The organism is Bradyrhizobium uaiense (assembly GCF_010811875.1).
Classification (GTDB): domain Bacteria; phylum Pseudomonadota; class Alphaproteobacteria; order Rhizobiales; family Xanthobacteraceae; genus Bradyrhizobium; species Bradyrhizobium uaiense.
Map to the genome: position 1 here is coordinate 52,206 of NZ_VKHP01000006.1, position 45,807 is coordinate 98,012.

The following is a 45,807-nucleotide window of genomic DNA, read 5'->3' on the forward strand; positions in this document are numbered from 1 at the left end:
TTGATCGTCCGTTTTATGATGTTCCAGCCTACGCGGCCTCGGCATCGATCGGCGCTTCGCCGGTCGCTGCCGTCGCGGTCGCGCCGGTGGCTGGATACATTCAGCGCGTCGTCGCGGCGCCCGGTGGCACCACCACGGGCACCATTACCGTGGCTGTCGGCGTGAACGGTGGCGCGGATATCGCCGCCGGCGCGTTGCAGCTTGCCCCCGGTGCTGGCTCTCGAAATGGTGCCGTCACCGAGATCCCGCTTGTCGGCAACTCTTCCGTCTACGTGAGTGAGGGTGATCTTATCACCTTCACGCCGTCTGGCGGCGGTGGCGCCAACATTCCGGGTGCGTTCTTGGCCGTGATCCGGGCGATTTGACGCATGTCGTTTTTCCCGAAACAGCCCGCATCCCGCCAAGGCGTCGTTCAAAACGTCGCCTTCGGCGCGGCTTCAGCCCAGCTGCCGAACAAGTTCGGCAGCGAGACCTATCAGGTGCGCTTGGCCGCCACCGGCGCCTGCTACTACGTCATCACCGAGTCGGCGTCGCCGACGGCGGCCACCGCGGCCAATGGCGCCTATCTTCCGGGCGGCGTCATTGAATATGTGATCGTTAGCCCTGGCGAAACGCTGACCGTGATCCAGGCTTCTGCCGGGGGCACCCTCTCAGTGTGTGAGGTGTCCTGACGCATGAGCGAGCTCCGCACCCGCTTTCATCTGGATAGCAACGGCCAGGATCTGGCCATCGAGAGCATCCAGGACGTCGAGCCCATCTTGCAGTGGAACCAGGAAGCGCGCCGCGATGAGCAGCGCAGCGATTGGGGCCGTCACGTCGCGCGCATCCCGAATGTGATCTACGTGAAGTGGCTCAACGAAGAGCATGCTCGGGGAAACATCAACCTTCGGCTCTTTACCGAAGAATTTGACCAGATCGTGCAGAAGAAGCTCCAGGATCCGGAGTGGATCTACCTACGCACCGATCGGCCAGCTTTGCAGGTTGGTTGGTAGTGGCCCTGATCGTCGACAATCCATCACTACAATCGGCCGTCACCGAGTATCTTGCGCGCGATCAGGACGCCATCCTGATTGCGCGCATACCCACGTTCATCCAGCTCTTCGAAGCGAAGATGAACCGCAGCTTGTTTGTGCGGCAAATGGAGTCGCGCGTCACGGCGGTCACCAACCCGACACAGACCGAGCCTGAATTTATCGCTCTGCCCGCCGATTTTCAGTCAATGCGACGCATGCGCCTGACTGTAGGCGCGGCCGTTGGTAAGCCGTTCCTCGAGTACAAATCCAACCAGCAAATGGATGAGTACAAATTGAGTATCGCTGGAACGCCAGCACAGCCGCAATTCTTCACGATCTTCGGTAACGAAATCGAGCTCGGGCCGGGGCCGGACGCCGTTTACACCGTCGAGATGGTTTACCGGCAGAACATTCCAGCCTTGGCGACAAACAATACGAATTGGCTGCTGACGCTCGCGCCGGACATCTACCTCTATGGCGCCCTCATGGAAGCCGCGCCGTACATCAAGGAAGACGCGCGCATTCAAACGTGGGGCGCAGGCCTGGCGTCGGCGCTCGGTGACCTTAACCAGCTCGGCCTAACCTCGGCGTTCAACGCCGGGCCACTCACTGTGCGGCCCGCTGGTCTCAAGATTTGGTGAAGCATGGCGGCATTTAACAAATTCAACCAGTTTGTGGCTGACGTCGCGACCGGCGTCCACAACCTCAATTCGAACGCCCTCAAGATCTTGCTGAGCAACACGTTGCCGGTCGCAACCAACACGGTGAAGGCGAACATCACCGAGATTGCGGCCGGCAACGGCTATGTTGCAGGCGGCGGGGCGGCGGCCTTCGTGTCCGGCGCCCAGACGAGCGGTCTCTACAAGCTTGTTCTTTCGCCGGTAGCGTGGACGGCGGCGGGCGGTTCGATCGGCCCGTTTGAGTACGCCGTTCTCTACAACTCGACGCCCGCGAACGGCAACCTCATCGGTTGGTGGGACTATGGGACCGCCATCACGCTCACCAATGGCAACACCTTCACGGTGGCGCTCGATCAGACCAACGGCGTTCTGACGCTGCAATAGGTGTAAGATGGCTGCTTGGCTCGATGCTTGCCGTTTCGTTCCGGCCGCTGGCGGAACGACGGATTGGACCTATTCAACGACTGTGCAGGGCTATCAGAGCCCTGCGGCGGCCGGCGTCGTCAATGGACGCGCGTACAAATATCGCGCGGAAAGCTCAGATCTGACGCAGTGGGAGATGGGTGAGGGGACGTATAACACGTCCACCGGGGTTCTCTCGCGAACGACGGTGCTGTTTAACTCGCTTGGGACTACAGCAAAGGTGAACTTCACGGCGGCGCCGCAGGTGGCGGTGATCGCGCTCAAGGAAGATTTGATCTCGATCGAAGAGGCGAATTCCTTCACCACAGCGCAGCAGAAGCAGGCAAGGCAGAACATCGGCGCCGACAGTGGCGTTTTTGTAGCTGATCGGAACGGCACCAATCAGACCGGTTTGACCGCAGGCGCGAACAACAAGGTCGCGTTCAACAACAAGGTAAAGGACGCAAACGGCTGGTTCGATGCCGTCACCAACTACCGCTATACGCCGCTGATCGCGGGAACGTACCTGGTGGCGCTCAACGTGGCTACGACGAATGGCACCAGCGGAGAAACGTGCCAAGCCGTGATCTACAAGAACGGCGCATCCGTGAAGGTTGGCCCGTATATGAGCGCGACGAGCGCGGCTGGCTATCAGTCGCAGATTGTCGCGGCTGTCGCGATGAACGGTTCAACCGACTACCTTGAATTCTATGTGTACGCGCCAGCGGCCATCACGACGTTGACCGGTGCCACGACGGTCACCAACGTTCAAGCTTACCGCATCGGGGATTGATATGGCCTTCCAGCCAGAGCAGTTCGTTGCGGCGGTTCAAAGCCTCCGCCCTGGCCTCATGCCGCGCGTTGATTTCGACGTCTCCAATGACGGTTCTGGCCCGGTAATTTCCGGGTGGTATCGCGCCGACGTGGCGCAGCCGACGCAAGCTCAGATCGAGGCTGTAGACACCGATGCGCTGAAGGCGCCGGAGAGCGTGCTGCCGCAAGACCTGATGGCGCAGTTTACCGCGGATGACATGGGAAAAATTCAGACGGCGATCGCGTCGAGCCCGGCAAACTCACTGTTGTGGTATGCGATGGTGGCCCAACGTGACCCGATGTGGGTGACGAACGCGCGCTTTCTGGCTGGCTGGACTGCTCTGGTCAACATCCTCGGATCCCCCCGCATGTCGCAGATTGCATCGGCGTTGAACGTGACGGTGTAGAATGTCGCTGCTCGGCTTTGACGCGGTCGGAAGGCGGGCTCTCGGACAGCTGCCGGCCTCGTCCTATGTCTACCTTCCTGCGATCTCAGGGGCGTTTACCGAGGGCGGCGTAGCCGCGCTATTCAGCACGAGCGTTCCAGCGATCGGACAGGCATTCACTTTTAATGGCATCGCGGCACCATTTCAGATCGGTGAGGCCGCGAACGTTGGCGCGTTCGCTTTTACTGGCATCGTTGCGGCCTTCACGGTTTCCGAGGCCGCAATCACGGGTGGTTTTGTCCTTACCGGCGTTCCGGCAAATGACATCACGATGGAGCCGACGCTCCCCGCCGTTTTTTCTTTCGGGTCTCCTGCGGCGCCACTCGTAGTCGCGGTCACGCCAGCGGCCGGCGCATACGCGCTTTCTGGCATCTCGGCGGGCTATACGAGAGATTTCATCAACTGGCTTCCGTCCGGAAAGCCGAGTGGGCCATGGGCGACACAAGCGCAACCAGCAGGGTCTAAACTAGCCCCGGACACCCGACAATTCTTCACCACGGATGTGGGGATGCTCGGCGTCGGCGCGCGACGGGGGCCGCAAACCGTGAGCATGTGGACTGCATCCGCTCAGCCCTCTAACCGTTGGACGGTTGATCCCGCTCAACAGATCTTGCCGCCGGTGACTGGATAATGTCCATCGTTCGCGCTGCCGAGTATCGCCCTGACGTCAGCGACTTCGGCGGCATGTCAACGAAGAACATCCGCAACGTGACGCCGCAGGGCGACGGCTACGGGCCGTTCCCGGCCTTTGTGCCGTATGCGAGCAAGCTCCCGGGGCCATGTCGGGGTGCCTTCTATGCGCTGAAATTCGACGGGAGCGTGGTGACGTTCGCCGCGACCGCGACGAAGCTCTACCAGCTCAACAACACGAATTTCACCTGGACGGACGTGTCCGCAGGCGGCTCGAGCTATGCCTCGGTCGGGACCACGGCGCAGTGGCAGTTTGCACAGACCGGGAGCCTGGTTTTCGCGACGCAGGCCAATGTGGTGTTGCAGGTATTCGACCTTTCGTCCGCGACGCAGTTTAGCGCGGCGCTCGGCTCGCCGCCGCAGGCCGCCTATGTGACGGTCATCGGCGGCTTCCTCGTGCTGTCAGGGCTACTCTCGACCCCCTACCGCATCATGTGGTCCGGGCTCTACAGCTTCAATGCGGCGCAGAGCTGGACCGCCGGCGTCAATTCATCCGACTTCCAGGACTTCACGGACGGCGGCATTGTGCGCGGCGTCGCCGGCGGCGATCAGTCCGGTGTCATCTTCCAGGATCAGATCATCCGCTCGATGGCCTACGTGGCGGGGTCTCCGCTCATCTTTCAAATCGAGAAGATCGCGGAGGGGCTCGGCCTGTTCGCGCCGTATTCGATCATCAAGCACAGCGGCAGCATTTATTTTTACGCGACGCAGGGCTTCTACAAGATTTCGCCTGGCGGCCCGCCGCTGCCGATCGGCCGCGAGCGCGTCAACCGGACCTTTCTCGCCAATCTCGACGCGAGCAACTTGCAATTGTTCATGGGAACGGCTGACCCGCGCAGCTCGCGCATCTATTGGGCCTATCGGTCCACGTCCGGATCCGCTGGCCTATACGACATGCTTCTGGGCTATGATGAGGTGCTTGACCGATTTTTCCCGGTCGCATCGTCTGGCGAATTCCTGCTCGGGATCTCGCAATCGGGTGTCACGCTCGAGCAGCTCGACGCGCTCGCGCCGACGCCGCTGACCATCACGGGCGCGGCGAACAACGGCTCTGGCGCGATCCGGCTGACGCTGAGCGCCGAGAGCAACGCGAGCTTCTCAATTCTCGGTCAGCCGTTTATCCGAGTTTACAACGTGGTGGGAACCACGGAAGCCAACAATACGACCGCAAATCCGAATTGGGCATTCACCGTCATCGATTCGACCCATATCGACCTCGTCGGGTCGACCTTCACTAACGCTTATGTCAGCGGGGGCCAGATCGGCGGTTCGGTGGACGCCATGACGCTCTCGCTTGACGATTATCCGTCGTCACTTGAGCCGCAGCTCGGGCAATTCGACGCGACCAACGCGCTCGGGTTCTTCTCAGGCGTGCCGCTGGAGGCAACGATTGACAGCGCCGAGGAGAGCGGAGACGGCACGCGGCTCACGGCGTGCGGCTTTGTGCCGGTCACCGATGCGGCCAACGTGTTCTGCCGCTATGTGTACCGGGACACGCTGCAGGCTACGCCGATCGTCGGGACAGAGCAGGCCCTCAGCACGCGAACTGGCCGATTCGACCAAATGCGAGACGCGCGGTTTATCCGCTTCCGCGGGCGCATCCCTGCGGGCGCGAACTGGACCTATTACGCCGGCGTCACCCCTGACGTGATTGCGGGGGGCGCCATTTGACCGTCTATCTGCCAGGTCTCAACGAGACGGACCTGAAGAAAATCATTCGCGCGGTGCACGAGCTCGGCTCGGGGCGCTCCAACGCGATCGGGACTGTTACGCTCGCGGTCAGTGCGACTTCCACAACCGTTCTGGATCAGAATTGCGCCGCCGGATCGGCCATCATCTTGATGCCGCAGACCAGCGACGCCGCAGCGGCTATCTCCACCACCTATATTCCAGCTGCCACGGTGCAGAATGGAAGCTTTGTGGTGCAACACGCTAGCAACACGCTAGCGGATCGGACGTTCACCTATGCCATCCAGGGCTAGGCTGGCCTGCGTCGCGCCGTCGATGGTCTCCGACGTGTGGCCCCTCGCGCGGGCCCTCATCAAGAGCGCGTCCGAAAAAACCGGTCTAGGCGATTTCGAGCGCACCGAGCGTGAGGTGCTGGCTGGGCTGCAATTGCTCTGGCTCGCCCATGACGGCAGCAAGATCGAGGCCGCTGCCGTGACGCAGCTCGTTGTTGAGGCCGGCCGCAAGCTATGCGTTTTGGTTGCCTGCGGTGGTGACGGGCGAGATCGCTGGTTGCCGCTCATCGAAGGGATCGAGAGTTACGCCCGCGATGAGGGTTGTGCAGCGATGCTGATCGGAGGGCGCCCGGGCTGGCAACGTGTCCTCAGTGGCTATGCCGTAAAGTCTGTCGTGCTGGAAAAGGGGCTTTAATGACGCAATCTTCGCAAAAGACCACAACGCAGAGCCAGACGAGCCCATGGGCCGCGGCGATGCCGACGGTCAATGGGCTGTTGAGCGGCGTCAACAATCTTCTTCCGAATACCGGCGTTACCTCAAATGAGCGGGGCGCTATTGACCAACTGACGAGCATGGGGAATGCGGGCAATCCCTACGCAAGCGGCACCTCCGGAGCTGTGAACAACCTGCTATCGGGCGGCAACGCGACAGCCCAGAACGGCGCGTTGACCGACAATCTGGCCAGCTACCGAGCCGGCATGACGCCGTACACCGACCCGAACTATTCGACGATCAACACGCCTGCAGTGCAGGCCGCTCTCCATCAGGTGCAGGATGACGTCACCAACCAGGTGAACGGCCAGTTCGCCGCGGCCGGCCGATTTGGCTCGGGCATGAACACGCAAACGCTGGGGCGCGGCATCGCCCAGGGAGAGGCGCCGATCATCCTGAACCAGGCCAATCTCGACACCGCGACGCGGACAGGAGCGCTCAACTCGCTCTATGGCGCGGGCAACACCACATCCAACGCGATCTCTGGCAACAACCAGACCGCCAACGCCAACACCCAGGCCGGCGTCAATTCGGTCGGGACGGCGCTCACTAACAGCACGTGGGGGCCTCAAACGGCGCTGTCCGCGTCCGAACTCGAGCAGAGCTTGCCGGCCTCCAATCTCGGGCTGCTCGCGCAGATGGGCATTCCACTGGCGGGCCTTGGCACGACCTCTAACGGAACGTCAAACACCACGGCCAATATGAGCCCCATGCAGGCAACAATCGGGCTACTTGGTGGTCTCGGCAAACTGTTCGGTGGCGGTGCTTAAATGGGACTTCTTGACGCGATCTTTCCGGCTTCCGACGGCGGCGGTCTCCTCGATTTCTTGAAGCGCAGCGCCGACATGCAACCGATGAATTCGGGCCTCGCCTCCGATCAGGCGCAGTATGGCGCGCCGCAGATACCTGCCGCGGCGGCAATGCCCCCGTCTTTTACGCAGCCGCAAGCACCAATCTCTGCGACATCTCAGCCTCCGATTGTTGGGCCGAGCCCTGTTATCCCAGCCGCAGCGCCTGCGGCTTCCTCAGCGATGCCGTCCCCGCCTACTATAGCGCCGATGCAGTCGCAGACTTCGTCGCCCCTCTCAGGGTTCGGCGGGAACCTTGTCGCAGGGTTGCAGAACTTTGCGCACGCAAAGGGCTTGTTGCCGGCGCTGGCCGACGGCGCGACGGGTCTTATCACCGGGCAGCGCACGGACCCGGTTGGCATTTTGGCGCAGTCGTCAAATCTAACGGCGCGCGCGCTGATCGCGAAGAACGTTGACCCGCAAGTGGCATATGCAGCCGTGCAGCCGGGTAACACCGAGCTGCTGAAGCAGCTTGTCGATTCGAACTTCGGGCCGGGCCAGTTTTCATCCGCCGGCGAAGGGCACGTTCTTAACAACAAGACGGGCGCGATCACGAAGGGCTATGAACCCGACGATAAGACGCCTCAGAGCGTGCTGGAGTATCAGTATTACCTCAAGAGCCTCCCGCAAGGGCAGGCGCCGATGGACTATGCGACGTTCTCGACGCAGAAGGCGCGCGCCGGCGCGACCAACATCAATAACAGCGTCGATATGAACAGCGGTCAGACCTATGACCATCAGCTCGTCGAGGGGCTCGGCAAGGCGCATGCCGGCCTGGCGAACGGCGTTGAAGAGGCGCAGGCCCGCGCGCGCGACGTCGCCGCGATGCAGGGTGCGCTTGACGCGATCCAGCGCAACGGTGGCTCCACGGGCGGCCTCGGGCAACAGCAGGTGCTCGACCTCAAGAAGACCATCAATGCGGGCGCCAGCGCGCTCGGGCTCCAGCCGTTCAGCGAAGGCGATATTTCCGACAAGGAATTTCTCACCAAGTTCAACCGGCAGATGGCCGGCAACATGGCGAAGAGCTCGGTTGGCGGCCGCGTCACGAATTTCGAGATGGGCAACTATCTCAAGGCAAACCCCGGTCTTGATATGAGCACGACCGGCAACCAGCGCTTGCTAGGCATCCAGGCTCAGATTGAGCAGCGGAACATTGCGGTCGGCAACGCCATCCGCGATGCGACGGCGCAGGCCATTTCGGGGGGCAAGAAAATTAACCCGGTTGAGGTGCAGAAGATCATCACCGATTACGATGAGGCGCACCACATCAAGGACCCGGTCACGGGGCAGGATCTGACGCAAAGCTACGCGCTGCCGGAATTCCAGGGCTCGCCGACCAACAAGAGCATGGCCGACGATCACGCGAAAAACCTCTCCAAGATGCATAAATCCGTCGGCGGCAAGACCTACTACACCGATGACGGCGGCAAGAGCTGGTATGTCGGGGACAAGTGATGGCTGAGAGAGTTACCGATCCCGCCATCCTCGCGCAGCTCAACGGCGACACGGCGCAGCCGCAGAAGGTCACCGACCCGGAGACGCTCGCCGCGCTCAACTCCGACATGCATCCGGATGACGTCGGGCTGCTGCACTCGATTCGCTCGGCGCTCCAGACGGCGGACCCGTATGTGCGAGCAATCGCCAATGGCGCGACGCTTGGTCTCGCCGATCGCTTCGCCGCCAAGATGGATGACCTCACCGGCCGCAAGTCGGGTGGCTACGGCGCCAACCTCGCGGGTGAGCAGGCGCAGACCGAACATTTCGCCGAAGAGCATCCGATCGGCAACGCCGTCGCGAACGCCGGCGGCGCGATTGCTACGCTGCCGCTGATGCCGGTCGCGCGTGGCCTCCAAGGTGCAACGCTGGGTGCAAAGTCGCTTGTCGGCATGGCCGCTGGCGCGGGTATAGGGGGCCTTCAGGGCGCCTTCAGTTCAAAGGATCTGACTGACATCCCCCAAACCGTCGAAGGTGCTGGCTTTGGCGCGGTCGCGGGTGGCCTACTCGGCGGAGCAGTTCCTTCCGTTGGTCGCGGTGTTGGCGCCGGACTGAATTGGTTAGCGGATACGGCGCGCTCGGTGCCGGGTATCTCGCGCAGCGCTGCGTCACATTTGCTTGAGGCAGTAGAGGCAGATGGCTTGCCGGCGCTCCACGCGCGGTTGGATAGGCTTGGGCCCGATGCCACCTTGGCGGATGCCGGGCCGGCACTGCTCGGCAAAGCGCAGGGTGCATCCCTCAACAGCGACGAAGGGCGCTCGATCCTGCAAACCGCTCTCACGCGCCGCAATGAGGGCACCAACGCGCGCGTCATGTCCGACGTCAACCGGACGCTCGGGCCTGCGGAGGACCCTCAGACGGTCACCAACGCCATCCGTGCGCACCGAACGCAGGTTGACAACGCGGCCTATCCCGCGGCGCTCGGAAACGCGCCGGATGTGCAGACGGCGCCGATCCTGACGCAGCTTGATCATGCCATTCCCCGGGCGGTCGGCATGGAGCGCCGCGCGCTGGAGAACCTGCGCGAAATGATGATGACGACCGAGCAGCGCCCGCGGCTCGACCCGTTTGGCCACCAGGAAGTCAACCCGCGCACCGGGCAACCGGTCTTTGACGAGGTGCCGGTTTCGCAGAATGACGCCGAGGTGCTGCACAAGGTCAAGCAGGAGCTGGATAACGTCATCCAATATGACGCCCCTGGCCTCGGCGTTCCGGCCGGCGCGCTCTCGCGCCAACAGGGTGTCTTGAGGTGGATGCGCGGCCAGCTCAACCAGACGCTTGAAAACCAAGTGCCGGGCTATGCTGCAGCGAATCGAGCCTCTGCCGCACTCGCGAACCGCGCCGACGCGGTCGAGGCCGGAACGCAGTATCTTGGCTCGGGGAAAACTACGCCTTCACCGGAGCGCTTCGCGGCCGAGTTTGACCCGCTATCTCCGGGCGAAAAGATCGCCTTTGCGAAGGGCAGCCGTGGCAACATCGAGCGCGTTCTCGGTACCAAGGCGAACGATCTCGAGGCGCTCCGTGGTGAGCTCCAGGGCGAGGGCGGCTGGAATACGGCGAAAATCGCGACCGTTCACGGGCAAGATGCTGCGGACGAACTCATGCAGTCCGTCGAGCGCAACCGCAAATTCCGGGACACCTATAACAAGGTGGTCGAAAACTCGCAGACCGCACAGCGCACCGCGGCGGCGCGCGCCATGAAGCCAGACCCGTCGAGCGAAACGCCCATTGTCAATCCGAACATGACAGTAGTGGGAGCTTTAGGTGCGGCTGGCAAGAAGTACGTGGCAGTCCCGCTCTGGAACGCGCTTACGCATACCGATCCGACGAAAAGCTACGGTGAGGTCGCGCGCATCCTCTCGGCGCAAGGTCCTGAGGCGCGTGCTTATCTCAACGCGCTTGCGAACTACATCAACCGGCGTGCCGCCCTCTCTCCGAGCCTAAATCGGCTTGGAGATCAGGCGTCGTTGGCGTCGATGATTGCGGCCGGGCGCGGACTTCGTCAGCTCGGTCAATCGCCCGGGCAACAAGATAGATGATTGTGCATCCCATTGCGCCGATCAGGCCGAATACGGCGAGGCCGGACCATCCTAATGGTCGGAGCACGTCCTCAATCGAATGCAGGGCAGTCTTTAGCCCGAACATGATGGCGCCGAATATGACTATAGCTGCAACTTGAAGTAGGCGGACCATGGCAGCTACTTACCAGACCGATGATACCGCTGGCAATGTCCCGGCCGCCCCGCAGGACAACGGGCGCGCGGCATACACCTATTTCGTCAATCAGGGCCTGACGCCGGCCCAGGCCGCCGGCATCGTCGGCAATCTGCAGGGCGAATCGGGCCAGGGCTTGGACCCGAATGCGATCAGCCGGGGTGACGGCCGCGACGGTAGCGATTCGATTGGTATAGGGCAGTGGAATAGCGGCCGGGCCGATGCGCTGCGGGCTTACGCGGCCTCGAAAGGCACGCCCTGGAACGATCTCAACACGCAATTGGAATTCCTGCACTCCGAGCTGAAGGGCCCCGAGAGCGCGGCCTATGCCGGGCTGACGGCCGCGCAGACGCCGGAACAGGCCGGCCAGGCCATGCTGGCCTTTGAGCGCCCGAAGGACTGGAACGTCCCCGGCGCCCATCCCGAGCGCGCCAGATATGCCGCGCGCGCCTTCGCCGCCTACGGGCCATCTGCTAGCACGACGCTAGCGCCACCATCCGCAACCCAACCGTCGCCGCAGCAGGCTCCCGTTCCTCCCGCGCCAGCGGCGCCGATTTTTGCTGGCGGCTCACCCGGCGCGAGCGTGCCGCAGCCTGCGCCGTTCGTCGACCCGCAGGTACAGGCGCCTCCGATCTTCTTCGCGCAGCGAAAACCAATCGATCTATCCGGCCTTCGCGCGGCTCTCGCGCGGGCTCCGATTTTCGCTAGCTCTCAGTGAGGGTGCCGGCACGAAGGCCGCGCGCCGCGCAAGGTAAGATTTTCGCAAGCTCACAGATTTCTACTTTTCAGTGAATGGGCCGCATCGAACTTTACCCGCGTGATAGCGCGGGTGGTAGCTGGCCCATCACCTGAGCAATTCCCTTGGCCAGAGGGATCAAGACGCGAAGATCGGACCTTCATTGGGCTCCGGTTTCGCGAGAGCGAACCACTGCGTCTGTGGCCTGGCCGGCCGGGCGCCCAATGGAGATGAAGATGGTCAAGAAAGCAGAGACGACAGAGGTAACAGTCCAGCCGCTCAAACGCGGCAGCGTGCACTTACGCATAATCGGCCTGACGCCGCTGTTCCAAAACCGGATGGCGAGCAAGGCCAAGCAGCAATTGCTGACCGGCGGCCGGAAAAAATCAAAAGCTGATCGCGCGGCGATCAAGCACGACCCGATCACGGAATTCAGGGACAGCGCCGAAATCCTCCCGGATGGTCCAACCGCCCTCGGGCTTCGCGTCGTCGCGGTCAAGGCCGCGATGTGCACTGCGGCGCTCGAAACTCCCGGCCTCACAAAGACGTCTGCGCAGCGGCTGCTCTTCATGCCCGGCGATTTTGTCCCGCTTTACGGTATCCCGCAGCTCCGCATGGACGTCACCAGAAGCGCGGACATCAACCGCACCCCGGACATCCGCACGCGCTGCTACCTTCCGAAGTGGGGCGCCGAGATCGAAACCCACTTCATCACGCCTCAACTCAGCGTGCAGGGCGTCGTGTCGCTGCTCTGCAACGCCGGCATCCTGATCGGCGTCGGTGACTATCGCCAAGAGAAAGGGAAAGGCTCTTTCGGCAGCTTCCGCGTACTCGGCGAGGGCGAGGAAGATGCTGAGTGGGACGATCTCGTGAAGAACCACGGGCGCGCCGCGCAGCAGGCGGCGTTGACTGATCCGGAATTCGCGGATCGCGATACCGAGGATCTGATGGAGCACTTCTTTGCAGAGGTGCAACGCAGAGCCGCTTGAGCGGCGTTAGGCACGGCAGGCTTGGCAAGGCGGGGGGTCCCGGTGAGGGAGCGTAAGCAGCCGCTAGGCAACGCAGGCGCACTGACATCGTCCGGCATCAAAATGAGAGGGTGAAATGGCGAAAGAGAGTGTTGTGAAGAAGACGTTCACCAAGGAAGAGCGGCAGCAGATCGTTGAAGCGTTCGCGCGCAAGCACAACGGCCTGTACAATCCAACCCTCTTCGTCCGCGAGGTGAAGGAGACCGGCAAGAGCCACCCGGCGTGGGATTGGTTCGAATGGGACACGAAGAAGGCGGCCGCGGAATACAATCTCTGGCAGGCGCGCGCCTTCGCGAAGGATCTTCGGATCCGCTTCGAGATCGAAGAAGTCGGGCGCAAGGGGGAGGTCGCCGTGCGGACAATCGAAATGCCGTTGGTTCAATCCCCTGTCGACGGCCGTCGCGATGGCGGCGGCTATCGCTTAGTCGACCCGAACGATCCAGCGCACATGGCTGAACACTGCCACCAAGCGGCGGCAGCGCTTCGCTCATGGCTCAACCGCTATCATGGCGCCGTGGTTCATGCCAGCTGCGGCGTAAAGGCGGTGGAGCAGATAGCTGAGAGGCTGGAAGCGGTGAAGACACCTACGGCAGAACAAACCGCAGCGTAAAGAGTAGGCACGGTAAGGCAGGCTAGGCAAGGCTGGGCTCGTCCGGGCACGGCGCGGCAAGGCAAGGTGCGGCAACGCAGGCTAGGTAAGGCACGGCGCGGCAGGCATGGCAGTGCGGGGCCAGATATGGCATGGCGCGGCTTGGCACGGCCCAGCAGCGCAAGGCGAAGGGCGCGGCGGTTCTTCGGAGCCGCCGCAGTCTTTTCACAACCAACCATCCCGATACTTGGCGCATCAACCTTTGCCAATCTCGGGATGACTGGATGCCTCTTTACCGCTGGAGTCAAACGGCTAATTCGAACGCAAGCGCCGATCCTTCGATTAATTGGTCTGAAGGACAAGCGCCATCGAGCATCAACGATTCGGCACGCGCTACGATGGCTGCTGTTGCCCAATATCGCGACGATATTAGCGGCGCGATCGTCACCACCGGGACCAGCACTGCCTATGTCGTTTCGACATTCAGTCAGTTCGATTCGCTCGCCGATATGAACAAGCAGATGGTCGCGTTCACGCCGCACGTGACCAACGGCGCCGGCCCTGTTCTGCTCAATGTCGATAGCTTGGGCCAAAAGGCGCTCCGGACGGCGCCGGGGGTCGAGTTGTCATCTGGCACCATCGTGCAGGGAACGCCGTATTGCGCAACCTATTCAAATTCCGATGGCGCTTGGTACCTGCATGGCTTCTTCGGAAATCCCTACAACGTGCCGCTTGCGGCTGGGATGGACTATTGGGGATCGGCCACGCCCAACAGCTCATTTGCGTTTCCGGCTGGGCAGGCGATCTCGCGCACGACATATGCCACTCTCTTCTCTCTGATCGGGACGGGATATGGGGGGGGCGACGGTTCAACCACGTTCAATCTTCCCGACAAGCGCGGGCGCGTTTCGGCCGGCGTGGATAACATGGGTGGCACCTATGCGTATCGGTTCACGCCAAGCTACTTTGGTTCCTATGGAACGCTAGGGGTCGTTGGCGGCGGAGAAAGCCACACGCTCTCACTCAACGAAATCCCGTCGCATGCGCACGCGAACACGCTGTCTGATCCCGGCCACACGCACCCGCTGAGCCTTCCAAGCCGCCAGCTCGGGACGATCAGCGCGAACTCGCAAGCTCCTATCGTCGGCATTCAGGTGAACAACGGGAGCGATGGCAGCTATTATGCATCCTCATCTTCCACCGGCGTCTCGATCGCCAACGCATATGCTGGCGGAAGCGCGGCCCATGCGATCGTACAGCCGACGATCTGCTGCAACTACATCATGCGGATTATCTAGCGGGCCCACCGAAACATCTTCGCAACCGGACGATGAGCACGCTCGCGCCAGACAAATGGCGATGTGTTCGCCGCTCCAACAGCGAGGTTCCGGAATGTTCGGTGAAGTCAGTGTGCCAAGTCTCTTGCTCGGGGGTGCCGGCGTCGGCGCGACCTATTTCGCGTATCTGTGCGCCACCAAGGGTGTGAAAGCGGCGTTGGCTTGGCTCAAGAGCGAATGGGCCTCGGGCGCCGCTGCGGTCGAGAAGGTCAGGGCCGATCTCACCCAGCTTGAAACCGGCGTGGTGTCGACCGTCAAGGCGGACGTGGCCGCGCTCCAGAGCCGCGTTTCGGTGCTCGAGGCGCGGGCGACGGCGGCTATTCCCACTCCGGCCCCTGTGCTGACCGCGCCTGTTTTGCCGCAGCCGTAACCAGGGGGAGGCGGAATGAAAGCGCGAAAGAGGCAGCCTCTCTCTGAGAGGTTTTGGTCTAAGGTCGAGCAGTGTGGGCCGGATCAATGCTGGCCCTGGCGAGCCGCGGTTAATGCAAACGGTTACGGACGGCTAACCGCAGGGCGCGGCGTCAACTTGAAGGCTCATCGTGTCGCCTATGAACTGACAGAAGGCGAAATCGCGGAGGGCATGAGTGTCTTGCATAAGTGCGATAATCCGCCGTGCTGCAACCCCAACCATCTATTCTTGGGAACGAAAAAAGACAACACGAGGGACATGTTGTCGAAGCATAGAGGTTCTCAACCGCCTCATTCGTTTGGAGAAAAGCACCACAACACCAAGTTCGATGAAGGCGCGGCGAGAAAAATCATAGCCGATCAACGCACGCACCGCGCAATCGCTGTTGAATACGGCATCTCGTGGATGACCGTCTTTCGACTGAAGCACGGCCAGACGTGGAAGAAACTTGACCGTGAGGTGCGCCCATGAGGCAATTCAGCCGCGTTGCTCGCGAACGTCTTACGGAGCCATGGGAAGAGATCGTTTTGTACGTCTATGACGACAAACGACCGAAGGTTCATGGGCGCTATCCAGAGTGGGATGGAGGGCCTATCCGAGGCACATTGACCCTTGGGGCTGGTCACACCGATGCTGCCGGCGCTCCCAAGATCGTCAAGGGGATGAGGATCACGAGAGAAGAGGCCGGGGAAATTCTTTCCAATGACCTCGCGCCGTGTGTGGCAGCGGTCAATCGGCTGTTGCGCGTTGAGGTGACGCAGCACCAATTTGATGCGTTGGTGGACACCTATTTCAACTGTCCGAGTGCCGCCGTCGCCGCCATCAAGCTCATCAACGCCGGTCAACCCGAGAAGGTGCCGGCGAAGCTATTGCAGTACACCTTCTCCAAGGGCGAGCACATGAACGGGCTCACCCGCCGGCGCACCGCGGAAATCGCGTGGTTCAACACCGCGGATCATATCGAGCCCCCGCCGGCGCCGAACCCGGACATTGTTCATTCGCCGAAGGCTGAGCGCAATCCGCCTCCGAAAACCATCGGCAAGTCCAAGACAGCCGCCGCGGGCGCGAGCATCTTTTCGCTATCGCTCGCCGAGGCCGCTACGGCGCTCAATGACCTTCTTGAGCCGATCCGGGAGGCGAAGGGCTCGCTTGACGAGCTCGGCCTCGGGGACGGCCTTGCGATCGCGCTGCATGATCCGAAGTTCTTGCTGTGCATCGCAGCGGCTGGCCTGTGCGCCTTCATCATCTGGGACCGTCGCAGCAAACTCATGAGCGAGCATGTTTAGCGCACTGGAGGCCATCGGCGCGGCCTGGCGCACTGTTGCCCATATCTCGGCATGGTCCGGGCTCTCGCTCGGTGCGCTGGCTGCCTGCGGCGCGCTGTTCTATTTCGACCCGCTCGCGCGGCGCGTCGCGATCGCGGGCGCCGGCGTGGTGCTTGTCGGATGGGTCTGCCTCATCCACGGGCATTCGGTCGGCGCTGCCGATGAGCGCGCGCGGTTGCAGACCCTTTCCGATCATGCCGACGCGCGGGCCGCTACGGCTGCATCGGCGGATGAAAAGGCGCTCGTCAGCGCCATCGAATCGAAAGCGAAGGACCAACATGACGCCGACCTTGCTGAAATCGCCCGCCTCAAAGCGGCTGGCGCAAGCTGCGCTTTTGATCCTGACGGTGACGCTAGCGGCCTGCGCGCACAGCCCGGAGACGCTGGCGCCAGCACCGCCGGCGGCAAAGCGAAATCTGCCGGCAACGCCGCGCCTCCTGACAAAGGCACCCCCGGTGCCGCATCTGGACGCCGAGTGCTATTTCCCCTGGTTCCGCGTTCCTGGCTGCCGGGGAAAGGACACCACGGCGATGCTGCTGCTGACGGTCAGCGATGACAATGAACTGCGGAGCAGGCTCGGCGCGGTGCCGACCTGGTATGCGAACGTTCGCAAGAGCTACGGCGGGAAGTGATGGAAACCTCAACTGTGGTGGCGATCGTCGGCGGTACTCTCGCGGCCGTAGTTTCCGTGGGTAGCATCCTTACATTCTGGATGAACTTCTCGAATCGGATCGTCGAAGCGAAATCCATCGCCGATGCGGCAACCAAGCAGGCTTCCGGCGCCGTCTCCCGGGCGATCACGCTTGAGAAGGAGCTCACCGATCTCCGGGTTGAGGTGGCGCGGGACTACGTGTCGAAAGACACTCTTGGCGCCCTCGAAAAGCGCGTTATTGATGCGATCAACGCGCTTGGAACCCGCATTGACGGGCTCGTGAAGAGCCAGCATTAGGGATGAACGTTGCCAGCCCCGAGGGTGACCGGCTTGGTTGGAGCCGTCGGGCACTACGTGATGCACGGGCCGAAATAATCACCGAAGCATCGCCATGACCAGGGCGACAACCAGCAGCACCGCGCAGGCGCCGAGCACGAATTGCGGGCGCCTCATAAGTCATCCTTCATCGGCTCGAAGAGTTCTTCGCTGAGGCATCGCTGCGAAGGTGAGAACGATCGCTTCAATCGTTCCCTCACATTACCCGCCGCTTTCGATCGTTGGTGCTGTCCTGGTTAGGACACTCGCTGAGGGAATTAGGACAGTGAATCTGACCGGAACGGACGGGCGCGGTGAAGGTTGGATATTGGGGATAGAGCTTTAATTTGCTCGCGAACTGAAGGTAAGGCGATACAATGCAGCCCTTAGTTGATCTCACGAAGAGGGGTAGCAATGGCAGGCAAAAGTTCCGGCGGCGGCAAGCGTTATGAAAGCCCGCCGCCAAAAACGTCGCGTCCGGTCAAGCATGTCGCGGGCCAGAAGCTCCAAAGCGGCAACAAAGCCGAACGGACATTGGCAGCATCAGTCGAGCGACACATCGAGCCAAGACGACCGCCCGGCAAAAAGCGGTAGCTCTTACCCGCTTGTTTTGGTCGAGTGGGAAGACAGCCAGCGTCCGCTTGCGGCGTGGCAATGGGCGGACGAGTATTCGTTACCTGATACGGTCAAATGCTGTTCGGTCGGTTTTCTAATTGCTGAGACTGATACCGCATTGGCTCTTGCACCCAATCTCGGGGATATTGAACAAGAGCGAGAGCAGGTATGCGGAATCATCCGCATACCTGCATCCGCCGTCACTCGGCTTTCCCACCTTCAATTACCCGGAAATTGCGCGTTACGCGAACGGGCCGGTTCGGCTCTAACGGCAACACCGCGTCGATCAAATCGCCGATCGTCCAAACGCGGTCGGCAACGCCGAGCGCGACGGCAGGAGTAGTCCGCAGCGCTTCAAGCGGGGCGTGTTGGGAAGACGATACCACTTCCCGCTCTTGCCCTTGGTCCAAAGCTTCCAGCCGCGCTCTTTGGCCTTCTCCAGGAAGGTCTCATGCGGATCTGGATCGGTTTCTTTCAGGTCGTAGCTGGCAAGATAGGTTGGCACGGTCACAGCCCCACGTGATGCTGCATGATAGCTATGGCGGCGGACGCCGGTTGCCAGTCTTGTTGATAAAATGTTCTGCCAGATCTTGGGACATCACAGAATAAGCCATTGAACAAGCAGGTGATCACGGCCCGGCGAAAATCGGGGTGCCCTAGTCTCAGGACGCCAAGAACAAACGCGGTTCAATCCATCGGATTTTTGATAGCCGTTGGGGCCAGTTTAGCAGCAAGCTCGATTCGAATCGTTCCGTCTGGCTTGACTACGACTGCGCCAGCGCCGGCCTGCTTGGCGGCGTTGATTACTCGCTCGAGATCGGCCTCAGCAAAGCGTACGGCTTTGGCGCGGTTGGCTTTGAGGTAGTTCGCAAGGAAGTCTTGCGCCTCCTGAAGCTGTGCTTTGCTGCACCCAGTGCGCACTGTCTTTCGGCCGTCGATGACGGTCCAGGTTTCGCGTTCTTGGTCGAGCCAGAGGCGCGGGCCGGATTTTGGGCGAGGCATTTCTTTTCCTTCATCTCCCGGAGGAAACGGAGAGCCGCGAAGTCTTGGCGCCCGACCCGGAAGATGGTGAGCATCCCGCGCGCAGGCTCACTTCCGTGACAATGGCGCGGAAATAGAGGCCGCAAGCCTCCTGGAGGGTGATCGGCATATCGTCGGTCAACTCAGGCCGCACAAAGCGTGATGGTCGGTCGCTCATGGACTATTGGTTTTGCTGCGCACGGCTTGCTCTACCAGCCGCGCAAATCCCCGTCGGTCGGCACCGTCTAGCTTTTCGCTTTCGGTGGCAACCTACCGGCAGCCACTTCCGCGGCACGCCAGCGCTCGTATGAGTTAAGCTCAGGTGCTGATGCTGTCACAAGGCCGCTGGCGCGGTCCAGGGCGGCGTCCAGCGCCTTCCGGTCCCATCGGGTGGTCCCGGGGATCGGGCCGGGGACAATGCCCTTGGCGCGCCACTGGTCGAACGCGGCGAGCGTATTGCAACCGCAGTAATTTGCGGCCTCTTGTTTCGAGAGAACTCGAGGCGGTTGGGTCATTGCGGATCGTCGCGCCCTTTTGCAGCTAGCAGCCGTAGCTTCTTGAGCGCATTGGCGTAGCCCGGGCTGATTCCAGGCTTGGGAGCGCCCAGTTGGACAGCTGTGTTGCGGGCACCCGACCGCTTGACCGCGCCTTGCGGGGCCTCGCGCTCTTTTTCGGCTACGAAAGCGTGAAGGAGCGCAATATCGAATGACCAGTTTCCGAAAATCTTCGCGGCGCCTGGGATCTTGCCGGCGGCTGCCTGATTCCGAATGGTGCGCTCGCTCTCGCCCAAGATATCGGCCGCTTCGCCGATTTTGCACCGCTTACGGCTCATGACGGTTGGGCCGCTACCTCATCCGGCGGCAGCAGCGCGCCGAATATATGACGGCGCGGGAACGGGGCGGTGATTTTCCTCAGCAGCCTCGATCCAGCATGCAACAGCATCTTGGATGTTCTGCACTGCCTCGAATTCGGTCTCACCATCCGACATGCAGCCAGGGAGATCGGGAACGGTCGCGAGGAAACCCCCGCCGTCCTCGTCGGAAAGCGGTTCGATCACGATGGTATAGTGCGGACGCTCGCCCATGATCTTCAATCCCGCAAAAAGGCTACCAGTTTCTTGATATATATCGGCTTAATTGGGCGTCTGAAAGGGATGGTGAGTATCTCCTTCTTGCCCGGTTTGCTCACCTTGAAATGCGAGCCACCGCCTCGAGGCGGGGATAGCTTCGCCCCGTACTCTTCGCAAACCAACCCGATCTGGCCAATTCGCCACCCAGCGGCCGGGTTCCTGGCCATTTCATCGAGTCGACCACTCATTTGGAGGCTTTTACGGCTTTCTCAAGGGCTTGCTCTACGAGCCGACGAATAGCCTCGGGGCGTCCTGGCAAATCATCCTGGACACGCCGCCAGTCATCGATGGCTCTCAGAGCATCCGTTCTCATGCGCACGGTCACGGGTTCGCTTTCTACGGAAGGGCGACCACGGCGTGATTTTTTAATGTTATTTATTGTTGACGGCATGAATTTATGATGTCATAAAACAGCGAGCCGAGCAAGTGGTGGAAACACTGGCTCGGCTCTGACCCAAACCACGGAGCGAACCATGGTCCAAGCTACCCGCGTGCATAGCATGCCGCCCTCGCGCTCGTCCTTCCCAATGCCATCGTGCACCTCCGGTGCCGATAAATTGTCGGGCCTCGATGCGATTCGAGATAGCCAGCCGGCCGCATGTCAGCCCCCGCGAGATCTGATCGAACCGCGCGAGCCCATCCCGGCTTGTAAGGGCGGCGGCATTGAGGGGACTGGGATCAATAGAAGGACTGCTTTGATGAACATGCTCGTAAGCTCTGCCGCACTCACTGCCGGCTCTACTGTCGTCGCAGCCGTTCCCGCAGCCACTCGCGCGCACCCTGCGTTGAGAGCTATGCCTTTCGATCCGATCTTTGCTGCGATCGAAGCTCATCAGCGGGCGTGCGTCAATTTGGAAAGGCACCTAAGCTACCAAGGTGACCTTGAGAGCGAGATCCCGCGGGAAAAGCGGCAATCTTCGTACAACGTTTGGGATGGACTGACGATAGTTGCATCTGATGACCCGCGGTGGATGGCTGCAGAGCGCCGAACCCAGGAATTGTCCGGAGCCGAGGACGATGCAACTCTTGACCTCGTCCAGATTGCGCCGACCACGCTGGCCGGTGTTGCAGCTCTCATGAAGCACGTCGCCGATTGCGAAAAAAAGGGAACGGAATGGCCAACCTATGACGAAGACGGTTGCGATATGACATTCGACAACCTTCTACACCGGAACATAGCTGACCTGTTTTCTTCAGTCGTCGGCTAGCGAGGAAGAGACGTCGGCAAGCGATGGTCTTCCAACTACAGCAGACACAAGCGCCGGGCGAGGGTAGGGCTCGCCGGGCGCCCGGCGTTTCGGCGAGCTCTCAGAACTATGCCACAAGCGGATAAGGCGCTGCGGCCGATGCGACGCTGGTCACGGCGGCGACACAAAGGCAAGCGAGGATCTAGAGACGCGACCAGCGATCTGGAGGAACTCATGCCGTCTCTAAACACTCCAGTCGTTGCCGATCTGGCTCCCTCCGGTCCAGATTTGACCGCTTACGATGAGGCGCACGGCGTTACCTACATGCGCATGCTCGATGCCGACTCGGAAGGCGCCGACTGGCGCGAGGTATCGCGGATCGTCTTGCGCATTGACCCGGACGATGAGCGAGACCGAGCTCGACGGGCGTTCGAAAGCCACCTTGCGCGGGCGAAGTGGTGCGCCAATCAAGGCTATCGCCAACTCCTGCGGCGGCGATGGCCTTCTCAGCCCCACAGCTAGCATCGTTATTCGAGACGATACTTCCGGCCGTTGGTATTCGGATCGGTATTGTCACTCGCCGAAAACATCAGGGTCGGTGCGGTCTCGTCCGGTTCCCGATAGAGCTTGTAGAGGCCGTGGCCGTTCGCCGAAATGGCCTGCGGATCGCTGTTTGACGGGCCGAGCGGCTTGTTGTCCTCGTAGAGCTTTGCGGTTTTCAGTTCGCTCAAGGGGTATTTGACCACAATGACATAGGCGTTACCCTGCCAGAGGCGGAAAGTGCCGTGCAGCCGAGGATCGGGTGGTTGCCGAGGCATAAGGGCGAGGAAGCCGCTTGCCGCGAGCGCGAAAAGTGTTGATCCGATCGCGACCTTGGAATCGCGAGAAAGCTTAAACGGCACGCCGCTCGGCCGCTCCCTCGCTGGGGCGGGGCTCGCTGTCGCGATCTCGACCGACGTAAAGCTGATAGGCCTCGGAGCGACCGTACTCACGGCCGTCTCGAAATCCTGCGTTGTAGAGAAAACGACCGCTCCAAATGAGAGCAAGCAGTAGAAGCACGACACCAAAAACGATGAGTAGGGGGATCGGCATGCCGGTGTCGTCACAAGTTGTGGCGGGCTAGAGCCGCAACTCATATAGCGATCGGCGCTACCTGCATATCCGAGCGGTCAGATTTAGTTGGTACGCCTCGTACGGTGCGTCACCATGGCAGCGACACAAAGACCGGTGATAGACTTGGGTCGAGTTGTCCAAGGGCGATATTCTAGTCTTCCGTCATACACGGTCTCACCCAGGGCGAGACGACAGCGTTCGCATCTGTCCTTGATGAACAAGTCCACGCCCCATCCGTGCCGGAGGGCGCATGCTGCAAAGCGCGGACCGCGCCGAGAGCGTAAGCTGCGATGGGTCACCGGTGAGGTCTTAGGAATTAAGCCGACGCTCGTTCGCCTTTCGGAGGAAGTCCGGAAGCGGATTCGCGATCTTGTTGGCGAGCAGGGAATGGATCAGTTCATCGGTGATGCCGTCGAACGGGAGCTAAAGCGCCGAGAGAAGCAGAGGGGCTGACATCACAGGTATTCCCCATCGGGAGCCCCTTGCCAAATGGTGCATCCCTAGGCGAGGCGAACCGCCGGCCGGCGCGCCCACCGAACGCGCGGGTAGAGGTGATTACCGCGCATCATCCTGACGTTCTGCAAGTCGATGTGACCCACCGGAACAGGCGTTCCAAAAAGTGGGTCAACGAGAGGCAAATTGTGGAGTGATTTCAGTCTGCGATTTTAGCGCTGGCGATCCCGGCAGGATTCGAACCTGCAACCCGCGGAGTAGAAATCCGCTACTCTATCCAGTTGAGCTACGGGACCGTGGCCGCCTTGTAACACCGCCAATATGAAAAATCCGCCATTCCGCCAAGTCCGTCCGAACCGATTTTTGTGGTCGGACGACAAAGGCGAGCAGGGGTCCCGCCCTGTGTTGGCCAGACCAGCCCGCCGAGCCGGCATTGCGCTGCCGTTGGGCAGGTCGAAGGAATGTCGGCAATGCGATCTGCGACGTTTTCGTCCGTTCATGTCGGCGCCTTCAGTCCGTCACGTTTTCGCGCATTTTTTAGCCCCAACGCGGCGTTCGACCGCGGGGCGTTCAGGAGCTCCACCATGATCGGATTGGTTCGTGCCGCCGCAATTTGCGCCGCGCTGGCGCTCGCCTTAGTGAGCGCGCAGGCTGCGGACAAGGCCTTCAGGCGCGATGATCTCGCCGATTCCGCGATCAAGCTGGAGGCCCAGATCAAGAGCGAGGCGGGCGCGGTCAACAAGTCGGCCGCGACCCTGCGCACCGACGCGGATGCCGCCTTCAAGCGCAACGATTTCCGGGGCGGGCTCACGATCCTCGGCCAGATCGCGGCGACCGCGCCCGAGGATGGCGCCAACTGGCTGCGGCTCGCAAAGACCGTGTTCCAGATCCGTTCGGCGAGCTCAAGCGAACAGACCTTCCTGATGGAGCGCGCCTCGACCGCCGCCTATATCGCCTATCAGCGTGCCGGCAATGCGGGCGAGGAGGCCGACGCGCTGGCGGTGCTCGGCAAGGCGCTCGCCGAGCGCAAGCTGTGGCGCCCGGCGCTGGATGCATTGCGGATGTCGCTCGACATGCGCGAGGTGGCCGATGTCCGCGGCCAGTATGAGAAAATGCGCGACGAGCACGGCTTCCGGCTGCTCGATTATACCGTCGATTCCGACGCGGCCTCGCCGCGAGCCTGCTTTCAGTTCTCCGAGGAATTGGCCAAGCGCGTCGACTTCGCGCCGTACCTGGCGCTCGCCGGCACCGACAAGCCGGCTCTTTCGGCGGAAGGCCAGCAGCTCTGCGTCGACGGGCTGAAGCACGGCGAGCGCTACAACATCAATCTGCGCGCCGGCCTGCCGTCGACCGTCAAGGAGACCCTGCCGAAATCGGCCGAATTCAACATCTATGTCCGCGACCGCAAGCCGTTCGTGCGGTTCACCGGGCGCGCCTATGTGCTGCCGCGGACCGGACAGCGCGGTATCCCGGTGGTGAGCGTCAACACGCCGGCGGTTAAGGTCGACGTCTTCCGGATCGGTGACCGCAACCTGATCAACACGGTGATCGACAGCGACTTCCAGAGCACGCTGAGCCGCTACCAGCTTTCCGATCTCGGCGACCAGCGCGGCGTCAAGGTGTGGTCGGGCGAGCTTGCGACGGCCACTACGCTGAACCAGGACGTCGTCACCGCATTTCCGGTCGACCAGGCGTTGGGTGACCTGCAGCCGGGCGTCTATGTCATGACCGCTGCGGCCAAGGGACCTGGCAGCGACGACGACGGCACGCTGGCGACGCAATGGTTCATCGTCTCGGACATGGGCTTGTCGGCGTTCTCCGGCAATGACGGTATCCACGTCTTCGTCAATTCGCTGGCTTCGACCGAACCGGTCGCCAACGCCGAAGTGAAACTGGTCGCCCGCAACAACGAGATCCTGGCGACCCGCAAGACGGATGCGGCCGGTCATGTGCTGTTCGAGCAGGGGCTGGCGCGCGGCGAGGGTGGGCTGTCGCCGGCGCTGCTGACGGTGACGGGCGAGAAAGCCGACTATGCTTTCCTGAGCCTGAAGACCAATGCCTTCGACCTGACCGACCGCGGCGTCGCCGGCCGGGCGATCCCCGCTGGCGCGGACGCCTTCGTCTATGCCGAGCGCGGCGTCTATCGCTCCAACGAGACCGTCTATCTGACCGCGCTGCTGCGCGACGGGCAGGGCAACGCCCTGGCCGGGACGCCGCTGACCATGGTGATTGAGCGCCCCGACGGCGTCGAATTCCGCCGTGCCGTGCTGCCCGACCAGGGCGCCGGCGGCCGGATGCTGGCGGTGGCGCTGAACTCGGCGGTGCCGACCGGGACCTGGCGCGCCCGCGTCTTTACCGATCCCAAGGGCTCGTCGGTCGGCGAAACCACCTTCATGGTCGAGGATTACATCCCCGAGCGGGTCGAATTTGATCTGACCAGCAAGGAGAAGGTGATCAAAGCTGAAGTTCCAGTGGAACTTCAGGTCTCCGGCCATTTCCTCTACGGTGCGCCGGCCTCAGGCCTGCAGCTCGAAGGCGACATGCTGGTGGCGCCGGCGGCGAACGGCCGGCCCGGCTATGCCGGCTACCAGTTCGGTGTCGACGATGAGCAGACCGCGAGCAATGAGCGGACCCCGATCGAGGATCTGCCGGAGGCCGACGCCAATGGTGCCGCCAGCTTCCCGGTCAAGCTCGACAAGGTGCCGGCCTCGACCCGGCCGCAGGAGGCCCAGATCTTCATTCGCATGGCGGAGACCGGCGGCCGCTCCGTTGAACGCAAGATCGTGCTGCCGGTGGCGTCTAGCGCCTCGCTGATCGGCGTCAAGCCGCTGTTCGGCGACAAGAGCGTCGCGGAAGGCGACAAAGCCGAGTTTGACGTTGTGTTCGTCGCGCCCGACGGCAAGCAGCTCCAGCGCGACGGGCTGCGCTACGAACTCCTGAAGCTAGAGTCGCGTTACCAATGGTACCGGCAGAATTCGTCGTGGAACTATGAGCCGGTCAAGTCGACCCGCCGCGTTGCCGATGGCGACGCGAACCTCGCGGCCGACAAGCCGATGCGCCTGACCTTCCAGCCGCAGCCCGGCCGGTACCGGCTCGACGTCAAATCGACCGACGCCGACGGCCCCGTAACCTCGGTGCAGTTCGACGTCGGCTGGTATTCCGACGGCAGCGCCGACACGCCCGATCTGCTGGAGACCTCGATCGACAAGCCGGAATATGCTTCGGGCGACACCATGACCGTGTCGGTCAACGCGCGCACCTCAGGCAAGCTCACGGTCTATGTGCTCGGCGACCGCCTGCTGACGACGCAAAGCGTCGACGTCAAGGAGGGCACCCAGCAGGTCAAGCTCCCGCTCGGCAGCGATTGGGGCACCGGCGCCTATGTGATGGCGACACTGCGCCGTCCGCTCGATGCTGCCGCCGGGCGTATGCCGGGCCGTGCGATCGGGCTGAAATGGTTCGGCATCGACAAGAAGACGCGCACGCTTGCCGTCGCGCTGTCGCCGCCTGCATTGGTGCGCCCCGGCTCGACGCTGAAGATCCCGGTCAAGCTCGGCGGGCTGAATCCCGGCGAGGACGCCAAGGTGGTGCTGGCCGCGGTCGATGTCGGCATTCTCAATCTGACCAACTACAAGCCGCCGGCGCCGGATGACTATTATCTCGGGCAGCGCCGCCTGACCGCCGAGATCCGCGACCTCTATGGCCAGCTGATCGACGGCATGCAGGGCACGCGCGGCCAGATCCGCAGCGGCGGTGACGCCGCCGGCGCCGAGTTGCAGGGCTCTCCGCCGACCCAGAAGCCGCTCGCGCTCTATTCCGGCATCGTCACGGTCGGTCCTGACGGCACCGCCGAGGTGAGCTTCGACATCCCCGACTTCGCCGGCACCGCGCGGGTGATGGCGGTGGCGTGGAGCGCCACCAAGCTCGGCCGCGCCACGACCGATGTGATCGTGCGCGACCCCGTGGTGGTGACCGCGACCTTGCCGCGCTTCCTGCTGACCGGTGACAAGGGCACCATCAGCATGGATATCGACAATGTCGAGGGCGCCGCCGGCGACTACGCCGTCAGCGTCAAGGCGAGTGGCCCGATCAAGGCTTCGGGCAATTCGACCACGACGGTGAAGCTCGCCGCCAAGCAGCGCTCGTCGCTGTCGCTCGGCCTCGAGGCCGGCGGTGCTGGACGAGCCGAGTTCGACGTCAATATTTCGGGGCCGAACGGACTGGCGCTGGCGCGGCACTACGCGCTCGACGTCAAGCCGGCGACGCAAGTCCTGGCGCGCCGCTCGATCCGCACGCTGGCGAAGGGCGAGAGCCTGACGCTGACGTCCGACATGTTCTCCGATCTCGTGCCGGGCACCGGCAGCGTCTCGATCTCGGCGAGCCTGTCGACCGCGCTCGATGCCGCGAGCATCCTGAAGGCGCTCGATCGCTACCCCTATGGCTGCTCCGAGCAGATCACGAGCCGCGCTTTGCCGCTGCTCTATGTCAACGATCTTGCCGCCGGCGCCCACCTCGCGATGGACACCGCGGTCGACCAGCGCATCCGCGATGCGATCGAGCGGCTGCTGGCTCGACAAGGCTCCAATGGGTCGTTCGGCCTGTGGTCGGCGGGCGGTGACGACGCCTGGCTCGATGCCTACGTCACTGATTTCCTGACCCGGGCTCGCGAAAAGGGCTTTGCGGTACCGGATGTGCTGTTCAAGAGTGCGCTCGACCGCGTCAGGAACTCCGTGGTCAATGCCAACGAGCCGGAGAAGGACGGCGGCCGCGATCTGGCCTACGGCCTCTACGTGCTCGCGCGCAACGGCGCGGCACCGATCGGCGATCTGCGCTATCTCGCCGATACCAAGCTGAGCAATCTGGCGACGCCGATCTCCAAGGCGCAGCTTGCCGCGGCGCTGGCCCTGGTCGGCGACAAGGCGAGGGCCGAGCGGGTCTATGGCGCCGCGCTCGACGCGCTGAACCCCAAACCGGTGATCGAGTTCGGCCGGGTGGATTACGGCTCGGCGCTGCGCGATGCGGCGGCGCTGGTCTCGCTTGCCGGCGAAGGCAATGCGCCGCGCACCACGCTGACGCAGGCCGTGCTGCGGGTCGAAGCGGCGCGGGGGCCGTCGCCCTACACTTCGACGCAGGAGAATGCATGGATGGTGCTGGCGGCGCGCGCGCTCGCCAAGGAAACGATGGCGCTCGACATCAACGGCCAGCCGGTCAAAACCGCGGTCTATCGCAGCTACAAGGCCGAGGAGATGACGGGCCAGCCGCTCAAGATCACCAATACCGGCGATGCGCCGGTGCAGGCGGTGGTTTCGGTGTCGGGCTCGCCGGTGACGCCGGAGCCTGCGGCTTCCAATGGCTTCAAGATCGAGCGCAGCTATTTCACGCTCGACGGCAAGCCGGCGGACGTCACCAAGGCGAAACAGAATGACCGCTTCGCGGTTGTCCTGAAGGTGACGGAAGCGAAACCGGAATTCGGTCACATCATGGTGGCCGACTATCTGCCGGCCGGGCTCGAGATCGACAACCCCAATCTGGTGTCGTCAGGCGATTCCGGCACGCTCGAATGGATCGAGGATGGTGTCGAGCCGAAGAACACCGAGTTCCGCGATGATCGCTTCACCGCGGCGATCGACCGGGGCGCCAACGACAAGTCGGTGTTCACCGTCGCCTATGTCGTGCGCGCGGTGTCGCCCGGCAAATACGTGCTGCCGCAGGCCTATGTCGAGGACATGTACAATCCCTCGCGCTACGGCCGAAGCGGCACCGGTGCGGTCGAGGTGAAGCCGGCGAAATGAGTGCAACGCTGACGACAGCACCGGTACGCGGATCGCGCTGGCGACGGATCAGGCCAGTGCTGACGATCTGTGCCGTCGTGGCGCTGGTCGCAGCCGGCGCGTTCGCCGGCTGGATGGTCTCGCTCGGTCCGCTGCCGCTTGCGCAGGCGCAGCAGGTCTCGACATCAGTCATTGATCGCAATGGAAAACTGTTGCGTGCCTATGCGATGGCGGATGGGCGCTGGCGGTTGCCGGTCGACGGAAAGACGTCAGTCGATCCAGGTTATCTGAAGCTGCTGTTCGCTTATGAGGACAAGCGCTTCTATGAGCATCACGGCGTCGATCCGCTGGCGCTGTCGCGCGCCGGATTCCAGCTTCTCACCCGCGGCCATATCGTGTCGGGTGGCTCGACCATCACGATGCAGCTGGCGCGGCTGATCGAGCCGCGGCACCAGCGCTCGGTCTACGCCAAGCTGCGCCAGATGGTGCGTGCGGTTGAACTTGAGCAGCAGCTCTCGAAGGACCAGATCCTCGATCTCTATCTCGCGCTGGCGCCGTTCGGCGGCAATCTCGAGGGCGTGCGCGCCGCCTCGATCGCCTATTTTGGCAAGGAACCGAAGCGGCTCTCGCTCGCCGAGGCCGCGCTGCTGGTCGCCTTGCCGCAATCGCCGGAGCGGCGGCGGCTCGATCGTTATCCGGAAGCTGCCCATGCCGCGCGCGATCGCGTGCTCGATCGCATGGTCGAGGATGGCGTGGTGTCGAAGGAGGACGCTGCGCAGGCGAGGGCTGCGGCGGTGCCGAAGCTGCGCAAGCAGATCCCGATCCTGGCGCCGCATTCGTCCGATCAGGCGATTGCGACGATCAAGGATACGGCCGTCATCAGACTGACGCTGGACGCCACGCTGCAACGGAACCTGGAGGCGCTGGGACGCGACCGCGCCATCGCACTGGGACCTGACGTCTCGGTTGCGATCGTCGTGGTCGACAATGAAACGGGCGACGTGCTCGCGCGGGTCGGCTCGGCGGATTATTTCGACGATCGGCGGGCCGGGCAGGTCGACATGACGCGCGCGGTGCGCTCGCCGGGATCGACGCTGAAGCCGTTCATCTATGGCCTCGCCTTCGAGGACGGCTTTGTCCATCCCGACAGCCTGATCGAGGATCGGCCGATCCGCTTCGGCACCTACGCGCCGGAGAATTTCGACATGACGTTCCAGGGCACTGTGCCGATCCGCAAGGCGCTGCAATTGTCGCTGAACGTGCCGGCGATTGCGCTGCTCGACCGGGTCGGTGCCAGCCGGCTGTCGTCGCGGCTGAAGCAGGCCGGCACCGGTCTCGTGCTGCCGAAAGATGAAGCGCCCGGCCTTGCGATGGGGCTCGGCGGCGTCGGCATCACGCTGCAGGATCTCGCCCAGCTCTATTCCGGCCTGGCGCGGCTCGGCGCGACCAAGCCGTTGCGAGAGATCGTGCAGGTGAGTGATGGCCGCGACACGATGCGCCTGATGGATCAGGCCGCGGCCTGGCAGGTTGGTAATGTCCTGCTCGGCACGCCGCCGCCGGAGAACGGCGTGCACAACCGGATCGCGTTCAAGACCGGTACCAGCTACGGCTATCGCGATGCCTGGTCGGTCGGCTTCGACGGCCGCATCACGATCGGGGTCTGGGTCGGCCGTCCAGACGGCGCACCGGTGCCGGGCCTGGTCGGCCGCACGGCGGCGGCGCCGATCCTGTTCGACGCCTTTGCGCGCACCGGCAAGATCCCGGCGCCGTTGCCGAAGCCGCCGCGGGGCGTGCTGGTCGCGTCCAACGCAAAGCTGCCGCCGCCGCTGCGCCGGTTCCGGCCGCTCGGCGAACTGGTCCGCAGCGGCAACGACCAGGCGCCGCACATCCAGTTTCCGCTGAACGGCTCGCGCATCGACGTCGATCAATCCGAGGGCGGCCGCAACGCGACGATGCCGGTCAAGGTCGCCGGCGGGGTGCTGCCGCTGACGGTTCTCGTCAATGGTGTCTCAGCCGGGGACATCGACAGCCGGCGCCAGCGCCTGATCGAGCCGCCCGGGCCCGGCTTCGCGCGGCTCACGGTGATCGACGCCACGGGGGCAGCGGATACCGTTGTGATCCGCGTGCAATGATCGCACGGGAAAGCGGAACGGCACCGTTGGAAAGCGGAACAGCACGGTTGTTTGCGGTGCGGTTTCATCGTATGCGAAACCCATGGTGGATAGCCTCCAACCCCGGCGCTTCGGAGCAGGGCAACAGTCTGTAAAACCTGCGCATTCCAGCCGCAGGCTGTTCATGGCGTTCGAGTTCGCAACGGCCAGCCAATGGCGTTCGATCCTGTTCCTGACGCTGACCTGTCTCGTCCTGTTCCTGCCGGGCTTCTTCACCATCCCGCCGATCGACCGCGACGAGGTCCGCTTTGCCCAGGCGACCAAACAGATGGTCGAGAGCGGCGACTTCGTCGACATCCGCTTCCAGGACGACGTCCGCTACAAGAAGCCGGTCGGCATCTACTGGATGCAAGCGGCGGCGCTGAAGACGATCTCCGCGCTCGGGGTGCCGCGCGCCCAGGTCCGCATCTGGGTCTACCGCCTGCCGTCCCTGATCGGGGCGATCGGCGCGGTGTTACTCACATATTGGACGGCGCTCGCCTTCGTGACACGACAGGGCGCGGTGCTGGCCGCCTTGATGATGGCAAGCTGCGTGCTGCTCGGCGTCGAGGCGCGATTGGCCAAGACCGACGCGATGCTGCTCCTGACGGTCACCGCCGCGATGGGGGCGATGGCGCGAGTCTACATGTCCTGGCAGCGCGGCGAGGATCCGGCGCACCCATCATGGGGCCCGCCTGCGGTCTTCTGGACGGCGCTCGCGGTCGGCATCCTGCTCAAGGGGCCGCTGATCCTGATGTTCGTCGGCCTCCCTATGGCCGGGCTTGCGATACTCGATCGCTCGGCGGCCTGGTTCTGGCGCATGCGCCCGGTCTGGGGTCTGATGTGGACCCTGGTGCTGGTGCTGCCATGGTTCGTGCTGATCTTCCTCCGCGCGGGCGACGCCTTCTTTGCCGACTCGGTCGGCGGCGACATGCTGAGCAAGCTCGGCGCACAGGAATCTCACGGCGCGCCGCCAGGGCTCTATCTGCTGCTGTTCTGGATCACGTTCTGGCCCGGCGCACCGCTCGCCGGCATGGCGGCGCCTGCGATCTGGCGCGCGCGCCGTGAGCCCGGCGCCCAGTTCCTGCTGGCCTGGCTGATTCCATCCTGGATCGTGTTCGAGGCGGTGCTGACGAAGCTGCCGCATTACGTGCTGCCGCTCTATCCGGCGATCGCGATCCTGACCGTGGGCGCGCTGGAACGGCGCGTGCTGTCGCGCTCACCCTGGCTGTTGCGCGCCGCCGCCTGGTGGTTCGCTATCCCCGCGTTCGGCGCGGTGCTGGTGATCGTCGGCGCGATCAAGGCGATCCATCAGCCGGTGTTTCCGGCCTGGCCGTTGTTCGCCGTGGCGATGGTGTTCGGTCTGATCGCGTGGTGGATGTTCGAGGATAGCCGTGCTGAGCGCTCGCTGCTCAATGCGGTGATCGCCGCGGTGTTGATGGCAGGCGCCACGTATGGCGTGGTGCTGCCGCGGCTCACCACGGTGTTTCCGAGCCAGGAGGTCGCACGCGCATTGCGCAACGTGACCTGCGTCGGCCCGAAGGCGGCGGCCGCCGGCTTCCATGAGCCGAGCCTCGTGTTCATGACCGATACCTCGACGCTGCTCACCGACGGATCGGGTGCCGCGGATTTCCTCGGGCAGGGCTCCTGCCGCTTCGCGCTGGTCGAACAGCGCTCGGAACGCGCCTTCGTGCAGCGCGCCGAGGCCATCGGCCTGCGCTACAACGCGCCGGTGCGGATCGAGGGCTACAACATCTCGCAGGGCAAGGCGGTCTCGATTGCAATCTTCCGTTCTGAAGGAACGGAGTGACATGCCGGCGCCGCCCGCCATCCCGGAATCCGCCAATTATTTCGGACGATTGCTGACGCTGGTCTGGCTGTCCTTTGCCCAGCTGGTGCGGGCGCCGTCGCATTCGCGCCGGGCCGAGGCGGCGCGACGCTCCGCGCGCCACGCATTGTTGCTCGTCGTCATCGTCGGCGGCGTGATCGTCACGCTGATGTATGTGGTCGATGTCGCAGAGATCAGCCTGATGCCACCACGTGGCACGCCGGGTCTCTGGTGGGTGAAAGTGCTCACCGATTTCGGCAAGGACGAGTATGTGCTGAGCGCGCTCGGCCTGCTGCTGATTGCGGTGGCGTTGGCGGCACCTGCACTGCGCGGTGTGCCGCGCGCGACGTTGCTCGGCCTCGGAACGCGGCTGCAGTACCTGTTCCTGTCGATCATGCTGTCGGTCGCGGTCGGTGAACTGATCAAGTGGATCGTCGGCCGCGGGCGGCCTTTTGTCGGCGGCAAGGCCAACGCGTTCAACTTCCAGCATTTCGCCGGCACCGAGGCCTATTCGAGCTTTCCGTCGGGACATTCGATCACTGCGTTCGCGCTGGCCTTCGCCGTGTCGGCAGTATGGCCGCGGGCACGGGGCGTGATGCTGGTCTATGCGCTGATCATCATCGCGACACGGCTGGTACTGCTGGCTCATCACCCGAGCGACGTGGTGGCGGGCGCGCTGGTCGGCGTGATCGGCGCAATGATCGTGCGCTACTGGTTCGCGGCCCGCCGCCTTGGTTTCGCCATTGATCGCGATGGGACCGTTGTGGCGCTGCCGGGACCGTCGGAAGGGCGCCTTAAAAGGGTTGCGGGGAGCGCCTTCGCCCCATAAAAGCGGTCGCCCGATGGCCGGATCGGGCGGGTTCCAGCCACTGACAACACCAACCACGAGTGCCGATTTGCCTGCTCCCGACCAGACGCCGGTCGCCGTTTCCATCGTCGTGCCTGTGCGCAACGAGGCGGACAATATCGCGCCGCTGATCGCCGAGATCGCGGCTGCGCTCGACGGACGCTGGGCCTACGAGATCGTCTACGTCAATGACGGCTCGACGGATACGACCGGCGAGCGGCTGGGCGCGATCATGGCGCAGCGGCCCAATCTCCGGCAACTCCGCCACACCGTCTCTTCGGGGCAGTCGGCCGCCGTGCGCAGTGGCGTGCGCGCCGCGCGCGGCGCAATCGTGGCAACGCTCGATGGGGACGGTCAGAACAATCCGGCCTTCCTGCCGGACCTGATCGCGGCGATCGAAAGCGGCAATGGCCGGGTCGGCCTCGCCGCAGGCCAGCGCGTGGGGCGCAAGGACACCGGTTTCAAGAAGTTGCAATCGCGCATCGCCAATGCGGTGCGCGGGATCATCCTGCGCGACGGCACCCGCGACACCGGGTGCGGCCTGAAGGCGTTTCCGCGCGAGGTGTTTTTGACGATGCCCTATTTCGACGGGCTGCATCGCTTCCTTCCGGCGCTGGTCCGCCGCGAGGGGCTCGCGATTGCCTATGTCGATGTCGTCGACCGCCCGCGCCATTCCGGCGTGTCAAACTACGGATTCTTCGACCGGCTCTGGATCGGGATCATGGATCTTGCCGGCGTGTGGTGGCTGATCCGCCGCAAGAAGCCGACGCCGGTCGTCACTGAGGTGACTGATGTCGCCGCAGCGCCGGTCGCTACCGAGGTGAAGTGATGCTGATTCAGTTTGGCCAGGCGCTGAGCGCCTATTTTTACGACACGTTCGTCGCCAAGTTCGATTTCTGGTTGGCGTTCGGCCTCGTCGCGCAACTGTTGTTCACCGCGCGTTTCCTGGTGCAGTGGATTTCCAGCGAGCGCGCCGGGCAGAGCGTGGTGCCGATGGCGTTCTGGTTCTTCTCGATGGGCGGCGGCTTGATGACGCTGATCTACGGGCTCGCCAAGCGTGAGCCGGTCATCATTATCGGGCAGGGCCTCGCCACGCTGATCTACATCCGCAACATCATGCTGATCCTGAAGAACCGCGGACGCGGGTCGAAGACGCTCGAGAACTGATCCCAGCGGTCGCCGCGCGGCGAGCGGTACGCCGGGCTTCCTGCAATTTCGATAAATTCCAGCATCGAGTTCAGCTCGGCATCAATTGCGACCGAATCTGAACGGCGGTCAAACATTCGCCTCAAGGCGTATGGCATCTACGCCTTGTCGTTGGCGTGGCGGCATCCCGAGATCATGCGCCGTGGCATGAGGGGCGTTGATGACCAGCCGTGGCGAGGCGACCAAAGCGGGTGGTTATCGATCGATTGTCCGCGATGTTCCGCTGCCTGACGCGCCGCCGCTGACCGGCGAGGGCGGTGTGCCGGACCGGCGCGCGGTCAACATCCGCTGGATCGCGGGGACGGTTCTGATCGGGACCGCTGCCCTCGTTCTCCTTGGTGGCGCGCTTCGCGGCGCGTTCGGCAATCGCACGCGATTCGCGGCATCGCCGGTCGTTTCGCTGCCGCGCTTTACGGGGCAGGTGGTTGACGAAGCGCGGCGTGGCGATCGTCTGGATCGGAGGCACGACTCGCAAGGCAATTCCACCGCACTCAAGATCGAGCAGCTAAGCGATACGGGTTCGGTCCGTCCATTCACGCGGGTGTCAGCCCGACTCGCGGAGATCGCCCCCCAGCCACAACCGGACCATCGCGATGCACCGGGAGACAGCAAGGACCAGCAGCGAGCATACTCACTAAGCGCTGCGCTGTCGGAGTTGCCGCCCATCATCCGGGCCGGTCCATCCCGCCGCGGGCTGCCGGGCGGCACCAGCGCTTATGCTGCTGATGAAGCCGTGCCGCAGCCGCCTTCTCCGATCGGTGACGCCGTCAACGTAACCAACCTGCCGAAGTCTCCCGTGTCGTCGCGCCACCATCGACACGTCATTATCGCGAGAGCCGGTGACACGCTGTCTGCCATTCTGCGGGCGTTGACCGCGGCTGCGGAGGACGCGCCAGCCGTTCTTGCCGCTTTCCCGTCGCTTGGCACGCAAGCGGCACTGTCCGGCGGCGAGAAGATCACGATCGTCGAGCAGAACGGCGACAACGGTTCGCCACGCGGTCATGTCGCGAAAGTGTCGATCGAACGGGCGGACGCCAGCGTGACCGCCGTCGGTCGCACCGATGGCGGCGAATATCAGGCGATCGCGCCGGAGCAGCCTGACAGTTCCTCGCGGAGCGAGAGTACGCTGCGTCAGTCGATCGACGCGCACGCCGTTCCCGGCGAAACGTTACGTGATGGGCTTAACGCGCTTGCACGCTCCAATCACGTCGACACGGGGATTCTTGCCGAATTGATGCGCCTGTGCGGCCGCGATTTCGACCTCGACGAGCCGCTCGGCGACACCGACGTGGCCGAGATCATCTACGCTCCCAACGACATTGGCCAGCCGGAGCTGGTCTTCATCGACTTGACGGCGGGCGGGCAGACCCGCCGGTACTATCGCTTCACTGCGCCGGACGACGGCAGCTCCGATTTCTATGATGAGAGCGGCCAGTCCATCACCAAATTCCTGTTGCGCAAGCCGGTCGTCAGCGGGCGCCTCGGCGACGGCTTTGGCTGGCGGATTCATCCGATCCTCGGCGACCGCCGCTTCCATGAGGGCGTCGATTTTGCCGCGTCCTACGGCTCGCCGATCGCGGCTGCGGGTGCCGGCGTCGTCGAGACCGAAGGGTACGAACGCGGCTATGGAAAATACATCCGCGTGCGTCACGATCGTGGCTACGAGACGACCTATGCCCATGTTGCGAGTTTCCCGCCCGGACTGAAGATCGGCGACCGTGTTCGTCAGGGCGACACCATTGCCTATGTCGGATCGACAGGCCTCTCGACCGGTCCGCATCTCTACTATGAGGTGCGGATCAACGGCCGCAACGTCGATCCGCTTCGGATGAAATTGTCAGGCGGCCGGCTGCTGCAAGGCGAGCTCCTTGGAGCTTTCGATCGCCAGCGGGACAGCATCGACCAACTCGCTGCGGCCTCCGCGTTTCCGCGGCGGCAGCCTGGCTCCGACCACCGGCCGCCGACGTAACCTTCGAAGGCGCGTTTGATTAAAGCCGCCCGTGCGCCGGAAGCTCGGCTGCATCGACCGCATTCTCACGATCGGCGGCGGTCTCGCCGGCGGCATCGAGCACGGGATAGGCGACCGAGCAGATGTGCGAATGGATGCGGCGAAGGTCGCGCAGCACGTCGAGATGCAGCGAGGTGGTCTCGATGGTCTCGGGTCGGCCTTCGCGCAGGCGCTCCAGATGGCGCTCGACGGCGGCCAATTCGGCTGTGCGCAGTGCAGCCTTCTCGGTAAGCAGCTTGCGCGCCTCGTTGGCGTCGCCTGACATGAAGACGCCGAATGCCATCCGCAGCGAGTCGATCGTGCGCTTGTGGAATGCCGACAATTCCTCGGCACCTTCGGCGGAGAATTGCAGGCGGTGCTTGATCTTCTTGGTCGCGAGCTCGCTCAGATTCTTGTCGACGATGTCGCCGATATGCTCGAGATTGATCGCGAACGAAACGATCTCCATCGCGCGCTGCCCCTCGCGCTCGTCGAGGCTGCCGCGGGTGAGTTTGGTGACGTAGAGCTTGATCGCCTCGTTCAGATGGTCGACGGTGTTGTCCATCTTCGAGACTTGGTCGACCACGGCGCGATCATTGGTCATCATCGCCGTCATGACCTTGCGCAGCATCGCCTCGGTGTGGTCGCCCATGTGCAGCACCTCGCGCGCCGCATCGGCCAGCGCGAGCGACGGCGTCTCCAGTGCACTCTCGTCGAGATAGCGCGGCCGTGACGGATCGGTCTCCTGTGCCCGCTTCGGCAACAGACGCTCGAGCAGGCGCGCCATATGGTCGAGCACGCCGATGAACAGCAGCGCAGTCGCAACGTTGAACGCAATGTGGAACAGCGCGGTCGCCTTGGCGAGATCGGGCTGCCAGGCGTAGATGGTCTCCGTGATCGGGCGCAGGAACGGCGCCACCAGCAGGATGCCGACGACGCGGTTGACGAGATTGCCAACCGGCAGCCGGTAGCTTGCCGGATTCTCGCGCCGAGCGCCTTCGATCAATGGATTGATGGCGCTGCCGAGGTTGGCACCGAGCACGAGCGCGAACGCGGCATAGGGCGAGATGAACTGGGAATAGGCCAGCGACATCACCAGCAGCACGCTGGCAACGCTGGAGTGGACCAGCCAGGTGACGACAGCGCCGATCAGGATGCAGAGCACGGGATCGCCGGTGATCGCGCCAAGGAACACGCGCACGCCCGGGGCATTCTCGGCGGGGGCCATCGTATCGAGCAGGATGTGCAGCGCGAGCAGCATCAGGCCGAGGCCGATCGAGACGCGGCCGAGATCCTTGATCCGGGAGCGCGGCCCGCTGCGGAATGCGACGAGGCCTGTGATGAACAGCACCGGCGCTACGGCTGCGATGTTGAACGACAGCACCTGCACGATCAGCGTGGTGCCGATATTGGCACCGAGCATGATCGCGAGCGCCGGCACAAGGCTCACGATCTCCTCGGCCGCGAAAGAACTGGTGATCAGGGCGGTCGCGGTCGAGCTCTGGAGCAGGGCAGTCAGACCGAGGCCGGCGCCAAGGGCGGTGAACCGGTTGCTCAGCGCCCTCGCCAGCAACAGCCGCAAATCGGGCCCGAAGGCACGCAGAATCCCGCTGTGGACCATGTGCAGGCCCCACAGCAGGAGGGCGACGCCCCCCATCAGATCAAGCAGAACAAGGCTTCCCATACTTCCTGGATATCCCGGCAAATTCGAGTCGAAGGGGTCACGCTATAGAGCCAACTGACCTGGGATCAACCCCTTTTTGTTCCCGCTGGAACAGGCTGGCGGAGAGCGCCGATAACGCTGGCGGAGAGCGCCGATAACGAAGAGGCCGCCAATTAAGGCGCTGGGGTCATTGGCAACTTTGGCGCCGGCCTCATGGTTCAAAGATGGCGCCCGGTAAATGAATCTCGAACCAGAATGCTCAATTGCGATTGGTTCCGCTAGGCAGTTTCCAATCTTTCGCCGTTATGACGGTAGGAACGAGAGAGCTGTCCAGCCAAGAAGCTGCCCAGAAAGACTTGGGGATCCAGAATGTTCATGAATCGCCGCAAGAGCGAACGCCGGCCCTGCCGGAGCGTTGCCAAAATTCAGTTGGGCACGGGGTCGTTGCCGCGTGACTGCATGATCACCGACATTTCCTCTGGCGGTGTCAAGGTGATCGCCGAATATCTCGAGATTCCGCCGGAGTTCACCATCATCCTGTCGAGCGGCAGCCCGCGCCAGTGCCGTCTGGCCTGGCAAATCGGGCACGAATTCGGCGCCCAGTTCGTCGACTGACCAGCCGCCCGGCTGGCTTTCCGCGCGGCATCCGGCACCGCTTCTGGGCCGGATGACGGCGAGATGATGGCATCCTTAACCGGAACTTAGGGTTAAGCTGTGAGCATCCCGGAACCTTCGCTGTTCCGAGTCTCATTGATGTCCGAGAAACTACCCCGACCTCCAGGCCGCGTGCGCCATCTCGCCGGCTCGGTATCTGCCGTGATCTTGCTGATTGGCCTATCCGCCTGTCAGACCTCGGGGCCATCAGACATCACCGGGTCATTGGGCGATACGGCGGAGGCCACGCCGGCCCCGGCCGATCCCCGGAGCGACATCGCAACCTACCACGAGCGTGTCCGCGCCAACCCGAAAGACACCGACGCCGCGCTGAAATACGCTCGGGCGCTGCGCGCCACCGGCCAGCGGGCACAGGCCGTCGCGGTAATGGAGCAGGCCGTGCTGGCACAGCCCAGCAACAAGGCACTGCTCGCGGGCTATGGACGGGCGCTCGCCGACAACGGCAATTTCCAGCAGGCATTCGATGTGCTCGGACGCGCCCACACCCCGGAAGACCCGGACTGGCGCATCCTGTCCGTGCAGGGCGCCGTGCTCGATCAACTCGATCGGCATGACGAGGCCCGCCAGTATTATTCGAGTGCGCTGAAGATCGTGCCCGACGATCCGTCGGTGCTCTCCAATCTCGGCCTGTCCTATCTGCTGTCGAAGGACCTGCCGAAGGCCGAGGAGACGCTGCGCCGCGCCCGGGAGCGCGCACCCGGGGACATGCGGGTGCGCACCAATCTGGCGGTCGTGGTCGGCTTGCAGGGCCGCCAGGCCGAGGCTGAGACCATCATGAAGGCCGATTTGCCGCCGGAGCAGGGCTCAGCGAATGTCGCCGCGCTGAAGCGGCTGTTGGCGCGCAGGGATGCGAGCCGGACCGATTCGGACAAGATCCCGGTCGCGACCAGCGGCCGCGACTAGAGCGTCTTCACGCGAAATCCGGACGGCTGCTAGCCAGCAGCGCGGCGGCCGTCGTTCCGACGCGACTGCAGCTTCTTGAGGATCGGCGACAGGAACGACTCGCGGGCCTCGGCGAGATCGGGACGGCCGGTGAGGCGCTGCGCGATCCGCAGGAAGGTCTTTGTGGTGCGATGACGCGCGGAGACTTCCGCGATCATCTGGCCGTTGTTGGCGGCTTCACCGAACAGCCTGCAATCGAACGGAATGGACGCGATCGGCTGGCTCTCGATCGTCTTGGCGAAATCCTTGACCTCGATCTCGGGGCGCTTCGACATGCCGACCTGGTTCAGGCAGTAGAGCGGCGGCCGGTCATTGGGACGCGCGGTCCGGAGCAAGTTCATCATGTTCTTGGTGTTGCGCATGTTGGCGAGGTCGGGCTCGGCGACGATCAGGATATCGTCGGCGCCGACCAGCACGCGTTTGGTCCAGGCGGTCCATTGATGCGGGACGTCGAGCACGATGCAGGACGTGGTCATGCGCATCGTGTCGAAGATGGCATCGAACGCCTCGGCGCCGAAATCGTAGACCTGGTCGAGGGTGGCCGGGGCCGCCAGCAGGCTGAGATGGTCGCCGCACTTTGCCAGCAGGCGTTCCATGAAGGCGCTGTCCGGACGCTCGGGTGCGAACACCGCGTTGGCGATGCCCTGTGTCGGATCCTGGTTGTAGTCGAGCCCGGCGGTGCCGAAGGCGAGGTCGAGATCCACCACGACCGAATCCAGCCCGAGGTCGCGCGCGATGGTCCAGGCGACATTATGGGCGATGGTCGAGGCGCCGACGCCACCTTTAGCGCCCGCGACCGCGATCAGGCGGCCGACCGAGACCGCTTCCGAGGACGAGAACAGGCTGCAGATCGAGCGGACGATGTCGAGCACCTTGACCGGCCCGATGACGTAGTCGTTGACGCCGCGCCGGACCAATTCGCGATACGGCGCAGCTTCGCCCGGCGTGCCGAGCACGACAACCCGGGTGCCGGGATCGCAGACCGTGGCGAGCTCATCGAGACCGGCGAGGAAATCGTTGTCCGGCTCGGTCTCCAGCATGATGACGTTGGGCGTCGGCGCCTTGTGATAGGTGTCGATCGCCGCTGCGATGCCGCCCATGTGGACGGAGAGGTGAGCCTTGGCCAGCCGGCGGTCTTCGGCGGCGGCGCGCGCGGTCGCGGCCGTCGCGACGCTGGCGCAGAAGGCCTGCACGGAAATCCGCGGTGCCGGCGCGATGTGGTCGTGGGCGTGCTGCGGTTCGTCCTGTTGTTCGGTCATTTCCCGGCGTCGCTCAGTTTCGCTCTATCGGCTTCGGGGTAGGCGGTCGCGGTCGAGTCACCCTTGCGGTATTTCTGGAATGCGATCGACCGGCGCGGCGTGTAGGCGGCGGTCTCGGTCCGCGGCTGTTCGAGGTCGGACGGATTGGCGACCATCGCGGCGAGATTGCGCTGCGTGGCGCAGCCGAAATTCTCGTACTGCTTATTCTCGCTGTAACCGGGATTGTAGATCGAGGGACCAAGGTCGCTCGGCCACACGCCGCAGGGTCCGGCGACCGCGGCCATCTTCGGATAGCTGAGGCGAATGGTCGGGAGCGCGCGCGGGTCGTCGGCGTGATAGGAGCGCCGGGTGATGGCGTGCGCCGGCACCCCCGTCGACGCCAGCACGCCGCGGATCTCCTGGTACACCGCCTGCGTCGAGCGTGTGTTCGAGGTGTCGGCCGGCACATCGATCGCGATCGCGCCGGTGCCTTCACGGCGCCAGGTGCGGGCCAGCCCCATGACGTCGTCGCGCTGCGTTTCGGTGAGATTGCCGCGGGCATGGCCCACGAACACGACGATCGACTGCTCACCCTCGGTGATCGCGATCGGATGTCGTTGCCGGTAGTCGTCGGGCACGGTGCCGGTGGCAAGATTGTCGCCGGTCAGATTGCAGCCGCCGAGCGCGATCGCCGTGGCGACGAGGGCGCCGCACAGCGACAGCGACCTCGTATGTCCGGCTTGTGTGTTGCGTATCATCATAGGATCCCCCAACCCTTCAGGTTCGCGCCTCAGTCGATGATGAAGCCGAAATTGACCGGCGTGGCGCCGATCGGCTCGGCACGGGCGGCAACGCCGTAGATGCGATTGACGCGCGCCAGCAGCGCCGACTGTGCGTCGGAGGCCGGAGCAAATCCGTCGTCGGGACGGGACAATTCCTTCTGCGCAACGGCGCGCACCACGTAGGGCGTTACGATGACCATGAGCTCGGTCTCGTTGTTGACGAAGTCCTGGCTCCTGAACAGCTGGCCGAGGACCGGGATCTGATCGACGCCCGGCATTCCGTTGATGGCCTGCTTGGTCTGCTCCTGGATCAATCCGGCCATCGCGATCGAGCCGCCGGAGGGCACCTCCAGCGTGGTGTCGGCGCGGCGGGTCTTGATCGAGGGGATCGTCGTGCCGCCCTGGCCGCCGGTCAACGCGTTCTCCATCGAGACTTCGGACACTTCGGTCATCACCTTCAGGCTGATGCGTCCCTCGGACAGCACCACCGGAGTGAAGTTGAGCGAGATACCGAACTTCTTGAAGCTGACGGTCTGGACGCAATTCCCGATCGTGCCTGACGTCGTGGTCTGACAGGTGACGCCGGTCGGAATTGGAAACTCGCCGCCCGAGACGAAGGTCGCGGACTCGCCGGAGATCGCCGTGAGGTTGGGTTCGGCCAGCGTCTTCACGACGCCTGCGTTTTCCATCGCGCGCAGCGTCGCGGTGACGGTCGGCACGCCGAGCTTGTTCAGGGCCGCACCGGCCAGCACGTTGCTGGGCGCGAGCGGTCCGTTGTTGGCGGTGAAGGCGTTGGCGTTGTTGAAGACCACCGCAGCGGTGCCGTAATTCATATTGGCACTGAGATCGACGCCGAGCTGCTTGACGACATCCCGGCGCACTTCGGCGACGGTGACTTTCAGCATCACCTGGTCGCGGCCGCGCACCACGATGGAATTGACGACCTTGTCGGCGCTGCCGACGAGCTTCGCGGCGATGTCGCCGGCCTGCTGGGCTTCGACCGGGCTCGCCACCGTGCCGGTCAGCACCACGCTGTCGCCGACGCCTTCGATCTGGACGCCGGGCAGCATCTGCTTCAACGCGGCGCGCATGCCGTTGAGGTCGCGCTTGATCGCGATGTCGTAGGACGCGACCTGATTGCCCTCGGCGTCGAAGAACACGACGTTGGTCTGGCCGACCGCCGCGCCGATGATATAGGCACGCTGCGCCGAGCGGATCACGGCGTTGGCGATCTTGGGATCGGCAACCAGGACGTCCTTGGCCTCGCGCGGCAGGTCGACCACCACCGACTTGCCGACGCCGAGCGAGACGGAGCGCATCTTGGCGGAAATGCTGCTCGTCACTGCGACGTCCGCGTTCTTGTCGGGATCGGTCGCGCCGGCGAGAGCCGGGACCAGCATCAGGGCGGTAACCGCCGAGAATGACAGCGAACGGACCAGCGTGGTCCGCGTCGCCAGTTTTTTTGCACCCGTTGTCATATCGAAGCCCCCATCACTTCTGTGTCGTCTGAGCGCTAGGGATGCCGAAGCGCACCACCTTGATGCTCTCGCCCCGCTTCGGGGCCTGGTCTCTGGTCTCGTCGATCGTCTCATTGATGTCGGCGATGCTGCGCAGCGCCAGCGCCAGCGTGCCGCTCTGCCGGGCGCGCGCGAGCGTCTCGGCCTGTTCGGGCTTGAGCTCGAGTGTCACGGTCTTGCCGACGAGGGAGTTGTTGCCGTCCTTCTCTTTCGGCGCCTGGTCGATCGCCAGCACGCGGACGTTGGACAGCAGTATTTCGGTGGTGATGATGTCGCGGTTACCCTGCTGTTGATCGGGGTTCTTGTCGCGCCGCGACAGGATCACATCGACGCGGTCGTTCGGCAGGATGAAGCCGCCGGCGCCGGTCTCCGGCGAGATTTCCGTGGAGATCGCGCGCATGCCGGAGGGCAGGATCGCGGCCATGAAGCCGCTTCCATTGGCCTTGACCAGTTTCTGCTCGCGGATCGGTTCGCCGATGATGAAAGGAGCGCGTGCGATCGAGCCGATCACGTCGGTCATGGCGTTGGCATTGGTGTCGTGGCGGATGAACGCCGCGCTTGCGGTTTCAGCGGGCCAGCGCTGCCATTGCACGTCTTCGGCTTTGACCGACTGGCCGAGGCCGATGTCGGACTTCGCCACCAGCACCTCGACGGTCGGTAGCTGTGCGACCGGCGGCGCGACCGGCGCCGGTTTGCGATCGCCAACGCTCGCGAGATACATGGCCGCGAGGCCTGCGACGCCGGCGATGCCGAGGACCACGATGCGTGCCGTCTTCATGCGATTGTCTGAATGCCCTTAACTCAGGGCAGTCACGTCCTTGCGGCACCGACAGCCCTTCCCGGGAGCATCACTACGGCCGCAAAAGTATAAGGGAACTTGATGGAACGTCCGGACAATTAAGGGATTGGTGGGGATGGTGAACGGCGAGTTTATCGGTGCCGTCACATCTCCGCAGAATCCCGGAGATCGCGCGTACTCGATGCACGGGACGCGGGTCGCAGCGCCGCGTCACGGCCGGGCGGTTGTGGTTAATCTCGGCTGACGTGTAGTCCGCGCCGACGGATCAGCGCGCAGCCTTCAACGCCGCAAATCCGCGATCGAGATCGGCCTTGAGATCGTCGAGGCTTTCGAGCCCGATATGTAGCCGCAGCGTCGGTCCGCCCGGCGACCATTTGGTCGCGGTGCGATAGTCGCTGCAATCGAACGGGATGGCGAGGCTCTCGAACCCGCCCCACGAAAAGCCCATGCCAAACAGCTTGAGCGTGTTGAGCATCGCATCGACCGCGGTCTGCGGCACCGGCTTCAGCACGATGCTGAACAGGCCGGAGGCGCCGGTGAAGTCGCGCTTCCAGATCGCGTGCCCGGGATCGGTCTCGAGGGCAGGGTGCAGCACGCGATCGACCTCGGGTCGCGCCGCAAGCCAGCGCGCCATCTCGAGCCCGGAGCGGTGGTGCTGTGCAAGTCGAACCGACAGCGTGCGTAGCCCGCGCAGCGCGAGGTAGACGTCATCGGGGCCGACGCAGACGCCGAGCACCCCGATCGCCTCCTGGACCAGCGGCCAGGCCTTCGCGTTGGCCGCGATGGTGCCGAACATGATGTCGGAGTGGCCGCTGAAATATTTGGTGCCGGCCTGCATGCTGATGTCGATGCCTTGTTCGAGCGAACGGCGATAGAGCGGGGTCGCCCATGTGTTGTCATCGATCATCAGCGCGCCGTGGGCATGCGCCACGGCCGATATCGCGCGCACGTCGGGCATCTCGAACGATTGCGAGCCGGGCGCCTCGACCAGAACGGCGCGGGTGTTCGGCTTGAACAGCGCCGCGATGCCGGCGCCGATCAGCGGATCGAAATAGCTGGTCTCGATGCCGTAGCGCCTCAGGAGCTTTTCGCAGACATTGCGGGTCGGCCGATAGGCATTGTCGCAAACCAGCAGATGGTCGCCGGCCTTCAGCACGGCGAGCAGCGTCGTGCTGATCGCGGACAGTCCCGACGGGGCGAGGCCGACGCCGGCGCATTGCGGGCCTTCCAGCGCCATCAGCACGTCCTGTAGCGCCCGGGTGGTCGGGGTGCCGTGGCGGCCATAGGTAAATTCGGCGCGATGGGCGTGGAGGTCCTCCGCGCTCGGATAGAGCACGGTGGAGCCGTGAAACACCGGCGGGGTGCTCGGCGTCTGCGTCGGCCCCGATGACGTCTACCTCGCGCTGCGCGGGCTACGCACGCTGTCGGTTCGACTTGCAC

45 protein-coding genes, 1 tRNA gene and 1 pseudogene (1 of these 47 cut by a window edge) are annotated in these 45,807 nt (G+C 63.6%); 35 read left to right on the top strand and 12 right to left on the bottom strand.

Annotation, left to right across the window (positions count from 1 at the left end; all coding sequences use genetic code 11):
• The 24 genes from FNJ47_RS02945 to FNJ47_RS03060 form a co-directional block, all read left to right on the top strand.
• Window positions 1–365, top strand: the 3' portion of a protein-coding gene (locus FNJ47_RS02945; RefSeq protein ID WP_163150474.1) for a hypothetical protein. 13 nt of this gene lie to the left of the window's left edge; the window shows 365 of its 378 coding nt (coding positions 14–378); its start codon lies off the left edge, out of view; it ends in the stop codon at window positions 363–365.
• 3 nt (window positions 366–368) lie between these two features.
• Window positions 369–671, top strand: a complete 303-nt coding sequence (locus FNJ47_RS02950) for a hypothetical protein (protein ID WP_163150475.1) — start codon at window positions 369–371, stop codon at window positions 669–671.
• Between the two features lie 3 nt (window positions 672–674).
• The gene (locus tag FNJ47_RS02955; protein WP_163150477.1) at window positions 675–992 is read left to right on the top strand and encodes a hypothetical protein; all 318 of its coding nucleotides are present in this window, start codon (window positions 675–677) and stop codon (window positions 990–992) included.
• Window positions 992–1,654 carry a phage adaptor protein gene (locus tag FNJ47_RS02960; RefSeq protein ID WP_163150479.1) on the top strand — a complete coding sequence of 221 codons (663 nt, stop codon included), beginning with the start codon at window positions 992–994 and terminating at the stop codon, window positions 1,652–1,654. The genes FNJ47_RS02955 and FNJ47_RS02960 overlap by 1 nt, the downstream gene beginning before the upstream one ends.
• A gap of 33 nt (window positions 1,655–1,687) precedes the next feature.
• Window positions 1,688–2,077: a hypothetical protein gene (locus FNJ47_RS02965; protein WP_347341603.1), complete on the top strand. Its 390-nt coding sequence runs from the start codon at window positions 1,688–1,690 to the stop codon at window positions 2,075–2,077.
• A gap of 7 nt (window positions 2,078–2,084) precedes the next feature.
• A complete protein-coding gene (locus FNJ47_RS51010) occupies window positions 2,085–2,888 on the top strand; it encodes a hypothetical protein (protein WP_235999383.1) in 804 nt (267 codons plus the stop codon).
• A gap of 1 nt (window position 2,889) precedes the next feature.
• Window positions 2,890–3,315, top strand: a complete 426-nt coding sequence (locus FNJ47_RS02975) for an XkdW family protein (protein WP_163150483.1) — start codon at window positions 2,890–2,892, stop codon at window positions 3,313–3,315.
• A gap of 1 nt (window position 3,316) precedes the next feature.
• A complete protein-coding gene (locus tag FNJ47_RS02980; protein ID WP_163150485.1) occupies window positions 3,317–3,985 on the top strand; it encodes a hypothetical protein in 669 nt (222 codons plus the stop codon).
• Complete coding sequence (locus FNJ47_RS02985) at window positions 3,985–5,715, top strand: hypothetical protein (RefSeq protein WP_163150487.1); 1,731 nt, start codon at window positions 3,985–3,987, stop codon at window positions 5,713–5,715. The genes FNJ47_RS02980 and FNJ47_RS02985 overlap by 1 nt, the downstream gene beginning before the upstream one ends.
• Complete coding sequence (locus tag FNJ47_RS02990; RefSeq protein ID WP_163150489.1) at window positions 5,712–6,026, top strand: hypothetical protein; 315 nt, start codon at window positions 5,712–5,714, stop codon at window positions 6,024–6,026. Before FNJ47_RS02985 ends, FNJ47_RS02990 begins: the two co-directional genes overlap by 4 nt.
• Window positions 6,027–6,048: 22 nt before the next feature.
• Window positions 6,049–6,420, top strand: coding sequence for a hypothetical protein (locus tag FNJ47_RS02995; RefSeq protein WP_235999385.1), 372 nt, complete (start codon window positions 6,049–6,051; stop codon window positions 6,418–6,420).
• An 80-nt stretch (window positions 6,421–6,500) separates the two neighbouring features.
• On the top strand, window positions 6,501–7,268 hold the full coding sequence (locus FNJ47_RS03000; protein ID WP_163150493.1) for a tail fiber domain-containing protein: 768 nt from the start codon (window positions 6,501–6,503) through the stop codon (window positions 7,266–7,268).
• Window positions 7,269–8,801, top strand: coding sequence for a hypothetical protein (locus FNJ47_RS03005; protein ID WP_163150495.1), 1,533 nt, complete (start codon window positions 7,269–7,271; stop codon window positions 8,799–8,801).
• On the top strand, window positions 8,801–10,879 hold the full coding sequence (locus FNJ47_RS03010) for a hypothetical protein (protein WP_163150497.1): 2,079 nt from the start codon (window positions 8,801–8,803) through the stop codon (window positions 10,877–10,879). The genes FNJ47_RS03005 and FNJ47_RS03010 overlap by 1 nt, the downstream gene beginning before the upstream one ends.
• Before the next feature lie 152 nt (window positions 10,880–11,031).
• The gene (locus FNJ47_RS03015) at window positions 11,032–11,772 is read left to right on the top strand and encodes a phage tail tip lysozyme (RefSeq protein ID WP_163150499.1); all 741 of its coding nucleotides are present in this window, start codon (window positions 11,032–11,034) and stop codon (window positions 11,770–11,772) included.
• Window positions 11,773–12,026: 254 nt separating this feature from the next.
• A complete protein-coding gene (locus FNJ47_RS03020) occupies window positions 12,027–12,779 on the top strand; it encodes a hypothetical protein (protein ID WP_163150501.1) in 753 nt (250 codons plus the stop codon).
• A 115-nt stretch (window positions 12,780–12,894) separates the two neighbouring features.
• On the top strand, window positions 12,895–13,428 hold the full coding sequence (locus FNJ47_RS03025) for a hypothetical protein (protein ID WP_163150503.1): 534 nt from the start codon (window positions 12,895–12,897) through the stop codon (window positions 13,426–13,428).
• A gap of 131 nt (window positions 13,429–13,559) precedes the next feature.
• On the top strand, window positions 13,560–14,705 hold the full coding sequence (locus FNJ47_RS03030; RefSeq protein WP_235999387.1) for a tail fiber protein: 1,146 nt from the start codon (window positions 13,560–13,562) through the stop codon (window positions 14,703–14,705).
• Window positions 14,706–14,799: 94 nt separating this feature from the next.
• Window positions 14,800–15,114 carry a hypothetical protein gene (locus FNJ47_RS03035; protein ID WP_163150505.1) on the top strand — a complete coding sequence of 105 codons (315 nt, stop codon included), beginning with the start codon at window positions 14,800–14,802 and terminating at the stop codon, window positions 15,112–15,114.
• A gap of 156 nt (window positions 15,115–15,270) precedes the next feature.
• The gene (locus tag FNJ47_RS03040; RefSeq protein ID WP_163150507.1) at window positions 15,271–15,624 is read left to right on the top strand and encodes an HNH endonuclease signature motif containing protein; all 354 of its coding nucleotides are present in this window, start codon (window positions 15,271–15,273) and stop codon (window positions 15,622–15,624) included.
• Window positions 15,621–16,439 (top strand): lysozyme, encoded by an 819-nt coding sequence (locus FNJ47_RS03045; protein WP_163150509.1) that lies wholly within the window; start codon window positions 15,621–15,623, stop codon window positions 16,437–16,439. The genes FNJ47_RS03040 and FNJ47_RS03045 overlap by 4 nt, the downstream gene beginning before the upstream one ends.
• Window positions 16,432–17,034, top strand: coding sequence for a hypothetical protein (locus tag FNJ47_RS03050; RefSeq protein WP_163150511.1), 603 nt, complete (start codon window positions 16,432–16,434; stop codon window positions 17,032–17,034). The genes FNJ47_RS03045 and FNJ47_RS03050 overlap by 8 nt, the downstream gene beginning before the upstream one ends.
• Window positions 17,035–17,109: 75 nt before the next feature.
• Window positions 17,110–17,427 (top strand): hypothetical protein, encoded by a 318-nt coding sequence (locus tag FNJ47_RS03055; RefSeq protein ID WP_163150513.1) that lies wholly within the window; start codon window positions 17,110–17,112, stop codon window positions 17,425–17,427.
• A 432-nt stretch (window positions 17,428–17,859) separates the two neighbouring features.
• Window positions 17,860–18,039: a hypothetical protein gene (locus tag FNJ47_RS03060; protein ID WP_163150515.1), complete on the top strand. Its 180-nt coding sequence runs from the start codon at window positions 17,860–17,862 to the stop codon at window positions 18,037–18,039.
• Window positions 18,040–18,346: 307 nt separating this feature from the next.
• On the opposite strand, the gene FNJ47_RS03065 is transcribed toward FNJ47_RS03060, so the two are convergent.
• The 4 genes from FNJ47_RS03065 to FNJ47_RS03080 all read right to left on the bottom strand — a co-directional run bounded on the left by FNJ47_RS03065 (window position 18,347) and on the right by FNJ47_RS03080 (window position 20,164).
• A complete protein-coding gene (locus tag FNJ47_RS03065) occupies window positions 18,347–18,565 on the bottom strand; it encodes a hypothetical protein (protein WP_163150517.1) in 219 nt (72 codons plus the stop codon).
• A gap of 182 nt (window positions 18,566–18,747) precedes the next feature.
• Window positions 18,748–19,062 (bottom strand): hypothetical protein, encoded by a 315-nt coding sequence (locus FNJ47_RS03070; protein ID WP_163150519.1) that lies wholly within the window; start codon window positions 19,060–19,062, stop codon window positions 18,748–18,750.
• A gap of 529 nt (window positions 19,063–19,591) precedes the next feature.
• Window positions 19,592–19,912, bottom strand: coding sequence for a helix-turn-helix domain-containing protein (locus tag FNJ47_RS03075; RefSeq protein WP_163150521.1), 321 nt, complete (start codon window positions 19,910–19,912; stop codon window positions 19,592–19,594).
• A gap of 18 nt (window positions 19,913–19,930) precedes the next feature.
• Window positions 19,931–20,164, bottom strand: a complete 234-nt coding sequence (locus tag FNJ47_RS03080; protein ID WP_163150523.1) for a type II toxin-antitoxin system HicB family antitoxin — start codon at window positions 20,162–20,164, stop codon at window positions 19,931–19,933.
• Between the two features lie 743 nt (window positions 20,165–20,907).
• Here FNJ47_RS03080 and FNJ47_RS03085 point away from each other — a divergent pair.
• Both FNJ47_RS03085 and FNJ47_RS51015 read left to right on the top strand, forming a co-directional pair.
• Window positions 20,908–21,417 carry a hypothetical protein gene (locus tag FNJ47_RS03085; RefSeq protein WP_163150525.1) on the top strand — a complete coding sequence of 170 codons (510 nt, stop codon included), beginning with the start codon at window positions 20,908–20,910 and terminating at the stop codon, window positions 21,415–21,417.
• Window positions 21,418–21,630: 213 nt separating this feature from the next.
• Entirely contained in the window at window positions 21,631–21,918 is a 288-nt protein-coding gene (locus tag FNJ47_RS51015) for a DNA -binding domain-containing protein (protein ID WP_235999389.1), read from the top strand.
• A 5-nt stretch (window positions 21,919–21,923) separates the two neighbouring features.
• Here FNJ47_RS51015 and FNJ47_RS51020 read toward each other — a convergent pair whose 3' ends face one another.
• Together FNJ47_RS51020 and FNJ47_RS03095 are read right to left on the bottom strand one after the other, a co-directional pair.
• Entirely contained in the window at window positions 21,924–22,388 is a 465-nt protein-coding gene (locus FNJ47_RS51020; RefSeq protein WP_235999392.1) for a hypothetical protein, read from the bottom strand.
• Window positions 22,389–23,181: 793 nt separating this feature from the next.
• Window positions 23,182–23,258 (bottom strand) — tRNA-Arg (locus FNJ47_RS03095).
• A gap of 288 nt (window positions 23,259–23,546) precedes the next feature.
• Here FNJ47_RS03095 and FNJ47_RS03100 point away from each other — a divergent pair.
• The 7 genes from FNJ47_RS03100 (at window position 23,547) to FNJ47_RS03130 (ending at window position 36,733) form a co-directional block, all read left to right on the top strand.
• The gene (locus FNJ47_RS03100) at window positions 23,547–28,754 is read left to right on the top strand and encodes an alpha-2-macroglobulin family protein (RefSeq protein WP_163150527.1); all 5,208 of its coding nucleotides are present in this window, start codon (window positions 23,547–23,549) and stop codon (window positions 28,752–28,754) included.
• Window positions 28,751–30,865 carry a penicillin-binding protein 1C gene (gene pbpC, locus FNJ47_RS03105; RefSeq protein ID WP_163150529.1) on the top strand — a complete coding sequence of 705 codons (2,115 nt, stop codon included), beginning with the start codon at window positions 28,751–28,753 and terminating at the stop codon, window positions 30,863–30,865. Before FNJ47_RS03100 ends, pbpC begins: the two co-directional genes overlap by 4 nt.
• Window positions 30,866–30,947: 82 nt before the next feature.
• Complete coding sequence (locus tag FNJ47_RS03110) at window positions 30,948–32,693, top strand: ArnT family glycosyltransferase (RefSeq protein ID WP_163150531.1); 1,746 nt, start codon at window positions 30,948–30,950, stop codon at window positions 32,691–32,693.
• A 1-nt stretch (window position 32,694) separates the two neighbouring features.
• Window positions 32,695–33,540: a phosphatase PAP2 family protein gene (locus FNJ47_RS03115; protein ID WP_163150533.1), complete on the top strand. Its 846-nt coding sequence runs from the start codon at window positions 32,695–32,697 to the stop codon at window positions 33,538–33,540.
• Window positions 33,541–33,553: 13 nt separating this feature from the next.
• On the top strand, window positions 33,554–34,387 hold the full coding sequence (locus tag FNJ47_RS03120; RefSeq protein ID WP_430649348.1) for a glycosyltransferase family 2 protein: 834 nt from the start codon (window positions 33,554–33,556) through the stop codon (window positions 34,385–34,387).
• A complete protein-coding gene (locus FNJ47_RS03125) occupies window positions 34,387–34,725 on the top strand; it encodes a lipid-A-disaccharide synthase N-terminal domain-containing protein (protein WP_163150535.1) in 339 nt (112 codons plus the stop codon). The genes FNJ47_RS03120 and FNJ47_RS03125 overlap by 1 nt, the downstream gene beginning before the upstream one ends.
• Before the next feature lie 199 nt (window positions 34,726–34,924).
• A complete protein-coding gene (locus FNJ47_RS03130; protein ID WP_163150537.1) occupies window positions 34,925–36,733 on the top strand; it encodes a M23 family metallopeptidase in 1,809 nt (602 codons plus the stop codon).
• 19 nt (window positions 36,734–36,752) lie between these two features.
• Here the strand turns inward: FNJ47_RS03130 and FNJ47_RS03135 are convergent, their stop codons facing one another.
• Window positions 36,753–38,435, bottom strand: coding sequence for a Na/Pi cotransporter family protein (locus tag FNJ47_RS03135; RefSeq protein ID WP_163150539.1), 1,683 nt, complete (start codon window positions 38,433–38,435; stop codon window positions 36,753–36,755).
• A gap of 348 nt (window positions 38,436–38,783) precedes the next feature.
• On the opposite strand from FNJ47_RS03135, the gene FNJ47_RS03140 reads away from it, so the two are divergent.
• Both FNJ47_RS03140 and FNJ47_RS03145 read left to right on the top strand, forming a co-directional pair.
• On the top strand, window positions 38,784–39,029 hold the full coding sequence (locus FNJ47_RS03140; RefSeq protein WP_163150542.1) for a PilZ domain-containing protein: 246 nt from the start codon (window positions 38,784–38,786) through the stop codon (window positions 39,027–39,029).
• A gap of 138 nt (window positions 39,030–39,167) precedes the next feature.
• Window positions 39,168–39,992: a tetratricopeptide repeat protein gene (locus FNJ47_RS03145; RefSeq protein ID WP_163150544.1), complete on the top strand. Its 825-nt coding sequence runs from the start codon at window positions 39,168–39,170 to the stop codon at window positions 39,990–39,992.
• Between the two features lie 29 nt (window positions 39,993–40,021).
• Here the strand turns inward: FNJ47_RS03145 and FNJ47_RS03150 are convergent, their stop codons facing one another.
• From FNJ47_RS03150 to metC, 5 genes and pseudogenes are all read right to left on the bottom strand, one after another.
• Entirely contained in the window at window positions 40,022–41,290 is a 1,269-nt protein-coding gene (locus FNJ47_RS03150) for a CpaE/TadZ family protein (RefSeq protein WP_163150546.1), read from the bottom strand.
• Window positions 41,287–42,030: a CpaD family pilus assembly protein gene (locus FNJ47_RS03155; RefSeq protein WP_163150548.1), complete on the bottom strand. Its 744-nt coding sequence runs from the start codon at window positions 42,028–42,030 to the stop codon at window positions 41,287–41,289. Before FNJ47_RS03155 ends, FNJ47_RS03150 begins: the two co-directional genes overlap by 4 nt.
• A 29-nt stretch (window positions 42,031–42,059) precedes the next feature.
• The gene (locus FNJ47_RS03160; RefSeq protein WP_163150550.1) at window positions 42,060–43,529 is read right to left on the bottom strand and encodes a type II and III secretion system protein family protein; all 1,470 of its coding nucleotides are present in this window, start codon (window positions 43,527–43,529) and stop codon (window positions 42,060–42,062) included.
• A 13-nt stretch (window positions 43,530–43,542) separates the two neighbouring features.
• Window positions 43,543–44,346 (bottom strand): Flp pilus assembly protein CpaB, encoded by an 804-nt coding sequence (gene cpaB, locus FNJ47_RS03165; RefSeq protein ID WP_163150552.1) that lies wholly within the window; start codon window positions 44,344–44,346, stop codon window positions 43,543–43,545.
• Window positions 44,347–44,632: 286 nt separating this feature from the next.
• A pseudogene (metC, locus tag FNJ47_RS03170) lies at window positions 44,633–45,727 on the bottom strand (cystathionine beta-lyase); the annotation flags it as partial.
• Window positions 45,728–45,807 lie beyond the last annotated feature (80 nt).

Excerpts from the sequence above, each read along its gene's own strand:
- FNJ47_RS02950 (WP_163150475.1), top strand. The coding sequence starts at position 369 with ATGTCGTTTTTCCCGAAACAGCCCGCATCCCGCCAAGGCGTCGTTCAA.
- FNJ47_RS02955 (WP_163150477.1), top strand. The coding sequence starts at position 675 with ATGAGCGAGCTCCGCACCCGCTTTCATCTGGATAGCAACGGCCAGGAT.
- FNJ47_RS51010 (WP_235999383.1), top strand. The coding sequence starts at position 2,085 with ATGGCTGCTTGGCTCGATGCTTGCCGTTTCGTTCCGGCCGCTGGCGGA.
- FNJ47_RS02975 (WP_163150483.1), top strand. The coding sequence starts at position 2,890 with ATGGCCTTCCAGCCAGAGCAGTTCGTTGCGGCGGTTCAAAGCCTCCGC.
- FNJ47_RS02980 (WP_163150485.1), top strand. The coding sequence starts at position 3,317 with ATGTCGCTGCTCGGCTTTGACGCGGTCGGAAGGCGGGCTCTCGGACAG.
- FNJ47_RS02985 (WP_163150487.1), top strand. The coding sequence starts at position 3,985 with ATGTCCATCGTTCGCGCTGCCGAGTATCGCCCTGACGTCAGCGACTTC.
- FNJ47_RS02995 (WP_235999385.1), top strand. The coding sequence starts at position 6,049 with ATGGTCTCCGACGTGTGGCCCCTCGCGCGGGCCCTCATCAAGAGCGCG.
- FNJ47_RS03005 (WP_163150495.1), top strand. The coding sequence starts at position 7,269 with ATGGGACTTCTTGACGCGATCTTTCCGGCTTCCGACGGCGGCGGTCTC.
- FNJ47_RS03010 (WP_163150497.1), top strand. The coding sequence starts at position 8,801 with ATGGCTGAGAGAGTTACCGATCCCGCCATCCTCGCGCAGCTCAACGGC.
- FNJ47_RS03015 (WP_163150499.1), top strand. The coding sequence starts at position 11,032 with ATGGCAGCTACTTACCAGACCGATGATACCGCTGGCAATGTCCCGGCC.
- FNJ47_RS03020 (WP_163150501.1), top strand. The coding sequence starts at position 12,027 with ATGGTCAAGAAAGCAGAGACGACAGAGGTAACAGTCCAGCCGCTCAAA.
- FNJ47_RS03025 (WP_163150503.1), top strand. The coding sequence starts at position 12,895 with ATGGCGAAAGAGAGTGTTGTGAAGAAGACGTTCACCAAGGAAGAGCGG.
- FNJ47_RS03030 (WP_235999387.1), top strand. The coding sequence starts at position 13,560 with ATGGCGCGGCTTGGCACGGCCCAGCAGCGCAAGGCGAAGGGCGCGGCG.
- FNJ47_RS03035 (WP_163150505.1), top strand. The coding sequence starts at position 14,800 with ATGTTCGGTGAAGTCAGTGTGCCAAGTCTCTTGCTCGGGGGTGCCGGC.
- FNJ47_RS03045 (WP_163150509.1), top strand. The coding sequence starts at position 15,621 with ATGAGGCAATTCAGCCGCGTTGCTCGCGAACGTCTTACGGAGCCATGG.
- FNJ47_RS03050 (WP_163150511.1), top strand. The coding sequence starts at position 16,432 with ATGTTTAGCGCACTGGAGGCCATCGGCGCGGCCTGGCGCACTGTTGCC.
- FNJ47_RS03055 (WP_163150513.1), top strand. The coding sequence starts at position 17,110 with ATGGAAACCTCAACTGTGGTGGCGATCGTCGGCGGTACTCTCGCGGCC.
- FNJ47_RS03060 (WP_163150515.1), top strand. The coding sequence starts at position 17,860 with ATGGCAGGCAAAAGTTCCGGCGGCGGCAAGCGTTATGAAAGCCCGCCG.
- FNJ47_RS03070 (WP_163150519.1), bottom strand. The coding sequence starts at position 19,062 with ATGCCTCGCCCAAAATCCGGCCCGCGCCTCTGGCTCGACCAAGAACGC.
- FNJ47_RS03075 (WP_163150521.1), bottom strand. The coding sequence starts at position 19,912 with ATGAGCCGTAAGCGGTGCAAAATCGGCGAAGCGGCCGATATCTTGGGC.
- FNJ47_RS03080 (WP_163150523.1), bottom strand. The coding sequence starts at position 20,164 with ATGGGCGAGCGTCCGCACTATACCATCGTGATCGAACCGCTTTCCGAC.
- FNJ47_RS03085 (WP_163150525.1), top strand. The coding sequence starts at position 20,908 with ATGAACATGCTCGTAAGCTCTGCCGCACTCACTGCCGGCTCTACTGTC.
- FNJ47_RS51015 (WP_235999389.1), top strand. The coding sequence starts at position 21,631 with ATGCCGTCTCTAAACACTCCAGTCGTTGCCGATCTGGCTCCCTCCGGT.
- FNJ47_RS03100 (WP_163150527.1), top strand. The coding sequence starts at position 23,547 with ATGATCGGATTGGTTCGTGCCGCCGCAATTTGCGCCGCGCTGGCGCTC.
- pbpC (WP_163150529.1), top strand. The coding sequence starts at position 28,751 with ATGAGTGCAACGCTGACGACAGCACCGGTACGCGGATCGCGCTGGCGA.
- FNJ47_RS03110 (WP_163150531.1), top strand. The coding sequence starts at position 30,948 with ATGGTGGATAGCCTCCAACCCCGGCGCTTCGGAGCAGGGCAACAGTCT.
- FNJ47_RS03115 (WP_163150533.1), top strand. The coding sequence starts at position 32,695 with ATGCCGGCGCCGCCCGCCATCCCGGAATCCGCCAATTATTTCGGACGA.
- FNJ47_RS03120 (WP_430649348.1), top strand. The coding sequence starts at position 33,554 with ATGGCCGGATCGGGCGGGTTCCAGCCACTGACAACACCAACCACGAGT.
- FNJ47_RS03125 (WP_163150535.1), top strand. The coding sequence starts at position 34,387 with ATGCTGATTCAGTTTGGCCAGGCGCTGAGCGCCTATTTTTACGACACG.
- FNJ47_RS03130 (WP_163150537.1), top strand. The coding sequence starts at position 34,925 with ATGACCAGCCGTGGCGAGGCGACCAAAGCGGGTGGTTATCGATCGATT.
- FNJ47_RS03135 (WP_163150539.1), bottom strand. The coding sequence starts at position 38,435 with ATGGGAAGCCTTGTTCTGCTTGATCTGATGGGGGGCGTCGCCCTCCTG.
- FNJ47_RS03140 (WP_163150542.1), top strand. The coding sequence starts at position 38,784 with ATGTTCATGAATCGCCGCAAGAGCGAACGCCGGCCCTGCCGGAGCGTT.
- FNJ47_RS03145 (WP_163150544.1), top strand. The coding sequence starts at position 39,168 with ATGTCCGAGAAACTACCCCGACCTCCAGGCCGCGTGCGCCATCTCGCC.
- FNJ47_RS03150 (WP_163150546.1), bottom strand. The coding sequence starts at position 41,290 with ATGACCGAACAACAGGACGAACCGCAGCACGCCCACGACCACATCGCG.
- FNJ47_RS03155 (WP_163150548.1), bottom strand. The coding sequence starts at position 42,030 with ATGATGATACGCAACACACAAGCCGGACATACGAGGTCGCTGTCGCTG.
- FNJ47_RS03160 (WP_163150550.1), bottom strand. The coding sequence starts at position 43,529 with ATGACAACGGGTGCAAAAAAACTGGCGACGCGGACCACGCTGGTCCGT.
- cpaB (WP_163150552.1), bottom strand. The coding sequence starts at position 44,346 with ATGAAGACGGCACGCATCGTGGTCCTCGGCATCGCCGGCGTCGCAGGC.